Source organism: Endozoicomonas sp. ALB091 (genome assembly GCF_049310265.1).
GTDB lineage: Bacteria > Pseudomonadota > Gammaproteobacteria > Pseudomonadales > Endozoicomonadaceae > Endozoicomonas.
This window is the reverse complement of record NZ_JBLYNQ010000003.1, coordinates 1-57,671: the sequence shown is the minus strand read 5'-3', so window position 1 is coordinate 57,671 and position 57,671 is coordinate 1. Positions and strand designations below refer to the sequence as shown.

Sequence of the window (57,671 nt, the reverse complement as noted above, 5' to 3'; positions counted from 1 at the left end):
ATTAATCAAATAAAGACCAGGTTAGACATACCACCACAGGATCGTCTATAGACAATTTTAGCAAAATGAACTTCTGAACAGAACCGCAGTCTGCGTTTTATATTCTCATGAATTAATGAAATATAATTATGAATAGAAGCTCTGCTGGTATCAGTCGTAGATACGCAAGACCCGGTAATGATGACATCCAACCGGATAACCGGGCTGCTTGTTCAAGGCGCGCGCAATATAGACAGAGTACAGTCAGACTGTGGGATAATCCCCCCCGCTCTACCCCGGGGCGTAATGAATTTTACCATTCTTCTGGCGCATGCTCTCCTCAACATCTACAGCGTCGTTCAGTAAACCCCGCTCAAGATTTTATTAACCTTATCAAACAGGAAATAATGGCTGGTCTGAACAGTAGATCTGAGCGTTTCGGTCATCGCTATGATGGGAGAGATCACGGTCAATATGCCAATTCAATTAAAAGATACACGTCAGCTGCTAAAAGACCGTTAAATCGGGCTGAACAAAACCAGCTGATAGGATTACTGCAAAATTTTACAATAACACGGCGATGGGGTTGGCGAAGCCTGACGACAACAATTAATTCATTGACTTCAGCGGGTGTTTTTACCCCCCATAATCCCATGGATAAGCAGGTCACGCTTACTCAAGCTGCCTTACTGTCCAATCTGCTTGATGCAATAATATTCAAGTGCCACCAAAAATCCCAAGCCCGGGATATTGATGCCCGGGGAATCGTCAACCTTCTTTGGGCCATGGCGAAGCTGGTGGACAACGGGCAGAAGCAGACACCAGAGTTCAACGACACAGTGGCCGCGTTGTTGCCCCATATTCACGAACAGACAGACCAATTTATTCCTCAGCATATCGCCAACCTGCTGTGGGCCATGGCAAAGCTGGTGGACAACGGGCAGGAGTGGACACCGGCGCTCAACAAGGCGGTGACCACGCTGTTGCCCCACGTGAAAGCACAGAAAGCTAACTTTCAACCACAGGGTATCGCCAACCTGTTGTGGGCCATGGCAAAACTGGTGGAGAACGGGCAGGAGCAGACATCAGGGCTCAAAGAAGCCGTGGCCGCGCTGTTGTCCCTCGTGAAGGCACAGAAAGCTAACTTTAAACCACAGGGTATCACCAACCTGCTGTGGGCCATGGCGAAACTGATGGACAACGAGCATTGGACAGCAAAGCTTAAAGAAGCTGTGGCCGTACTATTACCTTACGTGAACGCACAAAAAGACCAGTTTACTCCTCAGCATATCGCCAACCTGCTGTGGGCCATGGCAAAACTGGTGGACAACGGGCAGGAGCTGATATCAGAGCTCAAAAAGGCCATGGCAGCGCTGTTGCCCCACGTAAAAGCACATAAAGACCACTTTACTCCTCAGCATATCGCCAACCTGATGTGGGCCCTGGAGAAACTGGGTGAGCTCGTTGAGCTGAATGTGGTTACATCCACGTTTGAAACGCTTGTCTGCATCAGTGAAAACTCACAGTTCTCTCAGCAAACGATAATGATGTCCCTCTGGGGAGTGATGGTATGTTGTACCAGGTTGTCTCTGGTCGCCAATGCCAATAAAAATCACGTGCTTGAAAAGCACATGGGTGACCTGTTTACTCGCGTGCAAAATACATCCCAATATAATGAAGAGGATCAACGCAGCATTGCCATGGCCGCCAATTGGCTTGGCAGAGCATGTCCGGTCGTCCCCCATTACCAGACAATCATTTCAAAACCTCAATCCGACTTCCGCAATCAACTCCAATCAGGATTCAATAAAACTATGTATTGATCAAATAAAGACCAGGCTAGGAGGCTGACCGAGAATAGCGCCCGCAGCGAGGATGCCAGAAAATGGAAAAAGGAAGCAAAATTATAAACTTTTAAGCAAAATGAACTTCTGAACAGAACCGCAGTCTGCTTTTTATATTTTCATGAATTGATGAAATATAATTATGGATAGAAGCTCTGCTGGTATCAGTGGTAAATACGCAAGACCAGGTAATGATGACATCCAGTCGGATAACCGGGCTGCTTCTTCAAGGCGCGCTCAATATAGACAGAGTACTGTCAGACAGTGGGATAATCCCCCCCGCTCTACCCCGAAGCGTAATGAATTTTACCATTCTTCTGCCGCATGCTCTTCTCAACATCTACAGCGTCGTTCAGTAAACCCTGCGCAAGATTTTAATGCCCTCATTAAACAGGAAATAATGGATGATCTGGTGAGTAAATCAGATCATTTCGGTCATCGCTATGATGGGAGAAATCACGGTCAATATGCCAGTTCAATTAAAAAATACACGTCAGCTGCTAAAAGACCGTTAAATCGAGCTGAACAAAGCCAGCTGATACGTCTGCTGCAAAATTTCACCGCAACACGGAGCTGGAATTGGCGAAGCCTGACGACCACACTTCATTCATTTACTTCAGCAGGTGTTTTTACCCTTCATAAACCCATGAATGAGCGTATTAAACTTACTCAAGCTCACTTATTGTCAACCCTGCTTAATGCAATAACATTTAAGTGCAACCAAAAACCTGAAGCCAGGAATATTGATGCCAGGGGAATCGCCAACCTGCTATGGGCCATCGCGAAACTGTTGGACAACGGGCAGGAGCTGACACCAGGGCTCAAACAGGCCGTGGCCGCGCTCTTGTCCCATGTGAGCGTACAGAAAGACCAATTTATTCCTCAGCATATCGCTAACCTGCTGTGGGCCATGGCGAAACTGGTGGACAACGGGCAAGAGTGGACACCAGAGCTCAAAGAGGCCCTGGCTGCGTTGTGGCCCCAAGTGAATGCACAGAAAGCTAACTTTAACCCACAAGAAATCGCCAACCTGCTGTGGGCTATGGCGAAACTGATAGACACCGGGCTGGAGCAGACACCAGAGCTCAACGAAGCCGTGGCCACGCTGTTGCCCCGCGTGAATGCGCAGAAAGGTAACTTTAAACCACAGCACATCGCCAACCTGCTGTGGGCCATGGCGAAACTGGTGATCAACGGTCAGGAGCAGACACCAGAGCTCAAAGAAGCAGTGGCCGCGCTGTTGCCCCATGTAAATGCACAGAAAAACCAGTTTCTTCCTCAGCATATCGCCAACCTGCTGTGGGCCATGGCGAAACTGGTGGACAACGGGGAGTGGACACCAGAGCTTCTTAAAGAAGCTCTGGCCTCACTGTTACTCCAAGTGAACGTACTACATCAAACTGACTTTAAACCACGGGAAATCGCCAGCCTGCTGTGGGCCATAGCGAAGCTAGTGGAGAATGGGCAGGCGCGGACACCAGGGCTCAAAGAGGCTGTGGCTGCTCTGTTACCGTGCATGAACGCACAGAAAGACCAATTTAATCCTCAGAATTTCACCAACCTGCTGTGGGCCTTGGCGAAACTGGTGGAAAGCGGGCAGGAGCGGATACCAGAGTTCAATGAGACCCTGGCCGCGCTGTTACCCCAGGTGAACGTACAGAAAGACCAATTTAATGCCCAGGGTATCGCCAACCTGTTGTGGGCCATGGCAAAACTGGTGGAGAACGGGCAGGAGCAGACACCAGAGCTCAAAGCAGCCGTGGGCGCGCTGTTGTCCCTCGTGAAGGCACAGAAAGCTAACTTTAAACCACAGGGTATTGCCAACCTGCTGTGGGCCATGGCGAAACTGGTGGACAACGGAGAGTGGGCACCAGAGCTTCTTAAAGAAGCTCTGGCCTCACTGTTACTCCACGTGAACGTTCAGCAAGCTGACTTTAAACCGCAGGAAATCGCCAACCTGATGTGGGCCATGGCAAAACTGGTGGACAACGGGCAGGAGCAGACAACAGGGCTCAAGCAGGCCGTGGCCGAGCTGTTGCCCCACGTAAACGCACAGAAAGACCACTTTATTCCTCAGCATATTGCCAACCTGATGTGGGCACTGGCGAAACTGGGTGAGCTCATTGAGCTGAACGTGGTTACATCCACGCTCGAAACGCTTGTCTGCAAAATCAGTGGAAACTCTCAGCTCTCTCAGCAAGCGATATTGATGTCTCTCTGGGGAGTAATGGTATGCTGTGCCAGGTTGTCTCTGGTCTCCCATGCCAATAAACATCACGTGCTTGAAAAACACATGGATGACCTGTTTACTCGCCTGCAAAATACATCCCGGGATAATGAAGAGGAACAACGCAGCATTGCCATGGCCGCAAGCTGGCTTGGCAGAGCGTGTCCGGTCGTTCCCCATTACCAGACAATCATTTCAAAAACTCAATCCGACTTCCGCAATCAACTCCAATCATGTATTCCCTCTTTGAAGATTGAAGAAGAAAAGAGTCTGAACTCATTACCTCCGGTGGACCTGCTACTGCCAGATCACAATATTGTGATTGAGATTCAGGGATCGTCCCACTACGTGGGTGGTGATTTCAAAACCAGGAATGGTTCAACTCTGCTGAAAAATGCACTGCTGCAAAAATCAGGATTTGAGGTCATTGAAATCCCGGTTAAAATGCTTGGGAATCAGGATTCAATAAAACTATGTATTGATCAAATAAAGACCAGGCTAGGAGGCTGACCGTGAATAGCGCCCGCAGCGAGGATGCCAGAAAATGGAAAAAGGAAGCAAAATTATAAACTTTTCAGCAAAATTAACTTCTGAACAGAACCGCAGTCTGCTTTTTATATTCTCATGAATTGATGAAATATAATTATGGATAGAAGCACTGCTGGTATCAGCGGTAAATACGCAAGATCAAGCAATGATCACAACCGACCGGATGATCATGCCGCTTCTTCAAGGCATGGGCAATACAGACAGGGTACAGTCAGACGACGGGATCATTCCTCCCGTACTACCCCGGGGCGCAATGAATTTTGCCACTCGTCTGGCGCACGCCCCTCTCCATATCTAATACACCGTTCAATAAACCCTGCTGAAGATTTTAGCGCCCTCACCAAACAGGAAATAATGGATGATCTGGTGAGTAAATCGAATCATTTCGGTCACCGCTATGATGGGAGAAATCATGGGCAATATGCCAGTTCAATTAAAAGATACACGTCAGCGTCAAAAAGACCGTTAAATCCAGCGGAACAAAGCCAGCTGATACGTTTGCTAAAACATTTTACAGTCACCCAGAGCTGGAATTGGCGAAGCCTGACGACAACACTTTATTCATTTACTTCAGCGGGTGTTTTTACCCCTCATAAACCCATGGGTGAGCGCGTTAAGCTTACTCAAGCTGTCTTATTGTCAACGCTACTTGATACAATCACATTCAAGTGCAACCAAAAACCTCAAGCATGGGATATTGATGCCCAGGGAATCGCCAACCTGCTGTGGGCCATGGCAAAACTGGTGGACAACGGGCAGCAATGGACACCAGGGCTCAAAGAAGCTGTGGCAGCGCTGTTACCCCTCGTGAACTCAGAGAAAAACCAGTTTATTCCTCAGCATATCGCCAACCTGCTGTGGGCCTTGGCGAAACTTGTGGGCCACGGGTAAGAGTGGACACCAGGGTTCAACGGGGCCCTGTTCGCACTGTTGCCTCACGTTAACGCACAAAAGAACCAATTTAATGCCCAGGGCATCGCCAATCTGCTCTGGGCCATGGCAAAACTGGTGGACAACGGGCAGGAGTGGGCACCAGGGCTCAAAGAAACTGTGGCCGCACTGTTGCCTCAGGTGAACATACAGAAAGACCAATTTAATGCCCAGGCTATCGCCAACCTGCTGTGGGCCATGGCGAAACTGGTGGACAACAGACAGGAGCGGACTCCAGAAATCAACGAAGCCGTGGCCTCGCTGCTGTCCCTGGTAAACGCAAAGAAAGCTGACTTTAAACCACAGGAAATCGCCAACCTGCTGTGGGCCATGGCCAAACTCGGTGAGTTCGTTGTGCTGAACATGGCTACCTCTACGTTCGAATCCCTTGTCTACCAAATCAGTTACAACCCTCAGTTCTCTCACCATGCCATATTGATGTCTCTCTGGGGAGTAATGGTATGCTGTGCCAGGTTGGCTCTGGACTCTAATACCAATAGAAATTATGTGCTTGAAAAGCATATGGATGACCTGTTTACTCGCCTGGAAAATATATCCCCGGTCAATGAAGAGGATCGATCCATCCTTGCCATGGCCGCATGTTGGCTTGGAAAACCATGTCCGGTCACCCCTCATTACCAGACAACCACTTCAAAATATCAGACCATCTTCCGCAATCAACTCCAATCTCGCATTCCCTTTTTGAAGATTGAAGAAGAAAAGAGTCTGCATTCATTACCTCCGGTTGATCTGCTACTGCCAGATCACAACATTATTATTGAAGTTCAGGGACCCTCTCATTACGTCAGCGGTGACTTCAAAACCCGGAATGGTTCAACTCTGCTTAAAATCGCACTGCTGAGAAAATCAGGATTTGAGGTCATTGAAATCCCGGTTAACGGGTTTTGGAACAAAGGTTTAATGAATAGATGTATTGATCAAATAAAGACCAGGGTAGACACCCCGGCACAAGGTCATGGCACTGTATCATTTAACATCGGGTGGACAGAAGAGGCCAACGTTGCTGCCAATAAAGGACGGCAATGCTCAGATCACTCTTACTTAAAGGCCGAAGAACATTTAGAACAGCACACACGCAAACCAAAAAGAAAAAGGAAGAGAAAAAAAAGGTAATAACCTCTTCCCTTTCATTATGGTTCCTGAACCATTTTCACATTCGAGCAAAATGAACTTCTGAACAGAATCGCAGTCTGCTTTTTATATTCTCATGAATTAATGAAATATAATTATGGATAGAAGCACTGCTGGTATCCGTGGTAAATACGCAAGGTCAGGTAATGAATATCACCAACCGGATAACCATGCCGCTTCTTCAAGGCATGGGCAATACAGACAGGGTACAGTCAGACGGCGGGTTCATTCTTCCCGCACTACCCCGGGGCGTAACGAATCTTGCCATTCTTATGACGCACGCTCTTCTCAATATTTACAGTGCCGTTCAGTACACCCTGCTCCAGATTTTAATGCCCTCATTAAACAGGAAATAATGGATGATCTGCTGAAAAAATCGGATCGTTTTGGTTATCGCTATGATGGGAGGAATCACGGGCAATATGCCAGTTCCATTAAAAAATACGCATTAGCTGTTAAACGACCGTTAAATCGAGCTGAACAAAGCCAGCTGCTACGTTTGCTGCAACGCTTTACCGCAGTACGCAGCTGGAATTGGCTAAGCCTGTCGACAACACTTCATTCATTGACTTCAGCAGGTGTTTTTACCACTTATAGACCCATGGATGAGCGCGTCAGGCTTACTCAAGCGAACATATTGTCAACGCTATTTGATGCAATAATATTCAAGTGCCATCAAACATCTGAAGCCAGGTATATTGATACTCAGGGAATTACCAACCTGCTGTGGGCCATGGCGAAAATGGTGGACTTGGGGCAGGATCAGACACCAGAGCTGAAACAGGCCGTGGCCGCGCTATTGTCCCTTGTAAACGCCCGGAAAACCAATTTTAATCCACAGGAAGTCGCCAATCTGCTGTGGGCCATGGCTAAACTGGCGGACAAAGGGCAGAAGCAGACACCAGGACTCAAAGAAGCCCTGGCTACCCTGTTGCCCCATGTAAACGCACAGAAGGCTAACTTTAAACCACAGGAAATCGCCAACATACTCTGGGCCATGGCCAAACTGGTGGACGGCGGCCAGCAGCAGACACCAGCGTTGAAACAGGCTTTAGCTGCGCTGTTACCCCACATAAATGCATCGAAAGATAACTTCAAACCACGGGATATCGCCATCCTGCTGTGGGCCATGGCGAAACTGGTGGACAACGGGCATAAGCAGACACCGGAACTCAACGAGGCCCTGGCTGCGCTGTTGCCTCATGTGAACGCACTGAAAGACCAATTTGATGCCCAGGGTATCGCCAACCTGGTGTGGGCCATGGCGAAACTGGTGGACAACGGGCAGGAATGGACACCAGAACTCGAAGAGGCTCTGGCCGCGCTATTGCCCCGCGTGAACGCGCGCAAAGCTAACTTTACTCAACAGGAAATCGCCAATCTGCTGTGGGCCATGGCAAAACTGGTGAACAACGGACTGGAGCGGACGCCAGAGTTCAAAATGACCGTGGTCGCGCTGCTGCCCCTCGTGAGCGCACATAAAGACCAATTTATTCCTCAACATATCGCCAACCTGCTGTGGGCCATAGCGAAACTGGTGGACAATGAGCAGGAGCGAACACCTGCGCTCAATAAGGCCGTGGTCGTGCTGTTCCCCCAAGTGAGCGCACAGAGAGACCAATTTATTCCTCAGCATATCGTCAATCTGCTCTGGGCCATGGCGAAACTGGTAGACAACGAACAGGAGCGTACACCGGGGCTTGGAGAGGCTGTGATCGCGCTGTTGCCCCTCGTGAACGCACAGAAAGCTAACTTTAAAACACAGGAAATGGTCAACCTGATGTGGTCCATTGCCAAACTGGTTGACAATGGGCAAAAGCGTACGCCAGAACTCAACAAGGCTGTGGCTGCGCTGCTGCCCCGCGTGAACGTACAGAAAGACTATTTTACTGCCCATAGTATCGCCAACCTGCTATGGGCCCTGGCAAAACTGATGGACAACGGGCAGGACATGACCTCAGTGCTAAAAGACGCCGTAGCCGCGCTGTTGCCCCACGTCAACGCACAGAAAGCTAACTTTAAACCACAGGGTATCGCCAACCTGCTGTGGGCCCTGGCGAAGCTGGTGGATAACGGACAGGAGCGATCATCAGAATTCAATGAGGTCGTAGCCGCGTTGTTGCCCCTCGTGAACGCACAAAAAGCTAACTTTAATCCCCAGGCTATTGCCAACCTGCTGTGGGCCATGGCAAAACTGGTGGAACACGGGCAGGAGCAGACACCAGAGTTCAACAAGGCCGTGGCCGTTCTGTTACTCCTCGTGAACACACAGAAAGACCAATTTACTCCTCAGCATATCGCCAACCTGCTGTGGGCCATGGCGAAACTGGGTGAGTTCGTTGAGCTGAACGTGGCTATGGCCACGTTTGAGCCTCTTGTCCACCGAATCAGTAAAAACCCTCATGTCTCTCTCAAGGCAATATTGATGTCTCTCTGGGGAGTAATGGTATGCTGTGCCAGGTTGTTTCTGGTCTCTAATGCCAATAAAAATAATGTGTTTGAAAAGCACATGGATGACCTGTTTACTCGCCTGAAAAATACATCCCCGGACAATGATGAGGATAAACGCGTCATTGCCATGGCCGCAAGTTGGCTCGGGAGACCCTGTCCGGTTACCCCCCATTACCGGATAGTCGTTTCACAACCTCAAACCGGCTTTCGCGAACAACTCCAATCACGCATTCCCTCTTTGAAGATTGAAGAAGAAAAGTGTCTGAACTCATTGCCTCCGGTTGACCTGCTACTGCCGGATTACAACATGGTTATTGAAATTCAGGGACCAACTCATTACGTGAGTGGTGATTTCAACACCAGGAATGGTTCGACTCTGCTTAAAATCGCCCTGCTGCAAAAATCAGGATTTGAGGTCATTGAAATCCCGGTTAACCAGCTTTGGAACCTGGATTCAATGAAACTGTGTATTGATCGCATAAAGACCAGGGTAGACATCCGGGCACAAGGGCATGGTTCTGTATCAATTACTTAACCCGGATATTTCATCAGTATGAACTTCTGAACAGAGCAGCAGTCTGCTTTTTATATTTTCATGAATTAATGAAATGAATTTCACCCTTCTTCTGCCGCATACTCTTCTCAATATCTGCTGCGCCGTTCAGTAAACCCTGCTCAAGATTTTAATGCTCTCACCAAACAGGAAATAATAGATGACCTGGTGAGTCAATCGGAGCGTGTCGGTCATCGCTATGATGGGAGAAATCACTGTCTGTATGCCAATTCAATTAAACAATACACGTCAGCTGCTAAAAGACCGTTAAACCAGGCGGAACAAAGCCTGCTGATACGTTTTCTACAAAATTTGAGGCTTATGATAACATAAGCCTATTCTCGGTCAGCCTCCTAGAGGGACATGGCTCAGTATCACTTATTTAAAAGCGGGGTAAAGATGAGCTATGTATAACTGTCGATAAAGGATGGCAACACTGTAACTTAACCGCCGAAAAACATTCAGCAGAGCAAAGAGACAAACCAAAAAGTAAAAAATGAACTTCTGAACCGAACAGCAGTCTGTTTTTTATATTTCCATGAATTAATGAAATGTAATTATGGATAGAAGCTCTGCTGGTATCAGTGGTCAACACGCAAGATCCGATAAAAATTACAATCAGTCGAATGACCATGCTGCTTCTTCAAGGCATGGGCGATATAGACATGCCACAGTCAGACAATGGGATAATCCCCCCCGGTCTACCACAGGGCGTAATGAATTTTACTGTTCTACCGGCACACGCTCTTCTCAATATCTACAGTACCGTTCAGTAAACACTGCCCAGGATTTTAATGCTCTCATCAAACAAGAAATAATGGCTGGTCTGGTGAGTACATCTGGTCGTTTCGGTCATTCCTATGATGGGAGAAATCACAGTCAATATGCCAGTTCAATTAAAAAATACACGTCAGCTGCTAAAAGACCACTAAATCAAGCGGAACAAGGCAAGCTGATAAGTTTTCTGCAAAATTTTACAGCAACACGGAGCTGGAGTTGGCGAAGCCTGTCAACAACACTTCATTCATTGACTTCAGCGGGTGTTTTTACCCCTCATAAACCCATGGATGAGCGTGTAAAGCTTACCCAAGCTGCCTTATTGTCAACGCTACTTGATGCAATAGTATTCAAGTGCCATCAAAAACCTGAAGCCAGGGATATTGATGCTCAGGGAATCGCCAACCTGCTGTGGGCCATGGCAAAACTGGTGAGCAATGGGCAAGAGTGGACATCAGGGCTCAAAAAGGCCCTGGCTGCGCTGTTGCCCCACGTGAACGCACAGAAAGACCAATTTATTCCTCAGCATATCGTCAACCTGCTGTGGGCCATGGCAAAGCTGGTGGACAACGGACAGAAGCGGACACCAGAGCTCAAAGAGGCCGTGGCCGCGCTGTTGCCCCAAGTGAACGCACAGCAGGACCACTTTAATGCTCAGGGCATTGCCAACCTGCTGTGGGCCATGGCGAAACTTGTGGGAAATGGACAGGAGCGGACACCAGGGCTCAAAGAGGGTGTGGCAGCGCTGTTGCCCCACGTGAACGCACAGAAGGACCGATTTAATGCTCAGGGCATTGTCAACCTGCTGTGGGCCATGGCGAAACTTGTGGACAACGGGCAGGAGCGGACATCAGGGCTCAACGAGGCCGTGGCCGCGCTGTTGCCCCACGTGAACACACAGAAAGCTCACTTTAAACCACAGGAAATCACCAACCTGCTATGGGCCATGGCGAAACTGGTAGACAACGGACAGGAGCGGACACCAGAGCTCAAAAAGGCCGTGTCCGCTCTGTTGCCCCAGGTGAACGTACAAACAGCTAACTTTAAACCCCAGGAAATCGCCAACCTGCTGTGGGCCATGGCGAAACTGGTCGACAACGGGCAGGAGCGAACACCAGAACTCGAAGAGGCCGTGGCCGCGCTTTTGCGCTACGTGAACGCACAGAAAGACCAATTTAATGCCCAGAGTATCGCCAACCTGCTATGGGCTATGGCGAAACTGGTGGACAACGGACAGGAGCAGACACCAGAGTTCAACGAGAACATCGCCGCGCTGTTGCCCCGCATCAACGCACAGAAAGACCAATTTATCCCTCAGCATATCGCCAACCTGCTGTGGGCCATGGCGAAACTGGTGGACAACGGGCAGGAGCGGACACCAGAGCTCAACGAGGCCGTGGCCGCGCTGTTGCCCTACGTGAACGCACACAAAGACCAATTTATTCCACAGCATATCGCCAACCTGCTGTGGGCCATGGCAAAACTGGTGAGCAATGGGCAAGAGTGGACATCAGGGCTCAAAGAGGCCCTGGCTGCGCTGTTACCCCACGTGAACGCTCAGAAAGACCAATTTATTCCTCAGCATATCGTCAACCTGCTGTGGGCTATGGCGAAACTGGTGGACAACGGACAGAAGCAGACACCAGAGTTCAGCGAGGCCGTGGCCGCACTGTTACCCCACATAAACGCACAGAAGGACCAATTTAATGCTCAGGGTATCGCCAACCTGCTGTGGGCCATGACGAAACTGGTGGACAACGGCCAGGAGTGGATACCAGGGCTCAGCGAGGCCGTAGCCGCGCTGTTGCCCCAAGTGAACGCACAGAAAGCTAACTTTAATCCACAGGAAATCGCCAACCTGCTGTGGGCCATGGCGAAACAGGTAGACAACGGGCTGGAGCAGACGCCAGAGCTCAAAGAGGCTGTGGCCGCGTTATTGCTCCTCGTGAACGTACAGAAAGCTAACTTTAAATCACAGGAAATCGCCAGCCTGCTTTGGGCCATGGCGAAACTGGTGGACAACGGCCAGGAGCAGACACCCGAGCTCAACGAGGCCGTGGCCGTACTGTTACCCCACGTGAACGCACAGAAAGACCAATTTATTCCTCAGCATATCGCCATCCTGCTATGGGCCATGGCGAAACTCGTGGACAACGGACAGGAGCGGACATCAGGGCTCAAAGAGGCTGTTGCCGCGTTGTTACCCTACGTGAACGTACAGACAGCTAACTTTAAACCACAGGAAATCGCCAACCTGCTGTGGGCCATGGCGAAACTGGTGGACAACGGTCAGGAGCGGACACCAGGGTTTAACGAGGCCGTGACCGCGCTGTTGCCCCAAGTGAACGCACAGAAAGACCAATTTACTCCTCAGCATATCGCCAACCTGCTGTGGGCCACGGCAAAACTGGGCGAGCTCGTTGAGCTGAACGTGGTTACCTCCACGTTCGAATCGCTTGTCCGCCGAATCAGTAAAAACCCTCAGCTCTCTCAGCAAGCGATATTGATGTCTATCTGGGGAGTAATGGTCTGCTGTGCCAGGTTATCTCTAGACTCCAATACCAATAATAACGTGCTTGAAAAACACATGGATGACCTGTTTAATCGCCTGGAAAATACCTTCCCAGACAATGAAGAGGATCAACGCATCATTGCCATGGCCGCAAGTTGGCTTGGCAGAGCGTACCCGATCATCCTCCACTACGAGACCATCATTTCAAAACCGCAATCCGACTTCCGCAATCAACTGCAATCAAGTATTCCTTTTTTGAAGATTGAAGAAGAAAAGAGTCTGAACTCATTACCGCCGGTTGACCTGCTACTGCCAGATCACAAGATGGTTATTGAAGTTCAGGGACCGTCCCATTACGTAAGTGGCGATTTCAACACCAGGAATGGTTCGACTCTGCTTAAAATCGCACTGCTGCAAAAAGCAGGATTTGAGGTCATTGAAATCCCGGTTAACCAGCTTTATAACCAGGATTCAATAAAACGATATATTGATCACATAAAGACCAGAGTAGACACCCCGCCGAGGGGGCATGGCTCTGGATCACTTAAAAGAGCTTGGGCAGATGAGGCATACGTGACCGCCGATAAAAGATGGCAGCCCGCAGATCACTGTGACTTGACCGCCGAAGAACATTTAGAAGAGCTAGCATGCAATCCCAAAAGTAGAAAAAGGAAGAGAACAAACAGCCAGTAATCTTCTCCCTTCATCATGACTCAAGAACCGTTTTCACATTTCAGGAAAGGAATGCCGGTGTGGAACCCATGTGTTCTAACAATCTTCCTCCGGATGATTTGAAAATAACGGATTGCTGACATCAGGAGTAGTTGTGCTCTCTCAACCGGTTACGTCTATCGCTATTTCAGCAAAATGAACTTCTGAACAGAACAGCAGTCTGTTTTTTATATTTTCATGAATTGATGAAATGTAATTATGGATAGAAGCTCTGCTGGTATCAGTGGTAAATACGCAAGATCCGATAACGATTACAACCAGCCGAATGACCATCCCGGATATTCAAGGCGTGGGCGATATAGAGATGCCACAGTCAGACGATGGCATAATCCCCCACGCACCACACCGAGGCATAATGGATTTTACCATTCTTCTGGTGCATACACTTCTCAATATCTACAGAGCCGTTCAGTAAGCCCTGCTCAAGATTTTAATGCTCTCATCAAACAGGAAATAATGGATGGTTTGCTGAGTAGATCGGCTCGTTTCGGTCATCGCTATGATGGGAGAAATCACGGTCTATATGCCAATTCAGTCAAACAATACACGTCAGCTGCTAAAAGACCGTTAAACCAGGCGGAACAAAGCCAGCTGATACGTTTTCTGGAAAATTTTACCGCAGCACGGAGCTGGAATTGGCGAAGCCTGACAACAACACTTCATGCATTTACTTCAGCGGGTGTTTTTACCCCTCATAGCCCCATGGATGAGGGTGTTAAGCATACTCAAGCTACCTTATTGTCAACGCTACTGGATGCAATAATATTTAACAGCAACCAAAGACTTAAAGACAGTAATATTGATGCTTGGGGAATCGCCAACCAGCTGTGGGCCATGGCAAAACTGGTGGACAACGGGCACGAGCAGACACCAGGGCTCAAAGAGGCCGTGACTGCGCTGTTACCCCACGTAAGCGCACAAAAATCTAACTTTACAACACAGGGAATCGCCAACGTGCTGTGGGCCTTGGCCAAACTGGTGGACAACGGCCAGGAGCAGACACCTGGGCTCAAAGAGGCCGTGGCTGCGCTGTTAACCGGCGTAAATGCACAGAAAGCTAATTTTAATCCACAGGGAATCGCCAACCTGCTGTGGGCCATGGCGAAACTGGTGGATAACGGGCATGAACAGACACCGGGGCTTAAAAAGGCTGTGGCCGCGTTGTTGCCCATCGTACGCGAACAGAAAGACCAACTTCATGCCCTGGGAATCATCAACCTGCTATGGGCCATGGCGAAACTGGTGGACAACGGGCTGGAGCAGACAACCGATCTCAGCGAGGCCGTAGCAGCGCTATTGCCCCGCGTGAGCGCACAGAAAACTGACTTTAAACCACAGGGTATTGCCAACCTGCTGTGGGCCATGGCAAAACTGGTGGACAGTGGGCAGAAGCTGACACCCGAGTTCAATGAGGCCGTGGCCGCACTGTTGCCCCATGTGAACCCACAGAAAGACCAATTTGATTCTCAGCATATCGCCAGCCTGCTGTGGGCCATGGCAAAACTGGTGGATAACGGGCATGAACAGACACCGGGGCTTAAACAGGCTGTGGCCGCGCTGTTGCCCCACGTGAACGCACATAAAAACCAATTTAATGCCCAGGGAATCGCCAACTTGCTGTGGGCCGTGGCGAAACTGGTGGACAACGGGCAGGAGCAGACACCGGGGCTCATAGAGGCCGTGGCCGCGCTGTTACCCCACGTGAACGCAAAGAAAGACCAATTTATACCTCAACATATCACCATCCTGCTGTGGGCCATGGCGAAGCTGGTGGACAACGGGCAGGAGCAGATGCCAGAGTTCAACAGTACTGTGGTCGCTCTGCTGCCTTATGTGAACGCAAGGAAAGACCAATTTATACCTCAACAAATCGTCAACCTGCTGTGGGCCATGGCGAAACTGGTGGACAACGGGCAGGAGCATACACCAGGGCTGAAAAAAGCTGTGGCCGCGCTGTTGCCCCGCGTGAACGCACAGACAGAGCAATTTAATGCCCAGGGAATCTCCAACCTGCTGTGGGCCATGGCGAAACTGGTGGACAACGGGCAGGAACGGACACCAGAGATCAAAGGGACCCTGGGAGCCCTGTTACACCACGTGAACGCACAGAAATACCAGTTTATTCCTCAGCATATCGCCATCCTGTTGTGGGCCATGGCGAAACTGGTGGACAACGGGCAGGAGCAGACACCAGAGTTCAACGTGGCTGTGGCCCAGCTGTTGTCCCACGTGAACGCAACCAGAGACCAATTTACTCCTCAGCAAATTGCCAACCTGTTGTGGGCCATGGCGAAACTGGTGGACAACGGGCAGGAACAGACACCAGGGCTTAAAACAGCTGTGGCCGTACTGTTGCCCCACGTGAACGCACAGGCAGACCAATTTAATGCCCAGGGAATCACCAACCTGCTGTGGGCCATGGCGAAACTGGTGGACAACGGCCGGGAACAGACACCAGGGCTTAAAACAGCTGTGGCCGCACTGTTGCCTCACGTGAAGGCACAGAAAAACCAATTCAATGCCCAGGATATTACCAACCTGCTCTGGGCCATAGCGAAACTGGTGGACAACGGACAGGAGCAGGCATCAGGGCTCAACGAGGCCATGGCCACGCTGTTACCCCTCGTAAAACTACTGAGAGACCAATTTATTCCTCAGCATATCTCCAACCTGCTGTGGGCCATGGCGAAACTGGTGGACAACGGCCTGGAGCCGACACCAGAGTTCATCGAGGCCGTGGCCCGCCTGTTGCCCCACGTGAACGCAATGAATGACCAATTTAATCCTCAGCAAATCGCCAACCTGCTGTGGGCCATGGCAAAACTGGTGGACAACGACCAGCAACAGACATCAGGGCTTAAAAAAGCTGTGGCCACGCTGTTACCACACGTGCACGCACATACAGCCAACTTTACACCAAAGGCAATCACCAACCTGCTGTGGGCCATGGCAAAACTGGTGGAAAACGGAGAGTGGACACCAGGGCTTAAAGAAGCTGTGGCCGCGCTGCTGCCCTGCGTAAACCCACAGAAAGCTCAATTTGATCCTCAGCAAATCGCCAACCTGCTGTGGGCCATGGCGAAGCTGGGTGAACTCGTTGAGCTGCACGTGGTTACCTCTACATTCGAATCGTTGCTCTGCCGATTCAGCGACAACCCTCAGCTCTCTCAGCAAGATATAGTGATGTCTCTCTGGGGAGTAATGGTATGTTGTGCCAGGTTGTCTCTGGCCCCCAATGCCATTAAAAATAACGTGCTTGAAAAGCACATGGATGACCTGTCCACTCGCCTGGAAAATACATCCCCGGACAATCAAAAGAATCAACAAATCATTACCATGGCTGCCATTTGGTTGGGGAGAGCGTGTCCGATCATCCCCCATTACCGGACAACTATTTCAAAACCTCAAGCCAACTTACGCAATCAACTCCAATCACGCATGCCCTCTTTGAAGATTGAACAGGAAAAGAGCCTGAACTCATTGCCTCCCGTTGACCTGCTACTGCCAGATCACAACATGGTGATTGAAATTCAGGGACCGTCTCATTACGTAAGTAATGATTTCAAAATCAGGAATGGTTCAACTCTGCTTAAAATAGCACTGCTGAAAAAATCAGGATTTGAGGTCATTGAAATCCCGGCTAACCAGCTTTGGAGACAGAATTCAATGAAACAATGCATTGATCAAATAAAGGCCAGAGTGGACATACCGCCACAGGGTCATGGCTGTGTATTACCTGACATCGGATCGATAGAGGAGACAAACGTTACCGCCGATAAAAAGTGGCAATCTTCAGGTCATTGTTACTTAGCCGTTGAAGAAAATTCAGAAAAGCAAACAGACAAACCAAAAAACAGAAAAAGGAAAAGAAAAAAAAGGCACTAACCACTTCCCTTTCATCATGACTCAAGAACCGTGTTCACATTCCGACAAAATGAACTTCTGAACAAAACAGCAGTCTGTAGTTTATATTTTCATGAATTAATGAAATATAATTATGCACAGAACCTCTGCTGGGATCAGTGGTAAATACGCAAGATCCGATAAAGATTACAACCAGCCGGATGGCCATGCTACTTCTTCAAGGCGCGTACAATATAGACAGAATACAGTCAGAAAGTGGGATAATCCCCCCCGCACTACCCCGGGGCGTAAGGAATTTTACCGTTCTTCTGGCGTATGCCCTTCTCAACATCTACAGAGCCGTTCAGTAAACCCTGCTCAAGATTTTAACGCCCTCATTAAACAGGAAATAATGGATGATCTGGTGAATAAATCGTATCGCTTCGGTCATCGCTATGATGGGAGAAATCACGGTCTGTATGCCAATTCAATTAAAAAATACACGTCAGCTGCTAAAAGACCGTTAAATCAAGCGGAACAAACCCAGCTGATACGTTTGCTGCAAAATTTTACAGTAACACGGAGTTGGAGTTGGCGAAGCCTGTCAACAACACTTCATGCATTGACTTCAGCGGGTGTTTTTACCCCTCATAGACCCATGGATGAGCGTGTTAAGCATACTCAAGCTGTCTTATTGTCAATGCTACTGGATACAATAATATTCAAGTGCAACCAAAAACCTGAAGCCAGGAATATTGGTGCCCAGGGAATCGCCAACCTGCTGTGGGCCATGGCGAAACTGGTGGACAACAGGCAGGAGCAAACACCAGAACTCAAAGAGGCCGTGGCCGTGCTGTTGCCTCACATGAATGCACAGAAAGACCACTTTATTCCTCAGCAAACCGCCAACCTGCTGTGGGCCATGGCGAAACTGGTGGACAAGGGCCTGCAACAGACACCAGGACTTAAAAAAGCTGTAGCCGCGCTGTTGCCCCACGTGCACGCAAATAAAGCCAACTTTACACCACAGGCAATTGCCAACCTGCTGTGGGCCATGGCGAAACTGGTGGAAAACGGAAAGTGGACACCAGGTCTTAAAGAAGCCGTGGCCACGCTGCTGCCCTACGTGAACCCACAGAAAGCCCAATTTGATCCTCAGCAAGTCGCCAACCTGCTGTGGGCCATGGCGAAGCTGGGGAACTCGTTGAGCTGCACGTGGTTACCTCTACGTTCGAATCGTTCCTCTGCCGATTCAGTGACAACCCTCAGCTCTCTCAACAATTTATATTGATGTTTCTCTGGGGAGTAATGGTATGTTGTGCCAGGTTGTCTCTGGCCCCCAATGCCATTAAAAAAATAACGTGCTTGAAAAGCACATGGATGACCTGTTTACTCGCCTGGAAAATACATCCCCGGACAATGAAAAGGATCAACGCACCATTGCCATGCATTGCCATGGCCGCCAGTTGGCTTGGGAGAGCGTGTCCGATCGTTCCCTATTACCAGACAACCATTTCAAAACCTCAAGCCGACTTTTGCGATCAACTCCAATCATGCATGCCCTCTTTGAAGATTGAACAAGAAAAAAGCCTGAACTCATTGCCTCCCGTTGACCTGCTACTGTCAGAACACAACATGGTTGTTGAAATTCAGGGGCCGTCTCATTACGTAAGTAATGATTTTAAAATCAGGAATGGTTCGACTTTGCTTAAAATAGCACTGCTGCAAAGATCAGGATTTGAGGTCATTGAAATCCCGGCTAACCAGCTTTGTAGCCAGAATTCAATGAAACTATGCATTGATCAAATAAAGACCAGGTTGGACATCCCGCCCCAGGGCATGGCTGTGCATCACCTGACATCGGATCGGTAGAGGAGACAAACGTTACCGCCGATAAAAAGTGGCAATCTTCAAGTCATTGTTACTTAGCCGTTGAAGAAAATTAAGAAAAGCAAACAGACAAACCAAAAAACAGAAAAGGAAAAGAAAAAAAAGGCACTAACCACTTCCCTTTCATCATGACTCCGGAACCGTGTACACATTCCGGCAAAATGAACTTCTGAACAGAACAGCAGTCTGTTTTTTATATTTTCATGAATTGATGAAATATAATTATGCATAGAACCTCTGCTGGTATCAGTGGTCAATACGCAAGATCCGATAAAAATTACAACCATCCGGATAACCATCCCAGATCTTCAAGGCATGGGCGATATAAACATGCCACAGTCAAACAATGGAATAATCCCCCACGCACTACCCAGGGGCGCAATGAATTTCACCATTCTTCTGGCGCATACACTTCTCAATATCTACAGAGCCGTTCAGTAAACCCGGCTCAAGATTTCAGTGCTCTCATCAAACAGGAAATAATGGATGGTTTGCTGAGTAAATCGGATCATTTCGGTCATCGCTATGATGGGAGAAATCACGGTCTGTATGCCAATTCAATTAAACGATACACATCAGCTGCCCAAAGACGGTTGAATCGAGCGGAACAAAGCCAGCTGATGCATTTTCTGCAAAATTTTACCGTAACACGGCGTTGGGGCTGGCGAAGCCTTACGACCACACTTCATGCATTGACTTCAGCGGGTGTTTTTACCCCTTATAAACCCGTGGATGAGCGTGTCAGGCACACTCAGGTTGCCTTATTGTCAACGCTACTTGATGCAATCATATTCAAGTGCAACCAACAACCTCAAGCCCGGGACATTGATGCCCGGGGAATCTCCAACCAGCTGTGGGCAATAGCAAAACTGGTGGACAACGGGCAGGAGCACACACCAGGGCTCAAAGAGGCCGTGGCCGCGCTGTTGCCACATGTGAATGCAAAGAAAGACCAATTTATTCCTCAGGGCATTGCCATCCTGCTGTGGGCCATGGCGAAACTGCTGGACTACGGGCAGGAGCAGACACCAGAGTTCAAAGAGGCCGTGGCCGCGCTGTTGCCCCACGTGAACGCACTGAAGGACCGATTGAAAGCTCAGGACATTGTCAACCTGCTGTGGGCCATGGCGAAACTTGTAGACCACGGGCAGGAGCGAACACCGGGGCTCAACAAGGCCGTGGCCACGTTATTGCCCCTTGTGCACGAACAGAAAGACCAACTTACTACTCAGGGAATCGCCAACCTGTTATGGGCCATGGCGAAACTGGTTGACAACGGACAGGAGCGAACACCAGGGCTCAACGAGGCCGTGGCCGCGCTGTTGCCCCACGTGATTACACAGAAAGTTCAATTTAATGCCAATGATATTGCCAGCCTGCTTTGGACCATGGCGAAACTGGTGGACAACGGGCAGGAAAAAACACCAGGGCTTAAAAAGGCTGTGGCCGCGCTGTTTCCCCAAGTGAGCACGCAGAAAAACCAATTTAATGCCCAGGGAATCGCCAATGTGCTGTGGGCCATGGCGAAACTGATGGACAACGTGCAGGAGCAAACACCAGGGCTCATAAAGGCCGTGACTGTGCTGTTGCCCCAAGTGAACGTACTGACAGCTAACTTTAACCCCCAGGAAATCACCAACCTGCTATGGGCCATGGCGAAACTGGTGGACTACGGGCAGGAGCGGACACGCGAGCTACATGGGGCCGTGGCTGCGCTGTTGCCCCGCGTGAACGCACAGAAAGCTAACTTTAAACCACAGGAAATCGCCAACCTGCTGTGGGCCATGGCGAAACTGGTGGACTACGGGCAGGAGCAGACACCAGAGTTCAAAGAGACCGTGGCCGCACTGTTGCCCCACGTGAACGCACAGAAGGACCAATTTAAAGCTCAGGGCAATGTCAACCTGCTGTGGGCCATGGCGAAACTGGTGGACAACGGAATGGAACGAACACAAGGGCTCATGGAGACCGTGGCCGAACTGCTACCCCACGTGAACAAACAGAAAGACCAATTTATTCCTCAGCATATTGCCAACCTGTTGTGGGCCATGGCAAAACTGGTGGACAACGGGCAGGAGTGGACACCAGAACTCAAAGAGGCCGTGGCCGCGCTTTTGCACCACGTGAACGCACCGAAAAACCAGTTTAATACCCAGGATATCGCCAACATGATTTGGGCCATGGCAAAACTGGTGGACAACGGAGAGTGGTTGCCAGAGCTTAGAGAAGCTATGTTCGTAGTGTTGCCCCACGTGCCCCCACAGAAACACCAATTTAATCCTCAGCATATCGCCAACATTCTGTGGGCCATGGCGAAACTGGGTGAACTCGTTGAGCTACACGTGGTTACCTCTACGTTCGAATCGCTGGTCTGCCGATTAAGTGACAACCTTCAGCTCTCTCAGCAAGATATATTTATGTCTCTCTGGGGCGTAATGGTATGCTGTGCCAGGCTGTCCCTGGACTCCAATGCTAATAAAAGTAACATGCTTGAAAAGCACATGGTTGACCTGTTTACTCGCCTGGAAAATACATCCCCGGACAATGAAAAGGATCAACGCATCATGGCCATGGCCGCCAGTTGGCTTGGGAGAGCGAGTCCGATCATCCCCCATTACCAGACAACCATTTCAAAACACCAAGCCGACTTCCGCGATCAACTCCAATCATGCATGCCCTCTTTGAAGATTGAAGAAGAAAAGTGTCTGAACTCATTGCCTCCCGTTGACCTGCTACTGCCAGATCACAACATGGTGATTGAAATTCAGGGACCGTATCATTACCTGAGTAATGATTTTAAAATCAGGAATGGTTCGACTCTGCTTAAAATTGCACTGCTGAAAAAATCAGGATTTGAGGTCATTGAAATCCCGGTTAACCAGCTCAGCAGCCTGAATTCAATAAAACTATGCATTAACCAAATAAAGGCCAGGGTGGACACCCCGCCACAGGGTCATGGCTGTGTATCACTTAACAGCGGATGGGCAGATGAGACAAACGTTACCGCCGATAAAGGGCAGCCATCCCCGGATCACTGTTATTTAACCGTCGAAGAAAATTCAGAAAAGCACACAGACAAACCAAAAAAAAGAAAAAGGAAAAGAAAAAAAAGGCACTAACCACTTCCCTTGCATCATGACTCCAGAACCGTGTTCACATTCCAGGAAAATGAACTTCTGAACAGCACAGCAGTCAGCCTTTTATATTTTCATGAATTGATGAAATATAATTATGCATAGACCCTCTGCTGGCATCAGTGGTCAATACGCAAGACCAGGTAATGATTACAGCCAACCGGAAAACCATGCCGCTTCTTCAAGGCCCGGGCGATATAGACATGCCACAGTCAGACAATGGGATAATCCTCCCCGCACGCCCTCCGGTCGTGATCAATTTTATAATTCTTCTGGCGCATGTCCTTCTCATTATCTACTATGCCGCTCAGTAAACCCTGCTCAAGAATTCAATGCCCTGATTAAACAGGAAATAATGGATGATCTGCTGAGTAAATCGAATCGTTTCGGTCACCGCTATGATGGGAGACATCACGGGAAATATGCCAGTTTAATTAAAAAATACTCGTTAGCTGCTAAAAGACCGTTAAATCAGGCTGAACAAAGCCAGCTGATTCATCTGCTGCAAAATTTTACCGCAACACGGAGTTGGAATTGGCGAAGCCTGACGACAACACTTCATTCATTGACTTCAGCGGGTGTTTTTACCCCTCATCAACCCATGGATGAGCGTGTCAAGCTTACTCAAGCAGCCTTATTATCAACGATACTTGATGCAATAATATTCAAGTGCAGCAAAAAACTTCAAGCCGGGGATATTGAAGCCCAGGAAATCACCAACATGCTCTGGGCCATGGCAAAACTGGTGGCCAACGGGCAGGAGCTAACACCAGAACTCAAAGAGGCCGTGGTTGCGCTGTTGCCCCACTTACACGCGGAGAAAGCTCACTTTATACCACAGGAAATCACCAACCTGCTGTGGGCAATGGCAAAACTGGTGGGCAGTGGGCAACAGTGGACGCCAGAGTTCAACGGGGCCGTGGCCGCGCTGTTGCCCCATGTGAACGCACAGAAAGCTAACTTTAAACCACAGGAAATCGCCAACCTGGTGTGGGCTATGGCGAAACTACTGTACAACAAGCCAGAGCAGACACCAGGGCTCAAAGAGGCCGTGGCCGCACTGTTGTCCCACGGGAACATACAGGAAGCTAACTTTAAACCACAGGAAATCGTCAATCTGCTGTGGGCCACAGCGAAACTGGTGCACAACGGGGAGTGGACACCAGAGCTTATAGAAGCGGTGGCCGCGCTGTTGCCCCACGTTAAAGCACAGAAAGACCAATTTCTTCCTCAGGGAATCGCCAACCTGCTGTGGGCCACAGCGAAACTGGTGGATAACGGGCAGAAGCAGACACCAGAGTTCAAAGAGGCTGTGGCTGTGCTGTTACCCCACGTGAGCGCACCGAAAGCTAACTTTAAACCACAGGAAATCGCCAACCTGCTGTGGGCCATGGCGAAACTGGTAAACAACGGACAGGAGCAGACACCCGAGCTCAACGAGGCCGTGACCGCGCTGTTATCCCACGTGAACATGGAGAAAGATGACTTTAAACCACAGGAAATCGCCAACCTGTTGTGGGCCATGGCGAAACTGGTGGACAACGGGCAGCAGCAGACACCAGAACTCAAAGAGGCCGTGGCCGCGCTGTTGCCCCATGTAATCGCACAGAAAGCTGACTTTAAACCACAGGAAATCACCCACCTGCTGTGGGCCATGGCGAAGCTGGTGGGCAACGGGCAGGAACGGGCACCCGGACTCAACGAGGCTGTGGCCGCGTTGTTGCCCCACGTGAAAGCACAGAAAAACCAATTTAATGCCCATAGTATCGCCAACCTGCTGTGGGCCATGGCGAAAGTGACGGACAACGGGCAGGAGCAGACACCCGAGTTCAGAGAGACTCTGGTCGCGCTGTTGCCCCACGTGCTGGCACAGAAAGCTAACTTTAAACCACTGGAAGTCGCCAACCTGCTGTGGGCCATGGCAAAACTGGTGGACAACGGACAGGAGCAGACATCAGCGTTCAAAAAGGCAGTGGCCGCCCTGTTACCCCACGTGAAAGCACAGAAATACCAATTTTTTCCTCAGCAAATCACTATCCTGCTGTGGGCCATGGCGAAACTGGTGAACAACAGGCAGAAGCAGACACCAGCGTTCAAAGAGGCCGTGGTTGCGCTGTTGCCCCTCGTGAACGCACAGAAAGGCCAATTTAATGCCCAGCATATTGCCAACCTGTTGTGGGCCATTGCGAAACTGGTGGACAACGGGCAGGAGTGGACACCAGAGTTCAAAGAGGCCGTGGCCGCGCTGTTGCCCCACGTGAACGCACAGAAAGGCCAGTTTAGTACCCAGGGTATCACCAACATGCTGTGGGCCATGGTGAAACTGATGGACAGCGGGCAGGAGCAGACACCAGAGATGAAAGAGGCCGTGGCCGCGCTGTTACCCCATGTGAACGCACAGAAAGACCAATTTAATACCCAGGGTATCGCCAACCTGTTGTGGGCCATGGCGAGCCTGGGTGAGTTCGTTGAACTGAACGTGGTTACATTTATGTTCGAATCGCTTGTCTACCGAATCAGTGAAAACCCTCAGTTTTCTCAACAAGAGATATTGATGTCTCTCTGGGGAGCAATGGTGTGCTGTGCGAGGTTGTCTCTAGACTCCAATACCAATAAAAATAACGTGCTTGAAAAACACATGGATGAACTTTTTTCTCGCCTGAAAAATACATCCCCGGACAATGAAGAGGATCAACGCATCATTGCCATGGCCGCAAGCTGGCTTGGTAAAGCCTGCCCGGTCGTCCCCCATTACCGGACAAATATTTCAAAACCTCAAGCCGACTTTCGCAATCAACTCCAATTATGCATGCCATCTTTGAAGATTGAAGAGGAAAAGAGCCTGAACTCATTATCGCCGGTTGACCTGCTACTGCCAGATCACAACATTGTTATTGAAATTCAGGGACCGACTCATTACGTGAGTAGTGATTTCAAAACCAGGAAGGGTTCGACTCTGCTTAAAATTGCACTGCTGAAAAAAGCAGGATTTGAAGTCATTGAAGTTCCGACTAACACGCTTTGTAACCGGGATTTATTAAAGCCCTGTATTGATCAAATAAAGACCAGGGTCAACATCTTGTTACAGAGGTAAGTAGTTGACCAAATAGAATCGTTACTCAATCGTCAAACAACATTCAGAAGAGCAAACAGACAAACCAGAATACAGGTAGACACTGTTTGTCTCGCTCCGAATGATTTTCAAGTAGATGGATTGAACTAATGACCAGTACTTCGATCTTAATAAGTAAGCACAGGCTCAAGCTGAATAAACTGTTTGATCTTATTGATGACTCATCAACAAGGAGAAATGTAATGATTAGAAGTATGGTCACTGATAATTTACAGGCTCCGACGACACAACAGGGATTTACCAGAGAAACTCTCCCTGACCAACCTGATCATGTCGGGCAAAAACTTAACATCGCCCCACAATTGACAACCGACGGCGATGGAATTCAGGAACAACATCCCGCCAGTCTTTCCAACCGAACCATTACTGGCTTGAACCCTCATTCTGCGTCGTCACCTGAAATTTACTGGGTAGCAGCCCACATGGATAATAATCCCCGGCGCAATTGTTGTGTGAGCTATGCCAATGTATCGGATACGGCTCAACCGAAAACTGTCCGGATTGGCAACCAGCAACTGATGACACTGGATGCTTCGCAAGCATTTGTTGATTGGGCTCTAGAGGAATACAAAAGCCATATAGAATTCCATAACTTCAGCTTCCTGGTTGATTTTTTAAGCAAAAACAGCGACATCGAATACATTGTTGATATTGGCTGTGGTTTCGGAGCAATATCCCTGTTAATGCAAAACTATCTCAAAGAGCTGTACCCCCGGATCAAAGTAGTTCCTGTAGATATCAAAAATGCTTACGCTAATTGCGATGGAACTTTTTGTGACGATCCACAGCCCATTAACATAATTCCGGCTCAGGAAATTGCTGGCGCTAATCCTGCAACCACTTTATTTACCGCGATACACGCTTTTACCGGCTTGCCTTCGGAAGAAATGCAACTTTGCAAAGAGATTGCCCAGGGGCAAACTGAGTTTTATCTCACCACACTCATAAAAAACAACCCTGGTTGTTTTGTCCTGATCACCGAAGACCCGGACGTATCCTCACCCCAGCAATATATTCCCCCGGAGCTGGTGTACACCAAACATTACCACGCGCTCGCGCAGAGCTCTACGCTGGAGGAGCTTGAGACACAACCCCTTCGCCAGGCAAAAGCCGCAGAAATGAACGCAGAAAACGCTGATATCTACCGGTTAAACCAGTTGCTGGCAAAACTTCCTGCACAGCGGGATCATTATCTATCTTTGACCTCCATAAATACAGAATATCGTCAACAGGAAATTGGTTTAGTACCTTGGCAATACACGCCGGATTATATCTTCAATTGTTCTCTTAAAAGCATGACACTGAACGAGAGGATTAAATCCTTCGATAACATCAAATATGAGGTCGAAAAACATAACCTGGAGCTAAATTGCTGGCATGTCTATCGCCACGATACGGATGGTTCAGAAGCTTCCCGGTGAATCTGGACAGCCACCAAGACACACTCGGCTGATGGTCGGACTCTGCATTACTCAAACACGCTTTTATAGATATTTCAGTAAAATGAACTTCTGAACAGAACAGCAGTCTGCTTTTTATATTTTCATGAATTGATGAAATATAATTATGTATAGAACCTCTGCTGGCATCAGTGGTCAATACGCAGGGCCGGGTAATGATTATAACCAACCGGAAAACTGTACCACTTCTTCAAGGTCCGGGCGGTATAGACATGCCACCGTCAAACAATGGCATAATTCCACCCGCACTACCCCCGGGCGTAATGAATGTTATCATTCTGCTGGCGCATCTTCTTCTCATTATCTACTGCACCGTTCAGTAAACCCTGCTCAGAATTTTAATGCCCTAATCAACCACGAAATAATGGCTGGTCTGGTGAGTAAATCGAATCGTTTCGGTGATCGCTATAATGGGAGACCTCACAGCCAATATGCCAATTCAATTAAAAAATACACGTCAGTTTCTAAAAGGCCGTTAAATCGGGCAGAACAAAGCCAGTTAATAAATTTTCTGCAAACATTTACCGCAACACGACGTTGGCATTGGCGAAGTCTGACGACAACACTTCATTCATTTACTTCAGCGGGTGTATTTACCCCTCATAGCCCCGTGGATAGGCGTGTTCAGCTCACTCAAACGACCTTATTGTCCACGCTACTGGATGCAATCATATTCAAGTGCAACCAAAAACCCGAAGTCAGGGATATAGATTCCCAGGGAATCGCTAACCTGCTGTGGGCCATGGCGAAACTGGTGGACAACGGGCCGGAGTGGACACCAGAGTTCCAAGAGGCCATGGCCGCACTGTTACCCCATGTAATCGCACAGAGAAAGCAATTTAATGCCCAGGGTATCGCCAACCTGCTGTGGGCCATGGCGAAACTGGTGGACAAAAGACATGAGCAGACACCAGAGATCGAAGCGACCGTAGCCGCGTTGTTGCCCACCGTGAACACACAGAAAGCTGACTTCAATCCACAGGAAATCGCCAACCTGCTGTGGGCCATGGCGAAACTGGTGGACAACGGGCAGAAACGGACACCCGAGCTCAAACGGACCCTGGCCGCGTTGTTGCCCCACGTGAACACACAGAAAGCTGACTTCAATCCACAGGAAATCGCCAACCTGCTGTGGGCCATGGCGAAACTGGTGGACAACGGGCAGGAGCGGACACCCGAGTTCAATGAGGCCGTGGCCGCGCTGTTGCCTCAAGTGAACCCAAAGAAAGACCAATTTGATCCTCAGCATATCGCCAGCCTGCTGTGGGCCATGGCGAAACTGGTGGATAACGGACATGAACAGACACCGGGGCTTAAAAAGGCTGTGGCCGCACTGCTGCCCCACGTGAACGCACATAAAAACCAATTTAATGACCAGGGAATCGCCAACTTGCTGTGGGCCGTGGCGAAACTGGTGGAAAACGGGCAGGAGCAGACACCGGGGCTTAAAAAAGCTGTGGCCGCGCTGCTGCCCCACGTGAACGCAAAGAAAGATCAATTTATACCTCAACATTTCACCATCCTGTTGTGGGCCATGGCGAAACTGGTGGACAACCTGCAGGAGCAGATGCCAGAGTTCAACAAGACTGTGGTCGGTCTGCTGCCTTACGTGAACGCAAGGAAAGACCAATTTATACCACAGCAAATCGTCAACCTGCTGTGGGCCGTGGCGAAACTGGTGGACAACGGACAGGAGCAGACACCGGGGCTTAAAAAAGCTGTGGCCACGCTGTTGCCCAACGTGAACGCACAGACCGACCAATTTAATGCCCAGGGAATCTCCAACCTGCTGTGGGCCATGGCAAAACTGGTGGACAACGGGCAGGAGCAGACACCAGAACTCAACCAGGCCGTGGCCGCGCTTTTGCCCTGCGTGAAAGTACAGAAAGATCAATTTATACCTCAGCAAACCACCAACCTGCTATGGGCCATGGCGAAACTGGCGGACAACGGGCACGAGCAGACACCAGAGTTCAACAAAACCCTGGCTGCGCTGTTGACCTGCGTGATCGTACAAAAAGCTAATTTCAAACCACAGGGTATCGCCAACCTGCTCTGGGCCATGGCGAAACTGGTGGACAGTGGACAAGACCGGACACCAAAGCTGAACAAGGCCGTAGCCGCGTTGTTGCTCCCCGTGAAGACACTGAAAGACCAATTTATTCCTCAACATATCGCCAACCTGCTCTGGGCCATGGCGAAACTGGTGGACAGTGGACAAAACCGGACACCAAAGCTGAACGAGGCCGTAGCCGCGCTGTTGCTCCCCGTGAAGACACTGAAAGACCAATTTATTCCTCAACATATCGCCAACCTGCTCTGGGCCATGGCGAAACTGGTGGACAAAGGCCAGAAGCGGACACCAGAGTTTGACGAGGCCGTGGCCGCGCTGTTGCACCGGGTGAACACACAGAAAGCTGACTTTAAACCACAGGAAATCGCCAACCTGTTTTGGGTCATGGCAAAACTGACGGACAGCGGACAGAGGCGAACTCCAGAGTTCAACAAGACTGTGGCCACGTTATTGCCCCATGTGAGCGCTCAGAAAGCTAACTTCAAAGCACAGGAAATCGCCAACCTGCTGTGGGCCATGGCGAAACTGGTAGACAACGGGCAGGAGCGGACACCAGCGCTCAACGGGGCCATTGCCACGCTATTGCCGCAGGTAAACGCACATAAAGACCAATTTATTCCTCAGGGTATCGCCAACCTGCTGTGGGCCATGGCGAAACTGGTGGACAACGGGCAGGAACAGACATCAGGGCTCAAAGAGGCGGTAGCCGTGCTGTTGCCCCGCGTGAGCGCACAGCAGGCTAACTTTAAACCACAAGGTATTGCCAACCTGCTGATGGCCATGGCGAAACTGGGTAATCTCGTTGAGCTGAACGTGCTTACCTCTACGTTCGAATCGCTTGTCCGCCGAATCAGTGACAACCCTCAGTTCTCACAGCAAGAGATATCGATGTCTCTCTGGGGTGTAATGGTCTGCTGTGCCCGGTTGTATCTGACCTCCAATACCTATAAAAATAACGTGCTTGAACAGCACATGGATCACCTGTTTACTCGCCTGGAAAATACACCCACAGACGATGAAGAGGATCTATCCATCATTGCCATGGCCGCAAGTTGGCTTGGGAGAGCGTGTCCGGTCACCCCTCATTACCAGACAACCATGTCAAAACCTCAAACCGACTTCCGCGATCAACTCCAATCATGCATTCCCTCTTTGAAGATTGAAGAAGAAAAGAGTCTGAACTCTTTACCGCCGGTTGACCTGATTCTGCCGGATCACAACATCGTTATTGAAGTTCAGGGACAGTTTCATTACGTGAGTGATGATTTCAAAACCAGAAATAGTGCGACTATGCTGAAAATCGCACTGCTGCAAAAGGCAGGATTTGAGGTTATTGAAATCCCGGCTAACACAATTTGGAAACCGGATTTAATGAAACCATACATTGATCAAATAAGAACCAGGGTAGACGTCCCGCTCAAGGGAGAGGGCACTGTATCACTTAACAGCGAGGGAGACAGATTGGGCTAACATGACTGCCGATAAAAGATGGCAACTCTCAGATCAAAGTTATTTAACTGCCTGAGAATATTTAGAGGAGCAAACAGACAAACCAAAATACAGGTTGTAACTGTTTCTCTCGGATGATTTGCAAGTAGATGGTTTCCCCACTCGTTTACGTTCATAGGCCATTTCAACAAAATGAACTTCTGAACAGAACAGCAGTCTGTTGTTTATATTTTCATGAATCAATGAAATATAATTATGGATAGAAGCTCTGCTGGTATCAGTGGTAAATGCGCAAGATCAGATAATGGTTATAACCGCCCGGATGACCAGGCCGCTTCTTCAAGGCGTGGGCGATATAAACATTCTGCAGTCAGACCGTGGGATAACCCCCGCCCCACTACACCGGGGAGTAATAAATTTTACCGTGCTTCTGGCGCACGCTCTTCTCAATATCTACAGAGCCGTTCAGTAAACCCTGCCCAGGATTTTAATGCCCTTATCAAACAGGAAATAATGGCTGGTCTGGTGAGTAAATCGGCTCGCTTCGGCCATCGCTATGATGGGAGAGATCATGGTTACTATGCCAGTTCAATTAAAAAATACACGTCAGCTGCTAAACGACCGTTAAATCCAGCGGAACAAAGCCAGCTGATTCGTTTGCTGCAAAATTTTACCGTAACGCGCAGCTGGAATTGGCTAAGCCTGACGACAACAATTCATTCATTGACTTCAGCGGGTGTTTTTACCCCTCATAACCCAATGAATGAGCATGTTCAGCTCACTCAAACGGCCTTATTGTCCTCTCTACTGGATGCCATAATATTCAAGTGCAATCAAATGCCTCAAGCCAGGGAAATTGATGCCCGAGGTATCGCCAACCTGTTGTGGGCCATGGCGAAACTGGTGGGCAACGGGCAGGCTTGGATACCAGAGTTCAACGAGGCCGTAGCCACACTGTTACCCTGGATGAGCGCACAGAAAGACCAATTTATTCCTCAGCATATTGCCAACCTGTTCTGGGCCCTGGCAAAACTGGTGGACAACGGGCAGGAGCAGACACCAGAGTTCAAAGCGGCCCTTGCTTCGCTGTTGCCCTGTTTGAACGCACAGAAAAACCAATTTACCGGCCAGAATATTACGAACATTCTGTGGGCCATGGCGAAACTGGTGGACAACGGACTGGAGCGAATACCAGAGCTCAACAAGGCCCTGGCCGCCCTGCTGCCCCGCGTGAACGCTCAGAAAAACCAATTTATTCCTCAACATATCGCCAACCTGCTGTGGGCCATAGCAAAACTTGTGGACAACAAGCAGGGGCTGACACCAGAGTTCAAAGAGGCCGTGGTTGCGCTGTTGCCCAATGTAAATGCACAGAAAGCCAACTTTAAACGACAGGAAATCGCCAATCTGCTGTGGGCCATGGCAAAACTGGTGGACAACGAGCTGGAGCAAACACGAGAGCTCAAAAGGGCCGTGGCTGCGGTGTTGTCTCAGGTGAACGCACAGAAAGCTAACTTCAATCTGCAGGAAATCACCAACCTTCTGTGGGCCATGGCGAAACTGGTGGACAACGGGCAGGAACGGACACCTCGACTGAAAGAGGCCATAGCTGCGCTGTTGCCCAACGTGAACAGACACAAAGACCATTTTTTTCCGCGGGGAGTCGCCAACTTGCTCTGGGCCATTGCAAAACTGGTGGACAACAGCCAGGAGCAGACACCAGCTTTCAACAAGGCCGTGTCCGCGCTGTTGCCCTGTGTGAACACGCAGAAAAGCCAATTTAATCCGCAGGATATCGCCAACCTACTGTGGGCCATGGCGAAACTGGTGGAGAAAAGGCAGGAGCAAATACCGGGGCTGAAAGAGGCTCTGGTCGCTCTGTTGCCCTGCGTAAACGCTCAGAAAGCTAACTTTAAACCACAGGGTATCGCCAACCTGCTGTGGGCCATGGCGAAACTGGTGGACAACGGGCAAGAGCAGGTACCAGGGCTCAAAGAGGCTGTAGCCACAATATTGCCACATGTGAACGCACAGAAAGCCAACCTTACCCCACAGCAAATCAGCAACCTGCTGTGGGCCATGGCGAAACTGGTGGACAACGGACAGGAGCGAACACAAGGGCTTAAAGACGCCGTGGCCACGCTGTTGCCTCATTTGAACGCACAGAAAGAACAATTTAATGCGCAAGGCATCGTCAATCTGCTGTGGGCCGTGGCGAAACTGGTTGAGCATGGACAGGAGCGAACATCCGAACTCAACGAGGGTGTGGCCGCGCTGTTTCCCCGCGTGAACGCACTGAAAGACCAATTTATTCCTCAGCATATCGCCAACCTGCTGTGGGCCATGGCAAAACTGGTGGACAACGGGCAGGAGCAGACACCAGAGTTCAAAGAGCCAGTGGTTGCCCTGTTGCTCCACGTAATTGCACAGAAAGCTGACTTTAAACCACAGGAAATCACCAACCTGCTGTGGGCCATCGTAAAACTGGTGGACAACGGGCAGGAGTGGACACCAGCGTTCAAAGAAGCTGTGGCCGCGCTGTTGCCCCTGGTAAACAGACAGAAAGCTAACTTTAAACCACCGGAAATCACCATCCTGGTGTGTGCCATGGCGAAACTGGTGGACAGCGGGCAGGGGTGGATACCAGAGCTCAACGAGTCCCTGGCGGCGCTGCTGCCCCACGTGAACGCACAGAAAGACCAGTTTAATGCCCAGAGTATTGCCAACCTGCTGTGGGCCATGGTGAAACTGGTGGATAACAGGCAGGAGCAGACGCCAGATCTTATAGAGACCGTGGCCGCACTGTTGCCCAGCGCGATTGCACAGAAAGCTAACTTTAAACCACTGGAAATCGCCAATCTGCTGTGGGCCCTGGCGAAACTGGGTGAACTGATTAACCTGAACACAGTTTCCTCTATGTTTGAATCGCTGGTCTACCGCATCAGCGACAACCCTCAACTCTCTCAGCGAGCGATATTGATGTCACTCTGGGGAGTAATGGTTTGCTGTGCCAGGTTGTCTCTGATCTCCACTGCCAATAAAAATAACGTGCTTGAACAGCACATGGATGACCTGTTTACTCGCCTGGAAAATGCCACCCCAGACAATGATGAGGATCTATCCATCATTGCCATGGCGGCAAGTTGGCTTGGGAGAGAGTGTCCGGTCGTTCCCCATTACCAGACCACCATGTCAACACCTCAAACCAACTTCTGCGGTCAGCTCCAATCACACATTCCCTCCTTGAAGATCGTACAAGAAAAGAGCCTTAACCTATTACCGCCGGTTGACCTGCTACTGCCAGATCTCAACATGGTTATTGAAATTCAGGGACCGACTCATTACGTGAATGGTGATTTCACAACCAGGAATGGTTCGACTCTGCTGAAAATCGCACTGCTGCAAAAAGCAGGATTTGAGGTCATTGAAATCCCGGTTAACCAGCTTTGGAACCGGAATTTAATCAAACTATGTGTTGATCACATAAAGACCAGGATAGACATTTTCAATAAAATGAACTTCTGAACAGCAGAGCAGTCTGTTTTTTATATTCTCATGAATTAATGAAATATATATGCATAAAATCTCTGCTGGTATCAGTGGTAAATACGCAAGACCAGGTAATGGTCACAACCAACCAGATGACCATGCCGCTTCTTCAAGGCTTGGACGATATATACATGCCACAGTCAGACAGTGGGATAATGCCCCCCGCTCTACCCCGGAGCGTAACGAGTTTTACCATTCTTCTGGCGCATGTTCTTCTCTACAGCATCGTTCAGTAAACCCTGCGCAAGATTTTAATGGCCTCATCAAACAGGAAATAATGGATGATCTGGTGAGTAAATCGGATTATTTCGGTCATCGCTATGATGGGAGACATCACGGGCAATATGCCAATTCAATTAAAAAATACACGTCAGCTGCTAAAAGACCGTTAAATCGAGCTGAACAAAGCCAGCTGATACGTTTGCTGCAAAATTTTACCGCAACACGAAGCTGGAATTGGCGAAGCCTGACGACAACATTTCATTCGTTTACTTCATCGGGCGTGTTTACCCATCATAAACCCATGGATGAGCGTATTAAACTTACTCAAGCTCACTTGTTGTCAACGCTACTTGATGCAATAACATTCAAGTGCAACCAAAAACCTCAAGCCAGGGATATTGATGACATGGGAATCGCCAACCTGCTATGGGCCATGGCAAAACTGGTGGACAACAGGCAGGCGCAAACAACAGATTTCAACGTAGCCGTTGCCGCGCTGTTGCCCCACGTAAACGCACTGAAAACTAATTTTAAACCACAGGGTATCACCAACCTGTTGTGGTCCATGGCGAAACTGGTCGACAACGGGCAAGAGCGGATACCAGGACTCAAAGAGGCCGTGGCCACGCTGTTGCACCGGGTGAACGCAAAGAAAGCTGACTTTAACCTACAGCAAATCACCAACCTGCTTTGGGCCATTGCGAAACTGGTGGACAACGGACAAGGGCAAACACAAGGGCTCAAAGAGGCTGTTGCCGTGCTGTTGCCTCTTGTGTATGCGCAGAAAGACCAGTTTAATGCCCAGCGCATCGCCAACCTGCTGTGGGCCATGGCGAAACTGGCGGACAACGGCCAGAAACGGACGCCCGAGTTCAATGCAGCCGTGAACGCGCTGTTGCCCCACGTGAACGCACAGAAAGACCAATTTAATCCCCAGGGCATCGCCAACTTGCTGTGGGCGATAGTGAAACTGGTGGACAACGGCCTGAAGCGCACACCAGAATTCAAAGAAGCCGTGGCCGTGTTGTTGCCCTGCGTGAACGCACAGAAAGCTAACTTTAAACCACAGGGGATCGCCAACCTGCTTTGGGTTATGGTGAAACTGCCGGACATCGGGCAGGAGCCGACACCCGAGCTCAACGAAGCCGTGACCGCGTTGTTGCCCTATGTGAAGGTACAGAAAGCTAACTTTAAACCACAGGGTACCACCAACCTGCTGTGGGCCATGGCGAAACTGGCGGACAACGGGCAGGAGCGGGTGCCCGAATTCAATGAAGCCATGACTGCGCTGTTGCCCTATGTGAAGGCACAGAAAGACCAATTTATTCCTCAGCATGTCGCCAACCTGCTGTGGGCCCTGGCGAAACTGTTGGACGACGGACCGGAGAAGACACAAGAGTTCAATGAGGCCGTGGCCACTCTTTTGTCCTGCGTGAACGCACAGAAAGACCAATTTATTCCCCAGCATATCGCCAATTTGATGTGGGCCATGGCGAAACTGGTGGACAATGGACAGGAGTGGACGCCAGAGTTCTACAAAGCTGTAGCCGCGCTGTTGCCCCAAGTGATCGCACAGAAAGCTGACTTTAAACCACAGGAAATCGCCAACCTGCTGTGGGCCATAGCGAAACTGGTGGACAACGGTCAGGAGCAGACAGCGCAGTTCAACGAAGCCGTGGCTGTGCTATTGCCCCTCGTGAACGCCATGAAAGCTGACTTTATCGCACAGGAAATTGCCAACCTGCTGTGGGCCACGGCGAAACTGGCGGACAACGGGCAGGAGCAGACAGCAAGGTTGAAAGAGGCCATGGCCGCGCTGCTGCCCTTCGTGAATGCACTGAAAGCCAATTTTAATCCACAGGAAATCGCCAATCTGTTGTGGGCCATGGCGAAACCGGGTGAACTCCTTGAGCTGAATATGGTGACTTCTACATTCGAATCTCTTGTCTACCGAATCAGTGAAAACCCTCAGCTCTCTCAGCAAGACATATTGATGTCTCTATGGGGAGTAATGGTATGGTGTGCCAGGTTGTCCCTGATCTCCAACGCCAATCAAAATAGCGTGATTGAAAAGTACATAGATGATCTGTTTACTCGTCTGGAAAATACCGCCCCAAACAATGAAGATGAACAATCCATCATTGCCCTGGCCGCAAGTTGGCTTGGGAGAACGTGTCCGATCGTCCCCCATTACCTGCGCACCATGTCACAACCTCAAGCCGAATTCCGCGATCAACTCAAATCATGCATTCCCTCTTTGAAGATTGAAGAAGAAAAGTGTCTGAACTCGCTGCCTCCGGTTGACCTGCTACTGCCAGATCACAACATTGTTATTGAAATTCAGGGACCGTTTCATTACGTGAGTGGTGATTTCAAAACCAGGAATGGTTCGACTCTGCTGAAAATCGCACTGCTGAAGAAAGCAGGATTTGAGGTCATTGAAATCCCTGCTAACACGGTTTGGGACCAGGATTCAATAAAACCATGTATTGATCAAATAAAGACCAGGGAGGGAGCTTCCAGACTTTAGTCCGTATCCACAGGTGATCCTTTGGCAGATTAAGCAAAATGAACTTCTGAACAGCACCGAAGTCTGCTTTTTATATTCTCATGAATTGATGAAATATAATTATGGATAAAAGCTCTGCTGGTATCAGTGGTCATTACGCAAGATCAGGTAATGGTCACAACCAACAAGATGACCGTGCCGCTTCATCAAGGCGTGGACGATACAGACACGCCACAGTCAGACAGTGGGATAATACTCAACGCACTACACCGGGGTGTAATCAATTTTACCGATCCACTGCCGTATGCCTTTCTCAACATCTACAGTGTCGTTCAGTAAACCTGGCCCAGGGTTTTTACGCCCTCATCAACCAGGAAATAATAGATAATCTGGTGCGTCAATCTGAACGTTTTGGTCATCGCTATGATGGGAGGTGTCATGGTCAATATGCCAGTTCAATTAAAAAATACACGTTAACTGTTAAAAGACCGTTAAATCGAGCAGAACAAAGCCAGCTGATACGTTTTCTGCAAAATTTTACCATAAAACGAAGCTGGAATTGGCGAAGCCTGACGACAACATTTCATTCATTGACTTCAGCAGGTATTTTTACCCCTCATAACCCTATGAATGAGTGTGTTAAGCGTACTCAAACTGCCTTATTGTCAACGCTTCTTGATGTATTAATATTCAAGTGCCATCAAAAACCTCAAGCCAGGGATATTGATGCCATCGGAATCACCAACCTGCTATGGGCCATCGCGAAACTGGTGGACAGCGGGCAGAAGCAGACACCAGAGCTCAAACAGGCCGTGGCCGCGCTGATGCCCCATCTGAGCGTAAAGAAAGACCAATTTATTCCTCAGCATCTCGCCAACCTGCTGTGGGCCATGGCAAAACTGGTGGACAACGGTCAGGAGCAGACAGCAGAGATCAAAAAGGCCGTGGCCGCGCTGTTGCCCCATGTGAATGCCCAGAAAGACCAGTTGAGTCCTCAGAATATCGCCAACCTGCTGTGGGCCGTGGCGAAACTGGTGGACAACGGCCAGGAGTGGACACCCGAGCTCAACGAGGCCGTGGCCGCTCTGCAGCCCTGTATAAACGCACAGCAAGACCATTTTATTCCTCAGCATATCGCCAACCTGCTGTGGGCCATGGCGAAACTGGTGGACAACGGGCAGCAACAGACACCATGGCTCAAACAGGCTGTGGCCGCACTGTTACCCCACGTAAACGCACAGAAAACTAACTTTAAGCCACAGGAACTCGTCAGCCTGCTGTGGGCAATGACGAAACTACTGGACAACGGTCAAGAGCAAAGACAAGGGCTCAAAGAGGCCGTGGCCGTGCTGTTGCCTCAAGTGAACGCAAAGAAAAGCCAATTTAATGCTCAGGGCATTGCCAACCTGCTGTGGGTCGTGGCGAAACTGGTGGACAACGGGCAGGAATGGACACCCGGGCTGAACGCGGTCGTTCACGCGCTGTTGCCGCACGTGAACGTACAGAAAGACCAATTTAATCCTCAGCATATCGCTAACCTGCTGTGGGCCATGGCGAAACTGGTGGGCAACGGTCAAATACTGACGCCAGAGTTCAAAGAGGCCGTCGCCGTGTTGTTGCACCTCGTGAACGCACAGAAAGCCAACTTTAAACTACAGGGTATCACCAACCTGCTGTGGGCTATGGCGAAACTGACGGACAACGGCCAGGAGCGGACACCTGAGCTCAACGAAGCAATGGCCGCGCTGTTGCCCCACGTGATCGCACGGAAAGCTGACTTTTTACCACAGGAAATCGCCAACCTGCTGTGGGCCATGGCGAAGGTTGTCAACGGCCCGGGGCAGATACCAATGCTCAACAAAGCCGTGGCCGCGCTGTTGCCCTACGTGAAAACACAGAAAGACCAACCTATTCCTCAGCAAATCGCCAACCTGCTGTGGGCTCTGGCGAAACTGGTGGATAACGGGCAGGAGCAAACACCAGAGTTTAAAGAGGCTGTCGCCGCACTGTTGCCCCACGTGATTACACAGAAAGCTGGCTTTAAACCACAGGAAATCGCCAACCTGCTTTGGGCCATGGCGAAACTGGTGGATAACGGGCAGGAGTGTACACCAGAGTTCTACGAGGCTGTGGCCGCGCTGTTGCCCCACGTGATCGCACGGAAAGCTGACTTTATACCGCAGGAAATCGCCAACCAGCTGTGGGCCATGGCGAAACTGGTGGACAACAGTCAGGAGCAGACAGCTGAGCTCAACGAAGCCGTGGCTGCGCTGTTGCCCTACGTGAATGCACAGAAAACCAACTTTAAACCACAGGAAATCGCCAACCTGCTGTGGGCCACGGCGAAGCTGGGTGAGCTCGTTGAGCTGCCCCTGTTTACCTCCACGTTCAAATCACTTGTCCACCGAATCAGTGACAACCCCCGGCTCTCTCAACAAGATATATTGATGTCACTTTGGGGAGTAATGGTATGCTGTGCCCGGTTGTCTCTGGCCTCCAATGCCAATAAAAATAACGGACTTGAAAAGCACATGGATAACCTGTTTACTCGTCTGGAAAATACCTCCACAGACAATGAAGAGGATCAATCCATCATTGCCATGGCCGCCAGTTGGCTTGGGAGACAGTGTTCGTTCGTCCCCCATTACCAGACCATCAGGTCAAGACCTCAAACCGACTTCCGCAATCAACTCCAGTCATGCATTCCCTCTTTGAAGATTGAAGAAGAAAAGAGCCTGAACTCATTGCCTCCCGTTGACCTGCTACTGCCAGATCACAACATTGTGATTGAAGTTCAGGGACTGTCCCATTACGTGCGCGGTGATTTAAAAACCAGGAAAGGTTCGACTCTGCTTAAAATCGCACTACTGCAAAAAGCAGGATTTGAGGTCGTTGAAATCCCGGCTAATACACTTTGTAACCGTTATTTAATGCAACTATATATTGAGAAAATAAAGACCAGGGTGGACCATTTCAGTAAAATGAACTTCTGCACAGAATAGCAGTCTGTTTTTTATATTTTCATGAATTGATGAAATATAAATATGCATAGAAGCTCAGCTGGAACCTTTGGTTTATACGCAAGACCAGATAATCATGCCAACCAACCGGATACCCATGACGCTTCTTCAAGGCGCGTGCAATATAGACAGGGCACAGTCGAATGGTGGGATAATCCACCCCGCACTACCCCGGGGCATAATGAATTTTATCATTTCTCTGGCGCATACCCTTCTCAAAATCTACTGTGCCGTTCAGTGATCCCCGCTCAGAATTTTAATGACCTTATCAAACAGGAAATAATGGCAGATCTGGTGAGTAAATCTAATCGTTTTGGTCATCGCTACGATGGGAGAAATCACGGGCAATATGCCAGTTCAATTAAAAAATACACGTCAGCTTCTAAAAGACCGTTAAATCGAACAGAACAAAGCCAGCTGATGCGTTTGCTGCAAAATTTCACAGCAACACGGGGCTGGAATTGGCTGAGCCTGACGACAACATTTCACTCATTGACTTCAGCGGGTGTTTTTACTCTTCATAAACCCATGGATGAGCGAGTTAAACTTGCCCAGGCTAACTTATTGTCAACGCTATTTGATTCAATAATATTTAACTGCAACCAAAAACCTCCAGCTAGGGATATTGATGCACAGGGTGTCGCCAACCTGCTGTGGGCCATGGCAAAACTGATGGACAACGGGCAGGAACGGACACCAGAGTTCAACGAGGCCGTTGTCGCGCTGTTGCCCCACGTGAACGCACAGAAAAACCAATTTAAGGCCCAGGGCATTGCCAACCTGCTGTGGGCCATGGCGAAACTGGTGGACAACGGACAGGAGTGGACAGCAGAGTTCAACAAGACCGTGGCCGCGCTGCTGCCCCACGTGAACGCACAGAAAACAAACTTTAGACCACAGGAAATCACCAACCTCCTGTGGGCCATGGCAAAACTGGTGGACAACGGGTACGAACAGACACCAGAGTTCAACGAAACGGTGGCTGCGCTGTTGCCCTGCGTGATCCAACAAAAAGCTAACTTTAACCCACAGGAAATCACCAACCTGCTGTGGTCCATGGCGAAACTGGTGGACAACGGGCTGGAGCGGACACCAGTGCTCAAAGAGGCTCTGGCTGCGCTGTTGCCCCACGTAAACGTACAGAAAGAACAATTTAATGCCCAGGATATCGCCAACCTGCTGTGGGCCATGGCGAAACTGGAGGACAGCGGGCTGGAGCGAACACCGGAGCGCAAAGATGCTATGCTCGCGCTGATGCCCCACGTGAATGCACAGAAAGACCAATTTATTCCCCAGCATATCGCCAACCTGGTGTGGGCCATGGCAAAACTGGTGGACAACGGGTACGAACAGACACCAGAGTTCAACGAAGGGGTGGCTACGCTGTTGATCTGCGTGATCGTACAAAAAGCTAACTTTAACCCACAGGAAATTGCCAACCTGCTGTGGGCCATGGCAAAACTGGTGGATAACGGGCTGGAGCAGACACCAGAGTTCAACGAAGCGGTGGCTGCGCTGTTGATCTGCGTGATCGCACAAAAAGCTAACTTTAACCCACAGGAAATCACCAACCTGCTGTGGGCCATGGCGAAACTGGTGGATAACGGGCAGGAGCAGACACCAGGGCTCAACGAGGCCGTGGCCGCGCTGTTGCCCCGCGTGAACGCACTGAAAGACCAATTTAATGCCCAGGGTATTGCCAACCTGCTGTGGGCCACGGCCAAACTGGGTGAACTCATTGAGCTGAACCTGGCTACCTCTACGTTCGAATCGCTTGTCTATCGAATCAACAAGAACCTGCAGTTTTCTCAGGAAGAGATATCGATGTCTCTCTGGGGAGTCATGGTATGCTGTGCCAGGTTGTCTCTAGACTCCAATGCCAATAAAAATAATGTGTTTGAAAAGCACATGGATGACCTGTTTACTCGCCTGAAAAATACCTCGCCAGATAATCAAGAGGATCAATCCATTATGTTCATGGCCGCAAGTTGGCTTGGCAGAGCCTGTCCGGTCGTTCGCCATTACCACACAAACATTTCAAAAACCCAGGTCGACTTCCGCGATCAACTCAAATCATCTATTCCATCTTTGAAGATCGAAGAGGAAAAAAGTCTGAACTCATTACCTCCGGTTGACCTGCTTCTGCCAGATCACAACATGGTGATTGAAGTTCAGGGCCCCTCTCATTACGTGGGTGGTGATTTCAAAACCAGGAAGGGTTCGACTCTGCTGAAAATCGCACTGCTGCAAAAAGCAGGATTTGAGGTCATTGAAATCCCGACTAACCAGCTTTTGAACAACGATTTAATGAAACCCTATATTGATCAAATAAAGATCAGGATAGGCATCCCGCCACAGGGGCATGGCTTTGTATCACTTAAAAGAGCGTGGGCAGGTGCTGCATACGTAACTACCGAAGAACATTTAGCAGAGCAAACCAGCCCGGCAAAGAGGAAGAAAACAAACAGCCAGTAATCGCCTTCCTCCCATCATGACTCAAGTAAACTTTGCCGCACAATGAACTTCTGGGCAGAACAGCAGTCTGCTTTTTATATTTTCATGAATTAATGAAATATAATTATGGATAGAAGTTCTGCTGGTATCAGTGGTCAATACACAAGATCAGATAACGGTTACAACCAACCGAATGGCCATGCCCCTTCTTCAAGGCATGGGCGATACCGACATGCCACAGTCAGACAATGGAATCATCCCACCCGCACTGCACCGGGTCGCAATGAATTTTACCATTCTTCTGACACACGCTCTTCTCAACATCTACTGCGCCGTTCAGTACACCCTGCTCAAAATTTTCATGCCCTCATCAAACAGGAAATAATGGATGATCTGGTGAGTAAATCGGATCGTTTCGGTCATCGCTATGATGGGAGAAATCACGGTCTATATGCCAGTTCAATTAAAAAATACACGTCAGCGTCTAAAAGACCGTTAAATCGAGCGGAACAAAGCCAGCTGATGCGTTTGCTGCAAAATTTCACAGCAACACGGAGCTGGAATTGGCGAAGCCTGACGACAACACTGCACTCATTGACTTCAGCGGGTGTTTTTACCCCTCATAAACCCATGGATGAGCGTGTCAGGCTCACTCAAGCTGCCTTATTGTCGACGCTACTGGATGCAATAATATTCAAGTGCAAGCAAAAACCTCAAGCCAGGGATATTGGTGCCCATGGAATCGCCAACCTGATGTGGGCCATGGCGAAACTGGTGGACAACGGGCAGAAGCCGACACCAGAGTTCAACGAGGCCGTGGCCGTGTTGTTGCCCCATGTGAACGCACAGAAAAAACAATTTATTCCTCAGGGAATCGCCAACCTGCTGTGGGCCATGGCGAAACTGGTGGACAACGGGCAGGAGCGGACACCAGAGCTCAACGAGACCGTGTCCACGCTGTTGCCCAGCGTGAACGCACAGAAAGCTGACTTTAAACCACAGGAAATCACTAGCCTGCTGTGGGCCATGGCGAAACTGATGGACAACGATCGGAAGTGGGTACCAGGGCTCAAAGAGACTGTGGCCGTGTTGTTGCCCCACGTGAACGCACAGAAAAACCAATTTAATGCCCAGGAAATCGCCAACCTGCTGTGGGCCATGGCGAAACTGGTGGACAAAGGGCAGGAGCGGACACCAGGTCTCAACGAGGCCGTGGCCGCGCTGTTGCCCCACGTGAACGTACAAAAAGCGAACTTTAAACCACAGGGTATCGTTAACCTGCTGTGGGCCATGGCGAAACTGGTGGACAACGGGCAGGAACTGACACCAGAGTTCAACGAGGCCCTGGCCGCGCTGTTGCCCCACGTGAACGCACAGAAAGACTGGTTTATTCCTCAGCATATCGCCAACCTGCTGTGGGCCATGGCAAAACTGGAGGACAACGGGCTGGAGCGGACACCAGATTTCAACAAGGCCGTGGTCACGCTGTTGCCCCACGTAAACGCACAGAAAGACCAGTTTAGTCCTCAGCATATCGCCAACCTGCTGTGGGCCATGGCAAAACTGGAGGACAAAGGGCAGGAGCAGACACCAGATCTCACCGAGACCGTAGCCACGCTGTTGCCCCACGTGAACGCACAGAGAGCTAACTTTAAACCTCAGGAAATCACCAACCTGCTGTGGGCCATGGCGAAACTGGTGGACAACTGCTACGAGCAGACACCAGAGTTCAACGAAGCTGTAGCTGCGCTGTTGCCCTGCGTGACCGTACCAAAAGCTAACTTTAAACCACAGCATATCACCAACCTGCTGTGGGCCATGGCGAAACTGGTAGATAACGGGCAGGAGCAAACACCAGGGTTCAAAAAGGCCGTGGCCGCGCTGTTGCCCCACGTGAATGCACAGAAAGACCAATTTACTGCCCAGGGCATCGCCAACCTGCTACTGGCCATGGCGAAACTGGTAGATAACGGGCAGGAGCAAACACCAGAGTTCAAAAAGGCCGTGGCCGCGCTGTTGCCCCGCGTGAACGCACAGAAAGACCAGTTTAGTCCTCAGCATATCGCCAACCTGCTGTGGGCCATGGCGAAACTGGTGGACAACGGGCAGGAGCAGACACCAGAGTCTCAACGAGGCCGTGGCGGCGCTGTTGCCCTTCGTGCACATACAAAAAGCTAACTTTAACCCACAGGAAATCGCCAACCTGCTGTGGGCCATGGCGAAACTGGTGGACAACGGGCAGGAGCAGACACCAGGGTTCAACGAGGCCGTGACCGCGCTGATGCCCCTCGTGAATGGACAAAAAGCTAACTTTAAACCGCAGGGTATCGCCAACCTGCTTTGGGCCATGGCGAAACTGGTGGACAACGGGCTGGAGCAGACACCAGGTCTCAAAGAGGCCGTGGCCGCCCTGTTGCCCCTCGTGAACGCACATAAAGCGGACTTTAAACCACAGGAAATCGCTAACCTGCTGTGGGCCATGGCGAAACTGGGTGAACTCGTTGAGCTGAACGTGGTTACCTCTACGTTCGAATCGCTTCTCTATCGAATCAGTAAGAACCTTCAGTTTTCTCAGAAAGAGATATCGATGTCTCTCTGGGCATTAATGGTATGCTGTGCCAGGTTGTTTCTGGACTCCAATGCCAATAAAAATAACCTATTTGAAAAACACATGGATGACCTGTTCATTCGTCTGGAAAATACATCGCCAGATAATGGAGAGGATCAATCCATCATTACCATGGCTGCAAGTTGGCTTGGCAGAACCTGTTCGGTCGTCCGCCATTACCAGACAATCATTTCAAAAAACCAAGTCGACTTCCGTGATCAACTCAAATCATCTATTCCAGCTTTGAAGATCGAAGAAGAAAAGAGTCTGAACTCATTACCTCCGGTTGACCTGCTACTGCCAGATCACAACATGGTGATTGAAGTTCAGGGACCCTCTCATTACGTAGGTGGTGATTTCAAAACCAGGAATGGTTCGACTCTGCTTAAAATCGCACTGTTGCAAAAAGCAGGATTTGAGGTCATTGAAATCCCGACTAACCAGCTTTTGAAGAAACGATTTAATGAAACCCTATATTGATCAAATAAAGATCAGGGTAAGCATCCCGCCACAGGGTCATGACTCTGTATCACTTAAAAGAGGGTGGACAGATGCTGCATACGTGACTGGTGAAGAACATTTAGAAGAGCAAACCAACCCGGCAAAGAGGAAGAAAACAAACAGCCAGTAATCGCCTTCCTCCCATCATGACTCAAGTAAACTTTTCCGCAAAATGAACTTCTGGGCAGAACAGCAGTCTGCTTTTTATATTTTCATGAATTAATGAAATATAATTATGGATAGAAGTTCTGCTGGTATCAGTGGTCAATACACAAGATCAGATAACGGTTACAACCAACCGAATGGCCATGCCCCTTCTTCAAGGCGTGGGCGATACAGACATGCCACAGTCAGACAGCGGGATAGTCACCCCCGCTCTACCCCGGGATGTAATGAATTTCACCATTCTTCTGGCACACGCCCTTCTCAATATTTAATTCACCGTTCAGTAAACTCTGCTCAAGATTTTAATGCCCTCATCAAACAGGAAATAATGGATGATCTGGTGAGTAAATCGGATCGTTTCGGTCATCGCTATGATGGGAGAAATCACGGGCAATATGCCAGTTCAATTAAAAAATACACATCAGCTGCTAAAAGACCGTTAAATCGAACAGAACAAAGCCAGCTGATGCGTTTGCTGCAAAATTTTACCGCAACACGGAGCTGGAATTGGCGAAGCCTGACGACAACACTTCACTCATTTACTTCAGCGGGTGTTTTTACCCCTCATAAACCCATGGATGAGCGTGTTAAGCTCACTCAAGCTGCCTTATTGTCAACGCTACTTGATGCAATAATATTTAAGTGCAACCAAAAACCTGAAGCCAGGGATATTGATGCCCAGGGAATCGCCAACCTGCTGTGGGCCATGGCGAAACTGGTGGACAACGGGCAGGAGCGGACACCAGAGCTCAAAGAGGCCGTGGCCGTGTTGTTGCCCCATGTGAACGCACAGAAAAAACAATTTATTCCTCAGGGAATCGCCAACCTGCTGTGGGCCATGGCGAAACTGGTGGACAACGGGCAGGAGCGGACGCCAGAGCTCAACGAGGCTGTGGCTTCGCTGTTGCCCCATGTGAACGCACAGAAAGACCAATTTAATACCCAGAATATTGCCAACCTGCTGTGGGCCATGGCGAAACTGTCGGACAACGGGCAGAAGTGGACACCAGAGCTCAACGAGGCCGTAGCCTTGCTGCTGCCCCACGTGAACGTACAAAAAGCTGACTTTAAACCACAGGGTATCGCCAACCTGCTGTGGGCCATAGCGAAACTGGTGGACAACGGCCAGGAGCGGACACCAGGGCTCAACGAGGCCGTGGCCGCCCTGTTGCCTCACGTGAATGCACAGAAAGACCAATTTATTCCTCAGGCTATCGCCAACCTGCTATGGGCCGTGGCAAAACTGGTGGACAACGGGCAGGAGCGGACACCAGAACTCAAAGAGTCTGTGGCTGCACTATTGCCACACGTAAACACACAAAAAGCTTGCTTTAAACCACAGGAAATCGCCAGCCTGCTATGGGCTATGGCGAAACTGATGGACAACGGGCAGGGGCCGACACCAGAGTTCAGCGAGGCCGTGGCCGTGCTGTTGCCCCAAGTGAACGCACAGAAAGACCAGTTTATTCCTCAGCATATCGCCAACCTGCTGTGGGCCATGGCGAAACTGGTGGACAACGGGCAGGAGCCGACACCAGAGCTCAACGAGGCCGTGGCTGCCCTGTTGCCCCATGTGAACGCACAGAAAGACCAATTTATTCCTCAGCACATCACCAACCTGCTGTGGGCCATGGCGAAACTGGTGGACAACGGGCTGGAGCCGACACCAGAGCTCAAAAGGGCCTTGGCCGCGCTGTTGTCCCACGTGAACGCACAGAAAAACCAACTTAATGCCCAGGGCATTGCCAACCTGTTTTGGGCCATGGCGAAACTGGTGGACAACGAACTGGAGCGGACACCGGGGCTCAAAGAGACCGTGGCCGCACTGCTGCCCCTCGTGCAAGCACAGAAAAACCAACTGAATGCCCGGAGCATTGCCAACCTGCTGTGGGCCATGGCGAAACTGGTAGACAAAGGGCAGGAGCGGACGCTGGCGCTTAAAAAGACTGTAGCCGCGCTGTTGCCCCATGTGAACGCACAGAAAGAGCAGTTTACTGCCCTGGGTATCGTCAACCTGCTGTGGGCCATGGCGAAACTGGTGGACAGCGGACTGGAGCGAACACAAGGGCTCATAGAGACCGTGGCCGAACTGTTACCCCACGTGAACGCAATGAAAGACCAATTTATTCCTCAGCATATTGCCAACCTGCTGTGGGCCATGGCAAAACTGGTGGACAACGGGCAGGAGTGGACACCAGAGCTCAAAGAGGCAGTGGCCGCGCTTTTGCACTACGTGAACGCACAGAAAAACCAATTTAATACCCAGAATGTCGCCAACCTGCTTTGGGCCATGGCAAAACTGGTGGACAACGGAGAGTGGGTACCAGAGCTTAAAGAAGCTGTGGCCGCGCTGTTGCCCTACGTGAACGCACAAAAAGCCCACTTTAGACCACAGGAAATCGCCAACCTGCTGTGGGCCATGGCGAAACTGGGTGAACTCGTTGAGCTACAAGTGGTTACCTCTACGTTTGAATCGCTTGTCTGCAGATTAAGTGACAACCTTCAGCTCTCTCAGCAAGATATATTTATGTCTCTCTGGGGCATAATGGTATGCTGTGCCAGGTTGTCTCCAGACTCCAATGCCAATAAAAATAACATGCTTGAAAAGCACATGGTTGACCTGTTTACTCGCCTGGAAAATACATCCCCGGACAATGCAAAGGATCAACGCATCATTGCCATGGCCGCCAGTTGGCTTGGGAGAGCAAGTCCGATCATCCCCCATTACCAGACAACCATTTCAAAACTTCAATCCGACTTCCGCGATCAACTCCAATCATGCATGCCCTCTTTGAAGATTGAAGAAGAAAAGTGTCTGAACTCATTGCCTCCCGTTGACCTGCTGCTGCCAGATCACAACATGGTTATTGAAATTCAGGGACCGTCTCATTACGTAAGTAATGATTTTAAAATCAGGAATGGTTCGACTCTGCTTAAAATTGCACTGTTGCAAAAATCAGGATTTGAGGTCATTGAAATCCCGGTTAACCAGCTCAGGAGCCAGGATTCAATGAAACTTTACATTAATCAAATAAAGACCAGAGTGGAAATCCCGCCACAGGGTCATGGCTGTGTATCACTTAACACCGCATGGGCAGATGCTGCATACGTGACTGCCGAAGAACATTTAGGAAGAGCAAACCAATCCAGCAAAGAGGAAGAAAACAAACAGCCAGTAATCGCCTTCTTCCCATCATGACTCAAGTAAACTTTTCCGCAAAATGAACTTCTGAACAGAACAGCAGTCTGCTTTTCATATTTTCATGAATTAATGAAATATAATTATGGATAGAAGTTCTGCTGGTATCAGTGATCAATACACAAGATCTGATAACGGTTACAACCAACCGAATGGCCATGTCGCTTCTTCAAGGCGTGGGCAATACAGACATGCCACAGTCAGAAAGCGTGATAGTCACCCCCGCTCTATCCCGGGATGTAATGAATTTCACCATTCTTCTGGCACACGCCCTTCTCAATATTTAAGGCACCGTTCAGTAAACTCTGCTCAAGATTTTAATGCCCTCATCAAACCAGAAATAATGGATGGTCTGGTGAGTAAATGGGATCGTTTCGGTCATCGCTATGATGGGAGAAATCACAGTCAATATGCCAGCTCAATTAAAAAATACACGTCAGCTGCTAAAAGACCGTTAAACCGAACAGAACAAAGCCAGCTGATGCGTTTGCTGCAAAATTTTACTGCAACACGGAGCTGGAGTTGGCGAAGCCTGACGACAATATTTCATTCATTCACTTCAGCAGGTGTTTTTACCCCTCATCAACCCATGAATGAGCATGTTAAACTCACTCAAGCTGCCTTATTGTCAACACTGCTTGATGCAATAATATTTAAGTGCAACCAAAAACCTGAAGCCAGGGATATTGATGCCCAGGGTGTCGCCAACCTGTTGTGGGCCATGGCGAAACTGATGGACAACGGGCAGGAGCGGACAGCAGAGCTCAAAGAGGCCGTGGCCGCGCTGTTACCCCACATGAACGCACAGAAAGACCAATTTAAGGCCCAGGGTATCACCAACCTGTTGTGGGCCATGGCGAAACTGGTGGACAACCGGCAGGAGCAGACACCAGGACTCAAAGAGGCCGTGGCCGCGCTGTTGCCCTACGTGAACGCACAGAAAGACCAATTTAATGCCCAGGGTATAGCCAACCTGTTGTGGGCCATGGCGAAACTGGTAGACAACGGGCAGGAGCAGACACCAGGACTCAAAGAGGCCGTGGCCGAGCTGTTGCCCCACGTAAACGCACAGAAAACTAACTTTAGACCACAGGGAATCGCCAACCTGCTGTGGGCCATAGCGAAACTGGTGGACAACGGCCAGGAACGGACACCAGGGCTCAACAAGGCCGTGGCCGCCCTGTTGCCCCACGTGAACGCACAGAAAGACCAATTTATTCCTCAGGCTATCGCCAACCTGCTGTGGGCCATGGCAAAACTGGTGGACAACGGTCAGGAGCAGACACCAGAACTCAAAGAGGCTGTGGCTGCGCTGTTGCCCCACGTAAACACACAAAAAGCTTGCTTTAAACCACAGGAAATCGCCAACCTGCTATGGGCCATGGCGAAACTGGTGGACATCGGACAGGAGCAGACAACAGATCTTAACGAGGCCGTGGCCGTGCTGTTGCCACAAGTGAACCCAGAGAAAGCTAACTTTAAACCACAGGAAATCGCCAACCTGCTGTGGGCCATGGCGAAACTGATGGAGAACGGGCAGGAGCAGACACCAGAGCTCGACGAGGCCATGGCCGCCCTATTGCTCCTCGTGAACGTACAAAAAGTTAACTTTAAACCACAGGGTATCGTCAACCTGCTGTGGGCCATGGCGAAACTGGTGGACAACGGGCTGGAGCAGACACCAGAACTTAACGAGACCGTGGCCGTGCTGTTGCCCCACGTGAACGCTCAGAAAGCTAACTTTAAATCACAGGGTATCGCCAACCTGCTGTGGGCCATGGCGAAACTGGTGGACAACGGGCTGGAGCAGACACCAGAACTTAACGAGACCGTGGCCGTGCTGTTGCCCCACGTGAACGCATACAAAGACCAATTTATTCCTCAGCATATCGCCAACCTGCTGTGGGCCATGGCGAAACTGGTGAACAGCGGGCAGGAGCGAACACCAGAGCTCAAAGAAGCAGTGACCGCGCTCTTGCGCCACGTGAACGTACAGAAAGCTCACTTTAAACCTCAGGAAATCACCAACCTGCTGTGGGCCATGGCGAAACTGGTGGACAACGGGCATGAGCAGACACCAGAGCTCAACGAGGCCGTGGCCGCGCTGTTGCCCCTCGTGAACGCACGGAAAGACCACTTTAATACCCAGGGCATTGCCAACCTGCTGTGGGCCATGGCGAAACTGGTGGACAGCGGGCAGGAGCAGGCACCAGAACTCAACGAGGCCGTGGCTACCCTGTTGCCCCTCGTGAACGCAAAGAAAGACCACTTTAATACCCAGGGCATTGCCAACCTGCTGTGGGCCATGGCGAAACTGGTGGACAACGCGCAGGAGAAGATACCAGGGCTTGTGGAGGCCACGGCCGCGCTGTTGCCCCACATGAACGCACAGAAAGCTAACTTTACACCACAGGCAATCACCAACCTGCTGTGGGCCATGGCGAAACTGGTGGACAACGCGCAGGAGCGGACACCAGAGCTCATCGAGGCTGTGGTCGCGCTGCTGCCTCTCGTGAACGCACAAAAAGCTAACTTTACACCACAGGCAATCACCAACCTGCTGTGGGCCATGGCGAAACTGGTGGACAACGGGCAGGAGCGGACACCAGAGCTCAACGAGGCTGTGGTCGTGCTGCTGCCTCTCGTGAACGCACAAAAAGCTAACTTCAAATCACAGGAAATCGCTAACCTGCTTTGGGCCATGGCGAAACTGGTGGATAACGGGCAGGAGCAGACACCAGGGCTCAACGAGGCTGTGGTCGCGCTGTTGCCCCTCGTGAACGCACAAAAATCTAACTTTAAACCACAGGAAATCGCTAACCTGCTATGGGCCACGGCCAAACTGGGTGAACTCGTTGAGCTGAACGTGGCTACCTCTGCGTTCGAATCGCTCGTCTATCGAATCAGTGAGAACCTTCAGTTTTCTCAGGAAGGGATATCGATGTCTCTCTGGGGAGTCATGGTATGCTGTGCCAGGTTGGCTCTATACTCCAATACCTATAAAAATAACGTGCTTGAAAAGCACATGGGTGACCTGTTGACTCGCCTGGAAAATACATCGCCAGATAATGAAGATGATCGATCCATCATGATCATGGCCGCAAGTTGGCTTGGCAGAGCGTGTCCGGTCGCCCCCCCTTACCAGACAATCGTTTCAAAACGTCAATCCGACTTCCGCAATCAACTCCAATCATCTATTCCATCTTTGAGGATTGAAGAAGAAAAGAGTCTGAACTCATTACCTCCGGTTGACCTGCTTCTGCCAGATCACAACATTGTGATTGAAGTTCAGGGCCCCTCTCATTACGTGAGTGGTGATTTCAATACCAGGAATGGTTCGACTCTGCTCAAAACCGCACTACTGCAAAAAGCAGGATTTGAGGTCATTGAAATCCCGGCTAACCGGCTTTTGAACAACGATTTAATGAAACCCTATATTGATCAAATAAAGACCAGGATAGGCATCCCCCCACAGGAGCATGGCTCTGTATCATTTAATAGAGGGTGGGCAGATGCTGCATACGTGACTGGCGAAGAACATTTAGAAGAGCAAACCAACCCAGCAAAGAAGAAGAAGAGAAGAAGAAAACAAACAGTCAGTAATCGCCTGCCTCCCATCATGACTCAAGTAAACTTTTCCGCAAAATGAACTTCTGAGCAGAACAGCAGTCTGCTTTTTATATTTTCATGAATTAATGAAATATAATTATGGATAGAAGTTCTGCTGGTATCAGTGGTAAATACACAAGATCAGGTAATGATTACAACCAACCGAATGACCATGCCCCTTCTGCAAGGCGTGGGCGATATAGATATGCCACAGTCAGACAGTGGGATAATCCCCGCAATGCCCCGGGGCGTAATGAATTTTACCATTCTTCTGGCACACGCTCTTCTCAACACCCACTGCGCCGTTCAGTAACCCCTGCTCAAGATTTTAATGCCCTCATCAAACAGGAAATAATGGATGATCTGGTGAGTAAATCGGATCGTTTCGGTCATCGCTATAATGGAAAAAATCACAGTCAATATGCCCTTTCAATTAGAAAATACACGTCAGTTGCTAAAAGACCGTTAAACCGGGCGGAACAAAGCCAGCTGATACGTATGCTGCAAAACTTTACCCCAACACGGAGCTGGAATTGGCGAAGCCTGACGACAACACTTCATTCATTGACTTCAGCGGGTGTTTTTACCCCTCATTACCCCATGGATGAGCGTGTTAAGCTTACTCAAGCTCACTTATTGTCAACGCTACTTGATGCAATAATATTTAACTGCAACCAAAAGCCTGAAGGCCGGGATATTGATGCCCGTGGTATCGCCAACCTGCTGTGGGCCCTGGCGAAATTGGTGGACAACGGGCAGAAGCAGACACCCGAGTTTAAAGAGGCCATGGCCACCTTGTTTCCCCTCGTGAACGCACAGAAAGACCAATTTATTCCTCAGCATATCGCCAACCTGCTGTGGGCCATGGCGAAACTGGTGGAAAACGGGCTGGAGCGAACAACAGGACTCAACGAGGCCCTGATCGTGCTGTTGCCCCAGGTCGACGCACAGAAAGGCCAATTTAATGTCCAGGGTATAGCCAACCTGCTGTGGGCCATGGCGAAACTGGTTGACAACGGGCAGGAGCGGACACCAGGGCTCAAAAAGGCCGTGGCCGCGCTGTTGCCCCAAGTGAATGCTCAGAAAGCTAACTTTACACCACAGGGTATCGCCAACCTGCTATGGGCCATAGCAAAACTGGTGGACAACGGGCTGGAGCGGACACCGCAGCTCAACGAGGCCGTGGCCGTGCTGTTGCCACAAGTGAACCCAGAGAAAGCTAACTTTAAACCACAGGAAATCACCAACCTGCTGTGGGCCATGGCGAAACTGGTGGACAACGGGCAAAAGCGAACACCAGAGCTCAACGAGGCCATGGCCGCGTTGTTGCTGCACGTGAGCGCACAGAAAGACCAATTTAAGGCCCAGGCCATTACCAACCTGCTGTGGGCAATGGCGAAACTGGTGGACAACGGGCTGGAGCGTACACCAGGGCTGAAAGAGGCCTTAGCCGCTCTGTTGCCCCTCGTGAACGCACGGAGAGCTACCTTTAAACCACAAAGTATCGCCAACCTGCTGTGGGCCATGGCAAAACTGGTGGACAACGGGCAGGATCCGACACCAGAGTTCAAAGAGGCCGTGGCTGCACTTTTGCACCACTTGAACGCACAGAAAGACCAATTTAATGCCCGGGATATCGCCAACCTGCTTTGGGCCATAGCGAAACTGGTGGACAACGGGCTGGAGTCAACACCAGAGCTCAACGAGGCCGTGGCCGCACTGTTGCCCCACGTGAATGCACAGAGAGCAACCTTTAAACCACAAGGTATCGCCAACCTGCTGTGGGCCATGGCGAAACTGGTGGACAACGGGCAGGAGTCGACACCAGAACTCAACCAGGCCGTGGCCGCACTGTTGCCCCTCGTGAACGTACAGAAATACCAGCTTAATGCCCATGGCATTGCCAACCTGCTGTGGGCCATGGCGAAACTGGTGGATAACGGGCAGGAGTGGACACCAGAGTTCAAAGCGGCCGTGGCTGCGCTGTTACCCCACGTGAGCGCACGGAAAGCTAACTTTACACCACAGGGTATCGCCAACCTGCTGTGGGCCATGGCGAAACTGGGTGAACTCGTTGAGCTGAATGTGGTTACCTCTACATTCGAATCGCTTGTCTACCGAATCAGTGAAAACCCTCAGCTCTCCAGGCAAGATATATCGATGTCTCTCTGGGGCGTAATGGTATGCTGTGCCAGGTTGTCTCTAGACTCCAATGCCAATAAAAATAACGTACTTGAAAAGCACATGGATGACCTGTTGACTCGCCTGGAAAATACATCACCAGATAATGAAGAGGATCAAACCACCATTGCCATGGCCGCCAGTTGGCTTGGCAGAGCGTGTCCGTTCACCCCCCATTACCAGACAACCATTTCAAAACATCAGGCCGACTTCCGCAATCAACTCCAATCATGCATGCCCTCTTTGAAGATTGAAGAAGAAAAGAGTCTGAACTCATTACCTCCGGTTGACCTGTTACTGCCAGATCACAACATGGTGATTGAAGTTCAGGGATCGTCTCATTACGTGAATGGTGATTTCAAAACCAGGAAGGGTTCGACTCTGCTGAAAATCGCACTGCTGCAAAAATCAGGATTTGAGGTCATTGAAATCCCGGTTAACAGGCTTTGGAACCAGGATTTAATGAAACCATTTATTGATCAAATAAAGAAGAGAACAAACAGCCAGTAATCGTCTCCCTGCCATCGTGACTCAGGAACCGTTTTCACAATTCAGAGTAGATGTTCTCCTCCAACCACTTGCGTTTATAAACCGTTCAACAAAATGAACTTCTGAACAGAACCGCAGTCTGCTTTTTATATTCTCATGAATTAATGAAATATAATTATGGATAGAAGATCTGCTGGTATCAGTGGTAAATACACAAGATCAGGTAATAATTACAACCAACCGAATAACCATGCCCCTTCTTCAGGGCGTGGGCGATATAGACATGCCACAGTCAGACCATGGGATAATTCCCCACGCACTGCACCGGGTCGCAATGAATTTTACCATTCTTCTGGCACACGCTCTTCTCAACATCTACAGTGCCGTTCAGTAAACCCTGCTCAAGATTTTAATGCCCTCATCAAACAGGAAATAATGGATGATCTGTTGAGTAAATCGGATCATTTCGGTCATCGCTATGATGGGAGAAATCACGGGCAATATGCCAGTTTAATTAAAAAATACACGTCAGCTGCTAAAAGACCGTTAAATCGAGCAGAACAAAGCCAGCTGATACGTTTGCTGCAAAATTTTACCGCAACACGGAGCTGGAATTGGCGAAGCCTGACGACAACACTTCACTCATTGACTTCAGCGGGTGTTTTTACCCTTCATAAACCCATGGATGAGCGAGTTAAACTTACTCAAGCTAACTTATTGTCAACGCTATTTGATGCAATAATATTTAACTGCAACCAAAAACCTCAAGCCAGGGATATTGATGCCCGGGGTATCGCCAACCTGCTGTGGGCCATGGCGAAACTGGTGGACAACGGGCAGGAGCAGACACCAGAGTTCAACGAGGCCGTTGTCGCGCTGTTGCCCCACGTGAACGCACAGAAAGACCAATTTAAGGCCCAGGGCATTGCCAACCTGCTGTGGGCCATGGCGAAACTGGTGGACAACGGGCTGGAGCGGACACCAGAGCTCAACGAGGCCGTGGCTTCGCTGTTGCCCCATGTGAACGCACAGAAAGACCAATTTAATACCCAGAATATTGCCAACCTGCTGTGGGCCATCGCGAAACTGTCGGACAACGGGCAGAAGCGGACACCAGAGCTCAACGAGGCCGTAGCCGTGCTGCTGCCCCACGTGAACGTACAAAAAGCTAACTTTAAACCACAGGGTATCGCCAACCTGCTGTGGGCCATGGCGAAACTGGTGGACAACGGCCAGGAGCAGACACCAGAACTCAACGAGGCCGTGGCCGCCCTGTTGCCCCACGTGAACGCACAGAAAGACCAATTTATTCCTCAGGCTATCGCCAACCTGCTGTGGGCCGTGGCAAAACTGGTGGACAACGGTCAGGAGCAGACACCAGAACTCAAAGAGGCTGTGGCTGCGCTGTTGCCACACGTAAACACACAGAAAGCTTGCTTTAAACCACAGGAAATCGCCAGCCTGCTATGGGCCATAGCGAAACTGGTGGACATTGGACAAGAGCGGACACCAGAGCTCAACGAGGCCGTGGCCGCCCTGTTGTCCCACGTAAACGCACAGAAAGCTCACTTTAAACCACAGGGTATCGCCAACCTGCTGTGGGCCATGGCGAAACTGGTGGACAACGGGCAGGAGCCGACACCAGAGCTCAAAGAGGCCGTGGCCGCGCTGTTGCCCCACGTGAACGCATACAAAGACCAATTTATTCCTCAGCATATCGCCAACCTGCTGTGGGCCATGGCGAAACTGGTGGACAACGGGCAGGAGCCGACACCAGAGCTAAAAAGGGCCTTGGCCGCGTTGTTGTCCCACGTGAACGCACAGAAAGCTCACTTTAAACCACAGGGTATTGCCAACCTGCTGTGGGCCATGGTGAAACTGATGGACAACGTCCAGGAGCGGACACCAGAACTCAAAGAGACCGTAGCCGCGCTGTTACCCCGCGTGAACGCACAGAAAAACCAGTTTAATGCCCTGGCTATTGCCAACCTGCTGTGGGCCATGGCGAAACTGGTGGACAACGGGCAGGAGCCAACACCAGAGCTCAAAAGGGCCTTGGCCGCGCTGTTGTCCCACGTGAAGGCACAGAAAGCTCACTTTAAACCACAGGGTATCGCCAACCTGCTGTGGGCCATGGCGAAACTGGTGGACAAAGGGCTGGAGCGGACACCAGGTCTTAACGAGGCCGTGGCCGTGCTGTTGCCCCAAGTGAACGCACAGAAAGACCAGTTTATTCCTCAGCATATCGCCAACCTGCTGTGGGCCATGGCGAAACTGGTGGACAAAGGGCTGGAGAAAACACCAGAGCTCAAAGATGCTGTGGCTGCGCTGTTGCCCCACGTAAATGCACAGAAAGACCAATTTAATCCCCAGCATATCACCAACCTGCTGTGGGCCATGGCAAAACTGGTGGACAACAGGTACGAGCAGACACCGGAGCTCAACGAAGCGTTGGCTACGCTGTTGACCTGCGTGA

At 50.0% G+C, this 57,671-nt stretch carries 24 protein-coding genes; all 24 read left to right on the top strand.

All coding sequences use genetic code 11. The features are described from left to right. Positions 1-128: 128 nt before the first annotated feature. The gene (locus tag ACO6UX_RS03185; RefSeq protein WP_422444815.1) at positions 129-1,802 is read left to right on the top strand and encodes a DUF1601 domain-containing protein; all 1,674 of its coding nucleotides are present in this window, start codon (positions 129-131) and stop codon (positions 1,800-1,802) included. 163 nt (positions 1,803-1,965) lie between these two features. Then, complete coding sequence (locus ACO6UX_RS03180) at positions 1,966-4,560, top strand: DUF1601 domain-containing protein (protein WP_422444813.1); 2,595 nt, start codon at positions 1,966-1,968, stop codon at positions 4,558-4,560. 135 nt (positions 4,561-4,695) lie between these two features. Beyond that, positions 4,696-5,490 carry a hypothetical protein gene (locus ACO6UX_RS03175; protein ID WP_422444811.1) on the top strand — a complete coding sequence of 265 codons (795 nt, stop codon included), beginning with the start codon at positions 4,696-4,698 and terminating at the stop codon, positions 5,488-5,490. Positions 5,491-5,529: 39 nt separating this feature from the next. After that, the gene (locus ACO6UX_RS03170; RefSeq protein ID WP_422444809.1) at positions 5,530-6,663 is read left to right on the top strand and encodes an RAP domain-containing protein; all 1,134 of its coding nucleotides are present in this window, start codon (positions 5,530-5,532) and stop codon (positions 6,661-6,663) included. Between the two features lie 115 nt (positions 6,664-6,778). Next, positions 6,779-9,667, top strand: a complete 2,889-nt coding sequence (locus ACO6UX_RS03165) for a DUF1601 domain-containing protein (protein ID WP_422444807.1) — start codon at positions 6,779-6,781, stop codon at positions 9,665-9,667. A 577-nt stretch (positions 9,668-10,244) separates the two neighbouring features. Further along, entirely contained in the window at positions 10,245-13,667 is a 3,423-nt protein-coding gene (locus ACO6UX_RS03160) for a DUF1601 domain-containing protein (protein ID WP_422444805.1), read from the top strand. A gap of 237 nt (positions 13,668-13,904) precedes the next feature. Then, positions 13,905-17,591 carry a DUF1601 domain-containing protein gene (locus ACO6UX_RS03155; RefSeq protein WP_422444803.1) on the top strand — a complete coding sequence of 1,229 codons (3,687 nt, stop codon included), beginning with the start codon at positions 13,905-13,907 and terminating at the stop codon, positions 17,589-17,591. Positions 17,592-17,703: 112 nt separating this feature from the next. After that, positions 17,704-18,840, top strand: a complete 1,137-nt coding sequence (locus ACO6UX_RS03150; RefSeq protein WP_422444801.1) for a hypothetical protein — start codon at positions 17,704-17,706, stop codon at positions 18,838-18,840. Positions 18,841-18,929: 89 nt separating this feature from the next. Then, positions 18,930-19,421, top strand: coding sequence for an RAP domain-containing protein (locus tag ACO6UX_RS03145; protein WP_422444799.1), 492 nt, complete (start codon positions 18,930-18,932; stop codon positions 19,419-19,421). A 242-nt stretch (positions 19,422-19,663) separates the two neighbouring features. Further along, positions 19,664-22,558: a DUF1601 domain-containing protein gene (locus tag ACO6UX_RS03140; protein WP_422444797.1), complete on the top strand. Its 2,895-nt coding sequence runs from the start codon at positions 19,664-19,666 to the stop codon at positions 22,556-22,558. A gap of 112 nt (positions 22,559-22,670) precedes the next feature. Continuing rightward, positions 22,671-25,667 (top strand): DUF1601 domain-containing protein, encoded by a 2,997-nt coding sequence (locus ACO6UX_RS03135; RefSeq protein ID WP_422444795.1) that lies wholly within the window; start codon positions 22,671-22,673, stop codon positions 25,665-25,667. 221 nt (positions 25,668-25,888) lie between these two features. Next, complete coding sequence (locus ACO6UX_RS03130; RefSeq protein ID WP_422444793.1) at positions 25,889-27,127, top strand: hypothetical protein; 1,239 nt, start codon at positions 25,889-25,891, stop codon at positions 27,125-27,127. 145 nt (positions 27,128-27,272) lie between these two features. Beyond that, complete coding sequence (locus ACO6UX_RS03125; protein WP_422444791.1) at positions 27,273-30,710, top strand: DUF1601 domain-containing protein; 3,438 nt, start codon at positions 27,273-27,275, stop codon at positions 30,708-30,710. Positions 30,711-30,944: 234 nt separating this feature from the next. Further along, positions 30,945-34,214, top strand: coding sequence for a DUF1601 domain-containing protein (locus ACO6UX_RS03120; protein ID WP_422444789.1), 3,270 nt, complete (start codon positions 30,945-30,947; stop codon positions 34,212-34,214). Positions 34,215-34,263: 49 nt separating this feature from the next. After that, a complete protein-coding gene (locus tag ACO6UX_RS03115; protein WP_422444787.1) occupies positions 34,264-36,990 on the top strand; it encodes a DUF1601 domain-containing protein in 2,727 nt (908 codons plus the stop codon). Between the two features lie 101 nt (positions 36,991-37,091). Continuing rightward, positions 37,092-39,971 carry a DUF1601 domain-containing protein gene (locus ACO6UX_RS03110; protein ID WP_422444785.1) on the top strand — a complete coding sequence of 960 codons (2,880 nt, stop codon included), beginning with the start codon at positions 37,092-37,094 and terminating at the stop codon, positions 39,969-39,971. Positions 39,972-40,013: 42 nt separating this feature from the next. Then, on the top strand, positions 40,014-42,464 hold the full coding sequence (locus tag ACO6UX_RS03105; RefSeq protein WP_422444783.1) for a DUF1601 domain-containing protein: 2,451 nt from the start codon (positions 40,014-40,016) through the stop codon (positions 42,462-42,464). A gap of 105 nt (positions 42,465-42,569) precedes the next feature. Beyond that, a complete protein-coding gene (locus ACO6UX_RS03100) occupies positions 42,570-44,621 on the top strand; it encodes a DUF1601 domain-containing protein (protein ID WP_422444781.1) in 2,052 nt (683 codons plus the stop codon). Continuing rightward, positions 44,602-45,531, top strand: a complete 930-nt coding sequence (locus ACO6UX_RS03095) for a DUF1601 domain-containing protein (RefSeq protein ID WP_422444779.1) — start codon at positions 44,602-44,604, stop codon at positions 45,529-45,531. The genes ACO6UX_RS03100 and ACO6UX_RS03095 overlap by 20 nt, the downstream gene beginning before the upstream one ends. Next, a complete protein-coding gene (locus ACO6UX_RS03090; RefSeq protein WP_422444777.1) occupies positions 45,515-45,682 on the top strand; it encodes a hypothetical protein in 168 nt (55 codons plus the stop codon). Before ACO6UX_RS03095 ends, ACO6UX_RS03090 begins: the two co-directional genes overlap by 17 nt. A gap of 105 nt (positions 45,683-45,787) precedes the next feature. Next, on the top strand, positions 45,788-48,916 hold the full coding sequence (locus ACO6UX_RS03085) for a DUF1601 domain-containing protein (RefSeq protein ID WP_422444775.1): 3,129 nt from the start codon (positions 45,788-45,790) through the stop codon (positions 48,914-48,916). A gap of 85 nt (positions 48,917-49,001) precedes the next feature. Beyond that, positions 49,002-52,565 (top strand): DUF1601 domain-containing protein, encoded by a 3,564-nt coding sequence (locus ACO6UX_RS03080; RefSeq protein ID WP_422444773.1) that lies wholly within the window; start codon positions 49,002-49,004, stop codon positions 52,563-52,565. A gap of 59 nt (positions 52,566-52,624) precedes the next feature. Further along, on the top strand, positions 52,625-55,216 hold the full coding sequence (locus ACO6UX_RS03075) for a DUF1601 domain-containing protein (protein WP_422444771.1): 2,592 nt from the start codon (positions 52,625-52,627) through the stop codon (positions 55,214-55,216). A gap of 156 nt (positions 55,217-55,372) precedes the next feature. Next, a partial coding sequence (locus ACO6UX_RS03070) for a DUF1601 domain-containing protein (protein ID WP_422444769.1) occupies positions 55,373-57,671 on the top strand: 2,299 nt, incomplete at its 3' end.

What these genes read in the sequence shown, in the direction of transcription:
- ACO6UX_RS03140 (WP_422444797.1), top strand. Translation starts at nt 19,664, where the DNA reads ATGCATAGAACCTCTGCTGGTATCAGTGGTCAATACGCAAGATCCGAT.
- ACO6UX_RS03080 (WP_422444773.1), top strand. Translation starts at nt 49,002, where the DNA reads ATGGATAGAAGTTCTGCTGGTATCAGTGATCAATACACAAGATCTGAT.
- ACO6UX_RS03175 (WP_422444811.1), top strand. Translation starts at nt 4,696, where the DNA reads ATGGATAGAAGCACTGCTGGTATCAGCGGTAAATACGCAAGATCAAGC.
- ACO6UX_RS03180 (WP_422444813.1), top strand. Translation starts at nt 1,966, where the DNA reads ATGGATAGAAGCTCTGCTGGTATCAGTGGTAAATACGCAAGACCAGGT.
- ACO6UX_RS03130 (WP_422444793.1), top strand. Translation starts at nt 25,889, where the DNA reads ATGATTAGAAGTATGGTCACTGATAATTTACAGGCTCCGACGACACAA.
- ACO6UX_RS03105 (WP_422444783.1), top strand. Translation starts at nt 40,014, where the DNA reads ATGCATAGAAGCTCAGCTGGAACCTTTGGTTTATACGCAAGACCAGAT.
- ACO6UX_RS03090 (WP_422444777.1), top strand. Translation starts at nt 45,515, where the DNA reads ATGAAACCCTATATTGATCAAATAAAGATCAGGGTAAGCATCCCGCCA.
- ACO6UX_RS03120 (WP_422444789.1), top strand. Translation starts at nt 30,945, where the DNA reads ATGGATAGAAGCTCTGCTGGTATCAGTGGTAAATGCGCAAGATCAGAT.
- ACO6UX_RS03160 (WP_422444805.1), top strand. Translation starts at nt 10,245, where the DNA reads ATGGATAGAAGCTCTGCTGGTATCAGTGGTCAACACGCAAGATCCGAT.
- ACO6UX_RS03135 (WP_422444795.1), top strand. Translation starts at nt 22,671, where the DNA reads ATGCATAGACCCTCTGCTGGCATCAGTGGTCAATACGCAAGACCAGGT.
- ACO6UX_RS03125 (WP_422444791.1), top strand. Translation starts at nt 27,273, where the DNA reads ATGTATAGAACCTCTGCTGGCATCAGTGGTCAATACGCAGGGCCGGGT.
- ACO6UX_RS03155 (WP_422444803.1), top strand. Translation starts at nt 13,905, where the DNA reads ATGGATAGAAGCTCTGCTGGTATCAGTGGTAAATACGCAAGATCCGAT.
- ACO6UX_RS03165 (WP_422444807.1), top strand. Translation starts at nt 6,779, where the DNA reads ATGGATAGAAGCACTGCTGGTATCCGTGGTAAATACGCAAGGTCAGGT.
- ACO6UX_RS03085 (WP_422444775.1), top strand. Translation starts at nt 45,788, where the DNA reads ATGGATAGAAGTTCTGCTGGTATCAGTGGTCAATACACAAGATCAGAT.
- ACO6UX_RS03185 (WP_422444815.1), top strand. Translation starts at nt 129, where the DNA reads ATGAATAGAAGCTCTGCTGGTATCAGTCGTAGATACGCAAGACCCGGT.
- ACO6UX_RS03145 (WP_422444799.1), top strand. Translation starts at nt 18,930, where the DNA reads ATGACCTGTTTACTCGCCTGGAAAATACATCCCCGGACAATGAAAAGG.
- ACO6UX_RS03075 (WP_422444771.1), top strand. Translation starts at nt 52,625, where the DNA reads ATGGATAGAAGTTCTGCTGGTATCAGTGGTAAATACACAAGATCAGGT.
- ACO6UX_RS03150 (WP_422444801.1), top strand. Translation starts at nt 17,704, where the DNA reads ATGCACAGAACCTCTGCTGGGATCAGTGGTAAATACGCAAGATCCGAT.
- ACO6UX_RS03100 (WP_422444781.1), top strand. Translation starts at nt 42,570, where the DNA reads ATGGATAGAAGTTCTGCTGGTATCAGTGGTCAATACACAAGATCAGAT.
- ACO6UX_RS03110 (WP_422444785.1), top strand. Translation starts at nt 37,092, where the DNA reads ATGGATAAAAGCTCTGCTGGTATCAGTGGTCATTACGCAAGATCAGGT.
- ACO6UX_RS03115 (WP_422444787.1), top strand. Translation starts at nt 34,264, where the DNA reads ATGCATAAAATCTCTGCTGGTATCAGTGGTAAATACGCAAGACCAGGT.